This window comes from Pareuzebyella sediminis (assembly GCF_008367235.1).
GTDB classification, from domain to species: domain Bacteria; phylum Bacteroidota; class Bacteroidia; order Flavobacteriales; family Flavobacteriaceae; genus Pareuzebyella; species Pareuzebyella sediminis.
Map to the genome: position 1 here is coordinate 1,326,137 of NZ_VTZS01000001.1, position 57,671 is coordinate 1,383,807.

Genomic DNA, 57,671 nt, shown 5'->3' on the forward strand with positions numbered 1-57,671 from the left:
GGTCAAGAAGGGGAGCAACTTACGTGGATGGATGCCATCGTTGAAGGCACGGTAGTTACTCCCCGTATAGGTTGTCCGGTGGAAGTTAATGCACTTTGGTACAATGCCCTAAAGATCTATGAATCCTTCTGCAAGGAACTAAAAATATCCTTGGATGAAAATTTGTTGGACATTAGAATTAAGTTCGAGGAAAACTTCGCCCATTATTTTAGTAACCAGGATGGTACACTCCATGATGTAATCATACCTAATGTTTCGGTTGATACCAGTTTTAGACCCAATCAAGTGTTTGTCCTTAGTCTACCGTTTACAATTCTAGATAAAGCTCAGCAAAAAATCATTTTTGAAGCCATTAAGGCTAATTTATTTACTTCGTATGGACTACGGACATTGCATCCCGAAGACCCACAATTTATACCCAATTATGAGGGTGACCAATGGTCTAGGGACCACGCATATCATCAAGGTACGGTTTGGCCCTATTTGCTACATGAATATTACACGGCATTTTTAAGAATCTATAGAAACACCAAGAAAAATAGAAACAGGGTCGTAACGGAACTGACCGAACTCAAAACCCATTTTTACGAAAATGAGGGACTTCATTGCATTTCTGAGGTCTTTGACGGATTGGAGCCGCATGAGGGCAAAGGTTGTATTCAACAGGCCTGGTCGGTAGCAGCTTTAATAAAACTCTATACCGATTACAGGCTTTATGAATTGGATTAATTTCCTTTGAAATGAATCCGACAGATTACTCTTAGAAAAAAAATGTGATTAGGTGATGAACAATTGGATAGTATTTTTACCATTCCCCTTGCTACTGATTATTATAATATGGAGGTTATGGGCCAGAAAACAGGAACCGAATATCCTTTCTTTTAAAGACGAGTGGCGAACAATATTGAGAGATAAAGTGGCTTTCTATAGGCATTTGGAGTCCTCGGAAAAACTTCGTTTTGAAAAGGAAATCCTTCAATTTTTTGATGATGTCACTATTACCGGGGTAGAAATTGAAATCAATGACACAGACCGCTTATTGGTTGCAGCTAGTGGCATAATACCGCTCTTTGGGTTTCCGGAATTACGTTACCGGAATATCAATGAGGTATTACTATACACTACTTCTTTTAATGCGGACAACCAAACTGTGGGTGAAGAACGAAATATTTTGGGCAAGGTGGGTTCGGGCAATATGAACCGTTTAATGATTCTTTCCTTGCCGGCGCTTCATGCAGGTTTTGAAAACGAAAACTCAAAAAGCAATGTAGGTATCCATGAATTTGTGCATTTGATCGATAAGGCAGATGGCGCCGTTGACGGGGTTCCTGAAAGCTTGATTCAAAAACAATATGTAATTCCATGGCTAGATTTAATCCATAAAGAAATAGACAGTATCAGGGAAAATCATTCGGATATTAATCCCTACGGAGCCACAAGCCAAGTAGAATTCTTAAGCGTAGCCAGCGAATACTTCTTTAACCAACCTAAGCTATTACGAGAAAATCATCCTGAATTATATGAGCAAATGGCGCACATTTATAGGCAAAAATTATAACGTTTGGTACGGCTGCCTACCACTGACCTAAAAACAAAAAGTAATTTTCAAATACATTATCCTTAATCCAAGATATCATCTTGGGTATTGATTTCTACTTTATCAAAATGACGAATCTTCGTTAATTCCTTAAAGAATCAGCGAATAATATATTCTTTAATTGATACAAAATCAAGAGAGTATGGCTACGGGCTTAGTCAAACAATAATTTGTTTATTACATTTAAATCCTTTCCTAGATAAGTTATGTGATTATCGGGTCGAAGATGGACGAAGAAATTGGACTCATGCTCAAATATTTTTGGGATTTCAATAATATGTAACATCAAGGTACTGGTTGAATTTTCAAAAGGAGAAAGTCCATTATCCATCCCAAAAAACAATAGCTTATACGTACTTCTGTTAATTTTGTCATAGATGTTTTCCCCATCTTTAAACTCAAAAAATGGCATTCTATCCCCTGCCTTTACCTTCCCCACCCTACTCTTAATGGTCAAAGAACTCTCCTGATAGGAAATAGCCAATTGAGAGAGAAACGGGAAGAACTTTTTTCTTCCTAAGTGGGTTTCAGTCACCACTTTTGCTACATATGGAAAAACATGAAGCTTTAAAGAATTGATGAATTGGCTCTCGCCCATTATAAATTCAAATGCCTTGTCCGTGCTTTTTAGCAGGTTCCGTGCATTTGCTTTACGTTCTTCATCATAGCTTTCCAAAAGAGTATCCGAAGCCTTACCGGACAATACATAGGACAACTTCCATGCTAAATTATAGGCATCTTGTATCCCGGTATTCATTCCCTGTCCACCCGCCGGTGAATGAATATGTGCCGCATCACCAAGAAGAAAACATCTCTCCTTTTTAAAAGTGGTCGCCATTCTACTATTTACTTTATAGGTAGAGAACCAATACTCTTTCTCAATAGTGAGGCTTGTCTTTATTTGTTCGCCAATAGTATTTTTTATGAGGTCAAAAGTAGGATGGTCCGCCCCTTCGTCATCCGGTAAAACTCCAATAATACGATACCGGTTTTTTCCGGGCATCCCAAACATAAGTACGAATCCATCCGGAATCATATTGATGTAACCCTCTTTCCTGTTGATTACTGGACTACTCATTTCAACATCCGCCACGTAAAACGTATTACTAACCGTGTCCCCAATGAATGGAATTTCAAGATGATGCCTTATCGCACTGCTTGCACCATCGCAACCAATGACATAATCCCCATTGGCATGTATTGTTTTGCCGTTGCGGTCTTTATACTTTACAGCTACATGTTGTTCGTGATTTTCAAGACCCAAAAACTCATTGCCCCAAAGTATTTGCACACCAGATCCCTCAAGAAAATCTACCATTATCTTTTCGGTCTTACTCTGTTCTATGGTAAGGATATATGGAAATTTCGTCAATCCCTTTCCGAATTCTTCCAATTTAAGACGTTCCGCTATTTTTCCATTGGACATCATATTGACCCTTTTAGTTATCTGCCCTTCGGCAATAAAAGTCTCAGCGAGTCCAATTTCATCAAATACCTCCATGGAACGAGCATGTACTACCATGGCTTTGGAAAGGTTTGTAGTTTCATGGTTACGTTCAATAATGATAAAATCCACACCATACGTAAAAAGTTGACACGCTAATGCTAAACCTGTAGGGCCAGCCCCCACAATTACAGCCTGGGTCTTAACTGTTTTTTCCATGACTTTTTAAAATAACTTGTCCTCGATTACTTTATTGATTTGCTCCATCATTAGATGGTTTTAGTTGGGTGCTATGTTTGCCTGCTTTTGGATTTTTTCATTTCCCAAAACAACGGAATAGAGAAATTGTGAAATAATATCGGTTTGCCGGTATCCAAGGTCTGCCCACTGGTGTGTTCCCAAAGGGTCTGTATAAAGTTCATAGGAAACCCGCAACTCCCTTAATTTTTTGGTTATTTCCAAGGGCCCATCCAGCAGAAGATACCCATCATCCGATTCCTTACACGAGCGATGTGCCGCTGTGGCATAGGGAACCACATCATCCTTTTCTCCATGAAAGAAAAGCATGGGCACAGCACTATACTCGGGCAGGTAATCCACATTCAAGGTTGTACCGGAAAAGCTTACAGCACCGATAATATTGCCCTTTGGAGATACTACATTTTTAAAAAGGTAATGATATTTAAGAATAATCGAATCAAGAACGGTCTCTGCACCTGCGCTGCTGCCAACAAGGATAATTTTTTCAGGATTAGTCTTAAAATCAGAGGCGTACGTGGCCAAGTAATGCATGGCTTTGGAAAAATCATCTACCGCCTCAACATAAGTATTGATTTTAGTGGCCGTGGGACAATCGCACCCAAAGGACTTACCCTTTCTGGACAAACGATAATCGATGGAAGCAACAGCATAACACTTTTTCGCAAACGATTTACCAAAATTAGTTTCCTCACCACCATTCCTTTGACCTGCAGAAAAACCGCCTCCATTTACCAAAATCAGTAAAGGTTTATCGGTAAGGTTGTCATTTGCTGCATCGTAGAAATCCAAGTTTAGGGTATCCGCATAATTAAAGGTCCGCAATCTAACATCAGAAAACAGATTATCCACATATCTTGTCTGACCATTCACGACGATTACCATAAAAAACATCAGTATTACAAAAGTTTTAATACCCTTAGAAGCCATATGGATTACGTATTTAGTGTGGTGACCTGTCAATTTCAAATGCACATCCCGTTGGGAAAGAAGTATATCAATAAACATTTCATACAAGCTGGGAATATTAACGGCATCCAAAATAAAGATTTCTTACTTAACGAATCCTTTAGTTATTTAAATCATTTCAAATGAGCAACAAAAAATATTATCAACCTTTCTACCAAAAAAAGAATACACCTATCTTTAGGATTTTAAGATTTCATAATTACCTATCTAATACTAAGTAGAAATCTGTAATCGTATTTTTAGGGGTGAGACAGATTTAATACTATCAAATCAAAAACCTTATGTCAAAAAATGTAGCTGACCATTTAGTAGAAACACTTGTCGCAGCAGGTGTAAAAAGAATTTATGCCATTACAGGCGACAGTCTCAATCCGGTAAATGATGCTGTGCGAAGAGATGGAAGGCTGCAATGGATTCACGTTAGGCATGAGGAAGCGGGAGCTTATGCGGCTTCCATGGAGGCAGAACTTAATGGTATTGGTTGTTGCATGGGCAGCAGTGGTCCGGGCCATGTGCACCTCGTAAATGGTCTTTATGATGCCAATAGAGCTGAAAATCCGGTTATAGCCATTGCTTCAACCGTCCATACGGATAAACTGGGACTGGACAACTTCCAAGAAACAAGACCTGAAGCACTCTTTCAAGATTGCTCGAAATACGTGTTTATGGCCAATACTCCAGAACAGGCACAAAATGGTTTGCAAACTGCCATTCAGCACGCTATCAGTCAAAAAGGAGTGGCGGTTTTAGGACTGCCAGGCGATGTAGCTTCTGCTGAAATCGAACCAGTACACTCTGCCAATAAAAATTTCTATACACAACCACGAGTGATGCCAAGCAAAGAAGATCTTGATGAACTCGCCAAGCTCATCAACACGAATGAAAAAGTGGTGCTCTTTTGTGGTCATGGTTGTCGCCATGCCGTGGAAGAAGTGATGCAACTGGCCAAAAAACTCAACTCACCCTTAGGGTATAGTTTCAGGGGTAAAATATTCTTTGAACGTGCAGACAATCCTTATGCGGTTGGCTTAAACGGGCTTTTGGGAAATAAATCCGGCTTTGAAGCCATGCATCAGGCAGATGTGCTGCTGATGTTGGGTACGGACTTTCCGTATAGTGAGTTTCTACCCGAGAAATGTAACATCATTCAAATAGATACGAAACCCGAAAAATTAGGCCGAAGAGCCAAGGTTGATTACGGCTATTGTGGAGATATTAAGTCGACCCTGCAAGAGCTATTACCGCTCATTGAAGAAAAAAACGATACCGAATTCCTCGATAAAATGCGTGCCTTGCATCAGGAAGTTGAAGACACCTATGAAAGCTATGTTGAAGACAAATCCAAAGAAAAAAATATCCATCCCGAATATGTTGCTCATGTTGTTGATCGCTTGGCTGATGATGACGCGATATTTACAGTGGACACGGGAATGAGCGCCGTCTGGGCGGCACGCTACTTAAAAGCGGGCAAAAATCGCTACCTGACAGGATCCTTCAATCATGGATCGATGGCCAATGCAATGCCGATGGCCATGGGTGCTGGCCTATCACATTCCGATCGTCAGGTAATTGCTTTTTGTGGAGATGGCGGAATATCGATGCTCTTGGGCGATTTGATGACCATCAGCCAATACCAAATACCCGCAAAAATCATCATTTTCAACAACCGTACATTAGGGATGGTAAAACTGGAAATGCGCGTTGGAGGCTATATGGATTGGCAGACCGATATGGTAAATCCTGATTTTGTGAAGCTTGCCGAATCTATGGGCATTGCAGCTTGGGAGGCCAAGGAATCCAAAGATGTCGAATTAGCTCTTTCAAATGGGTTCAAGCATAAAGGGCCTGCCATCATTAACATTTTCACAGATCCGGATGCACTGGCCATGCCACCCACCATAACCTTTGATCAGGTAAAAGGCTTTGCAAAATCCATGTCCAGATTGATGATGAATGGAAAATTTGCCGAAATAGTGGACACCACCAAAAAAGATATTAAGTACCTAAGAGAATTATAATCTATAATGAGAGAAGCACTTAAATTCAGCTTTATTGCCTTGATTATTCTTGGAATCATCATCTGCGTAATTTTATGGCCTTTGCCTGGCTTTATGGTCTTGGCCGCCTTACTAGTATCCATTGGCTTTTATGATATATTTCAGAAAAAGCATACCATCTTGCGAAACTTTCCGGTCGTGGGCCATATGCGTTTCTTATTGGAAATGATTGGCCCTGAATTACATCAATATTTTGTAGAATCTGACACCGATGGAAAACCCATCGATCGCAATCACCGCAGTTATATCTACGAGCGTGCCAAAGAAGAGCGGCAAACACACCCTTTTGGTACTGAGCTGGATCTCAATCAGGACGATTATAAATGGATGCAGCATAGTATCTACCCAGCCAAAAAAATGGAAACCTCTCCCCGGGTAATGATTGGAGGTAAAGATTGCCGACAACCCTATAGTGCCTCTCTTTTTAATATTTCGGCTATGAGTTTTGGTGCTTTAAGTAAAAATGCCGTAGAAGCATTGAACCTAGGTGCTAAAGCCGGAGGATTCTTTCATGATACCGGCGAAGGCGGTATATCCAAGTACCATTTGAAAGGTGGGGATCTCGTGTGGGAAATAGGTACAGGCTATTTTGGCTGCCGAAGTGAGGATGGAAACTTTGATCCGGACAAGTTCAAAGAGAAGGCCAATTGGGAGCAAGTGAAGATGATTGAGGTCAAAATTTCACAAGGTGCAAAACCAGGGCACGGTGGTGTATTGCCCGCTGCTAAAAATGATGAAGAAATTGCAGAGATAAGAGGGGTAAAACCGCATACCGTAGTGCTATCCCCGCCCGGTCATTCCGCTTTCAACAATGCGAAAGGATTATTGGAATATATTCAACAACTGAGAGAATTATCGAACGGAAAACCCATAGGCTTCAAACTGTGCATAGGAAGTAAGCAGGAGTTTATAGATATCTGTGAGGAAATGGTCAAAACAGGTATCAAGCCAGATTTCATAACCGTAGATGGTGCAGAAGGAGGTACGGGAGCTGCTCCCATAGATTTCTCAAACTATGTAGGTATGCCTTGGGAAGATGCCTTGATTTTTGTGGTTGATACGCTAAACAAATACAAACTGAAGCAAGAAATCAAAATAATCACTGCTACCAAGATTTTTACGGCCTTCGATATATTCAAAGCATTGTGTATCGGAGCGGATGTATGCAATTCAGCGCGCGGTATGATGTTGGCCCTAGGCTGCATACAAGCACTAAAATGCAACACCAACGAATGTCCCACCGGTGTAGCCACAAACAACCCAAAATTTGTTAGAGGTTTGGTAGTCTCCGAAAAATGGAAAAGAGTTAGAAATTACCACAAAAATATTTTGGAAGACTTTTTGGAATTATTGGCGGCCTCAGGATGCAAATCGCCGGCAGAAATGAACCGAAGTTTAATCTATAGAAAGGTGGATAAGCAATGGACATCATATACCTAAAGATGTAAGCCTACAATCTACTTACTACAATTGACTGGAAAGGGTTATTCTTTAAAGTTTTAAATAAATTAGAACTCATAGTTCGAACGGTGGCAGAGTTAGAACCCCTACCCTATTCCATTAATAACCAAATAGTTATAACCATTTATTCAAAATAGATAACCGAATAGGTCTACCTGAAAGGCTTTCTGACGATTTCGTTACTTAAAAATATGAAATGTATACCAAAACAGTATGAATCGATTTGAATTTAATTGGTTCCCATAATCTTTCCGATTAATCTGGACGGCATCCGCCAATGTGTAAATAGAGATAGCACTGATTCTCTAATTATGGCCGGCTCCTAAAATATGGGAGGAGACAAAGACGAAGACAGAACGCTTCAGGGACGAATAAAACTATTTACATCCCCATAAGTCGCACGCTAGGAGGAGCCCGAAAGAATTTTTAGACCTTTTGTTTAATTTAACCGCTGTACAAAAAGGGGTAAGTCTTCACACCCCCTAATGTAAAAATCTTTTAGCGAAAAAGTCGGGGGTAAGGATTTGAGGGGCTTACAGTACACAACTATATTTGGCTCGCTTTCCTATTCAAGATAACTGTTCCAAGGCAGGGGGCAGTTTTAGAATTTCAAGATGTTCTGCAAATAAATCCTCAACCCTTGCAAATATGTATTCAAACCTTACCTATATACATTACTAGCAGTCTACCACCCAAAAAATTCCGGTTTTATTTCTTGAAGGAGATTAAAAACCCGTATTTTGTTTTTAGGTCAAACCTTCAAACCCATCAGAAAATGAGTGCTCCATCCATATGAAGCGTTGTGCTATTTTAATTATGCATTTCTTATTCAAAGCAGCCAACATAGAGATCAATGGGGTTACGTTGACTTTTCGGAAACAAAACTCTCCTATTCAAACTTTTATTCTCATTTTTTTGCTGATCACAAGTGCCACAAGGGCGCAGAACATTGAAATAGACAGCTTAAGGAAAGAATTGGCACTTCATACCAAAAAAGACACGGCGAGAGTAAATTTGTTAAATGACCTTGCTTTTGCCTATTTCAGTAGTGACATCCCTAAATCCATCGAGTATTTAGATGAATCGGACGCTTTGGCCGATGATATTGATTTTAAAAAAGGCAAAGCCAGAAGCATTTATATTAAAGGTATTACGGAGGCCATACAGTCGAATTTTGAGAAAGCACTCGAAAATTATAATGAGGCATTGAACATATATGAAACTATCGATAACAAAACCGGGGTTGCCAATTGTTACAATGCCATAGGAATAACCTACAAAAACAAGGGTGAGCTAAGAAAAGCAATATCCTATTTTGAGAAATCAATTCGCTTGGAAGAGGAGATTGATGAAAATATTGATTCAAGAGCCCTAATAAACTTAGGCGCTACATATGAAGATTTGGGTGAATTTGACGAAGCCATTTCATATTTAAAAAAGGCACTCCTTATTGCTAAAAAAAATAGGGACGAACAATTGATTGCCTATAGTTTAAATAATATCGGAACTGTTTATGTGGCCCAAGGCAATTACCCGCTCGCTCTCGAACACTTTAAAGAATCCTTGTACATTGATGAAAAGCTTGGAGATAGTTTGGGGATTGCCTATCACCTTTCTAATATCGGCCAAATTTATCGGACTCAGAAATCCTATGATAAGGCAATGGCCTACTTTAAGAAATCATTGGAAATCCACAAGCGAACCAATAAAAAACAAGGAATATCACAAGTATTGAGCGATATAGGAACCATACATAAGGAAAATGGAAATTATAAAAGTGCTTTGGATTATTATACGGATGCACTACGTATTAGCAGACAAATTGGCGCTAAAAACGGGGTTCCTTATATTCTAATTAATACTGGTGAGGTTAACTTGGCACTGAAAAATGATAACCTTGCAAAACAATTCTATACCGAGGCAAAAAAAATAAGTCTTGAAACTGAAAATAAAAAAACACTGTGTGAGGCATATATTGGGCTTGCAAAAGTCTATGAAAATCAAAAAGAATATAGTATTGCCCTAAAGAATGTGCTAAAAGCCAATGAAATTTCCAAAGAGTTTGGTTTTTTAAAAAATCAAATGGAATCTGCGAAAATACTTTCCTCAATATATAATGAAACAGGCAACTACAAAAAAGCATTGGAAAGCCACCAACAATACAAAATTCTGAACGACAGCCTTTTTAACAAAGAGAATGTCGAAAAAATCGCCCAGTTGGAATACGAGTACAAGTACAAGCAGGCATTGGACTCTGCCAGTATACGCGAACTAAAGCTTACTAAAACGGTAATGAGCACTTCACAAGACCTTGCAAAGACCAAACAGAGTTACCTTTGGGCCGTTATCGGCATCTTGGTCATCTCTATCCTATTGGGGTCCATGTTTTTCTATCAGAAGTTCCATAGCATCAAGGCCAAGAACAAGAACATTATCACGGAGCAAAAACTCTTACGCTCGCAAATGACGCCCCATTTTATCTTTAATTCGCTCTCGGTCTTGCAGGGAATGATTTTAAACAAGGAGGAAAGAAAGTCGGTCACCTATCTTTCGAAGTTTTCCAAACTGTTGCGTATTGTTTTGGAAAATTCCAGGGATAAAATTGTTCCTCTTATTCAAGAATTGGATGCTATTGACAACTATATGATTCTACAGAATTTGGATGCCGACCCACCTTATGACTATAGTCTAGTGGTGGACGAGAACATAGATATTAATCAGTTTCTGATACCGCCCATGCTGATCCAGCCCTTTATCGAAAATGCCATAGAACATGCTTTTACCGCTGACCAAGAATATCGAGAAATAGAGATTCACCTCACTTTTGAGCATAGAAAATTAAGCTGTATCATTACTGACAATGGCATAGGAATCGATACCACTTCAAACAAACCGAATACCAAGAAGAAGTCACTTGCCACGACCATTACCAAGGAGCGGTTAGAGATTTTGGGCAAAGATTTTAAAGTACCCAGTGGCATCACCATTGAGAATAGAAAAAAGGGTAATGAACAGGGAACTAAGGTCATTTTGATTGTTCCCTATAAAATAATCGAGAATTCATGAAGGCACTTATCGTTGAGGACAAAGCCTATATAAGAAAAGGATTGATAAATCTCTTGGAAACCCTTGAAACCGATGTAGTGATTATCGGCGAATGTGCCTCGGTAACAGAAGCTGTGGTAGTTGCCAATGCCTGCAAACCCGAACTGGTGTTTTTGGACATTAACCTTACCGATGGTACGGGGTTCGACTTTCTTGACCAAACCGAAAATCTTGATTTTAAAACCATTTTCATTACTGCTTACGAAGAGTATGCTCTTAAAGCATTGAAAATTGGGGCTGTGGATTATCTATTAAAACCGGTGGATATTGATGAACTACAATCAGCCTTACACAAGATAAAATCCTTGCCAATTGAAGAACAAAAGAAACAAATTGACACTGCAAAAAAGGTTTGGCACCAAGACGATGCTACATTGGTACTTTCGTTGAGCGATAGTTTTCAAGTCATTGATCTTAAAGAGTTGCTGTACTGCGAGTCTGACAAAGGCTATACCACGTTCTACTTGTCCAAAAATAAAAAATATGTGGCCTCCAAACCGTTGAAAGAGTATGAGGCCAGACTGGAAAAGGTCAATTTTACCCGGCCTCACCAATCTTTTATGGTCAACCTGAAATTCATAGATAAGTATGATAAATCGGGCATCATTTTTTTGAACAACGGAAAAAAAATACCAGTTTCTTCCCGAAAGAAAGAAGCCTTTATAGCCACCTTTCTCAAATACAATAATCTCTAGGAAATATCCCTACAAACGCTTTCCCCATACCATTTCCGCTATTTGAGAAATGCGAATACCCATTTAAACCCAACGAATATTTGTTGGTGCTTCGCGAATATCTATTGCCTATTTCCTAGGTAATTGCCTTATCGCACCTTTAACCTGCGAAAACCATTTCTTACTTAGGAAACCTACAGAAAACAGCCCATTTCCTTGGGCGGTTCCGGGTTTGGAATGGCATAAAACAAAAAACTTTATGGAAACTATCAAACCAAAATTAGGTCAAGTGGGCCTTGTGCTTGCAGCTATGGGCTTAATTTCCGCCCTTTTGTCAATTTTTAATTACAACATCAGATTACTTGCCTGGATAGATAGCTGGGGCAGTACCATGGGATGGGGGGCTCAGGGCAGTATTGATTCTAGTAGGTGGCGCGCTGTTTTTTTATTCGGAAGAGCAGAAGAATAATCAATTAACATAAAAAAGCTTACAAATGAAAACACAACTGGCATTTTTAATGATAGCGATAACGCTGGTTTCCTGTGGAGGAGACGCCGCAAAACAGCCTGCCAACGCCGATGGCTTTGCAGGAATTGAGGAAGAACTGAATAGTGAATTTGGCGATGATGCCCACTATACCGAATTGACCATTATTTACAATGAATCCATTGGCAATAGTATTTCGACCACGGTAACGGATGACCCTGAATCGTTAAAAATGGGGCAATGGACCTACTCAATGGGCAACTGGAACCAAACTTCTGAAGTAACATTGGAAATACCCGAGGGTACCAAGGCGGCAGATTTCATGTTCCAATTAGATGAAAAAATCAGCCTTGAGAAATTAGGAGAACTCGTTGAAAAATCAAGTGAGCAACTAAAGGCAGAGAAGGATATTGACAACCCTCGACTTGAAATGGCCTTCGTTAAATATCCAAAGAACGGAGATGTAAACGATGCCCAATACATTGTAAAACTGCAGCCTGAAAATGGGGGTACTTCCTTCACTTTTTCATACCAAATAGACGGGTCGTTCATTGAAATGGACTACTAAAATCCCGTACCTATTCCCCAATTAAATTAATCTATCAAAACAAATAAATCATGAATAATAAACTTAAAACTATTTATTTAACCGTATTCGTACTTTTTCTAAGTGTTGCTTGCAATAATGATGATGATGGAGTGGTAATAGTAACGCTAGCGGATTTAGAGGTAACCCTAGATGAAAACCCCCAAGAGGGTGATTCCGTGGGTACCGTTCAAACCGATGCTTCCACCTCGGATTTTACTATCATTTCCCAAACACCTACGGGAGCTTTAAGTATTGATGCCGATTCTGGAGAATTGACCGTCGCGGATGCCACTTTATTCGATTTTGAGACGAATCCAACAATTACTGCAACGGTCACGGCGGATAATGCAGAGAATTCTATAACCGTTACCATAAACTTGAACAATGTAAGTGAAGTAACAGCTCAAGCCTTAGAAGTAAGCCTAGACGAAAATCCTACCAATGGACAAGTTATAGGCACATTACAGACCAACGGTAGCGCATCAGGATTTACCTTAACATCCCAGTCGCCAACAGGTGCCATGGAAATTGATTCCAATTCGGGCGAACTTACCGTTGCAGATGCTTCGCTTTTCGACTTTGAAACCAACCCGACCTTGACGGCGACCGTTTCTATTGAAGATGCCGGTAGCCCTGTATCGGTCACGGTAAACCTTAATGATACCCTTGAAATAACCGTTCAGGATTTTACCGCAGCGGTTGATGAGAATCCAACTGACGGTCAGGTTTTAGGTACTGTACAAGCCACTGGAAATGGTACGCTCAGTTATTCCGTTACTTCGCAAACACCTATGGGTGCAATGGCCATTGACGCGACGACGGGAGAATTGACCGTCATTGACCCCAACCTATTTGATTTTGAGACCAATCCTGTAATTACAGCGGAGATTTCAGTTACGGATGGTGCAGAAACAACAACGGCTACGGCAACCATCAATCTTAATGACGTAGACGAAGTAACTGCCCAAAATACGGATTTGACCATTGATGAAAATCCATCCAATGGCGATGTCATCGGAGCTTTACAGGCAAGTGGTTCCAATTTGTCCTATGCCATTACGTTCCAGAATCCCGCCGGTGCTTTTAACATCGACCAAAACACAGGGGAACTATCCGTGGCTGATGAAACACTATTTGATTTTGAGACCAACCCCAATATGTTGGCCACCATTTCAGTAAGCAACGGTATCCAAACCGTTTCTGCCAATGCGTTCGTCGAACTTAATGATGTAAACGAAATCGGTGAGTACAAATATGGTGGAGTTATTTTTTGGATAGACCCAACGAGTAATAATAGTGCCGGTTTGGTATGTGCCCTTACTGATCAGGGGACAAATGTATCCTGGGGATGTCAAGGAACTTTAATAGCAGGTACTTCAGATTCAATAGGCAGTGGCGCATCAAACACTGCTGCGATTGTAACAGGGTGTTCCACCACTGGTATTGCCGCCGAAATTGCCGTTAATGCAACCATTGAAGGTTTTACTGATTGGTTCTTACCTAGTAGGGGTGAATTAAATCAAATGTATTTACAAAAAGAAATCATCAATACAACTGCAGTTGCCAATGGCGGCACTGCTTTCATAGATATTGATTTGAGTAACAGATATTGGAGTTCTTCAGAATCAAATAATAATACAGCATGGTGTATTCTATTTGCAAACGGAGTTGAACAGGGACTTAACAAAGGGTCATCTGCTTTTTTTAATGTAAGAGCAGTAAGAGCTTGGACAGATTTTTAGAAACAAATTGCTACCACAGATGGTCCAATACCATCTGTGGTTTTTTACTTATTATCAAAAACATACAACCCATGGAGAACTTAATTCGAATAAAGCAACCTTACAATTCTTTAGATGAACTCTATGATGTCTTAAAAAAAGAATCAGGTTTTGAGTGTTCAAAAGAATATGATGTCTGGGAACATCGCACGGACACCAGCGGACAAATGGCACAATGTATTGTACTTAAAAAAAGTGGCATGCACGCCGTAAAGCTATTTTTTGTGAATGAAAACACGGTGAAAGTAAACCATATCATTCCCAATAAAATGATGCACGCCTATTTCGGAAAAAGTGTAAAGGCTCGCAGAAACATCTTAGAAGTGATTGCAGGAGCCATAAAACAAGCTGTCTTGGTAAAACCGCAACAACAAGCCTTTGAGGAATTAGAGGGTAAAATTAAAAGTTTAGCGGCCTAGAACTAAGCGTATAATCCAGTTAATTACAAAACGAAAATGAATAAAAGCAGCACGTATTATCAGCCAATACACCCTAAAAAATCATCGACAAGACAGGATGAAAAATGGGACGAGGCGGTGGCCCTTTTTAACAATAAACAGTATGATAAGGTAGTGCCTACCCTATTGGATTATGCCGGAAAACATCTTTCCAGCAAGAAAAAGGGCGATACCTATGAAATACCCCATGGGTCGGTAGTGGTGTCCATTACCCAAACAGCGGATGAGCTGTTGGTCAAATGCCCTTTCTTGAATATAGAAAATGCCAAAAAGGTACCTATGATGCGAAAATTGGCAGAACTACGAATGTACCCGCTCAATTTGACCAATATCGTCTTGGACGATCATTTGGTGTATTTTTCTTATTCATGTCCGATACCCCTTTGTGAACCTTATAAAATATACGCAGTACTCCGGGAAATCTGCTATTATGCGGATAGCTATGACGACGAGTTTATAGAAAAGTTTGGGGCAGCTCACATTCAAGAGCCAAAAACAACCGCTTTCCCAGAAAATAGTAAACAAGAAGCTTATGATAACTATCTGAAAATTTTGGAAGATGGCCTGCAACGATTTGACCAGTACATGGAAAAACGGCATGGAAACAACGCATGGTACACTTTAAACATCACCTTAAAAAAGATAGAATTTCACGCAGAGCCTCAAGGGTATTTGCGTACCCTGTTGGAAAAGGCGGTAGACGGACTTTTTGATGGTAGGCTGCCTTTTCAAGACCGATTGCTGAATGGAAAATCGGCCTTGGAAAAATTGAAAGAACTGCCAAAGGAGCAATTCATGGCCGACCTCTATCGGATAGAAACTTTTATCCCCTATAAATACAGCGGAAAAAAGGAAAACATTCGGGAAAATTGGCAAGAAAACTATGAAGAGGCGCAGGAAATGATTGCCAATTCTAGATTCGAGGATGCTACCAATCTCTTACATTCCTGTTTTTATAATTTTTTCTATTACAATTTGATCAACGAAGAGATTAGCAAGCCCATTACCGACGCTCTATCACAAGCAAGTGATTTGCCATGGAGCCAAGCGGCCCCCATCCTCTTAAAGGGCATGCAAGCCATTATGGAAGATACGTTTATGGGTGCCGATTACGGGATGGACCTTTCTAAACTCATGGGCGAACAAATGCAGCAATCCATGGCGGCCATGCAACAGATCATGGCAAACTTTAAAACAAATTAAGCAAGGGATTATGGAAAACATAGAAAGTTCGGTATTCAAGATAAATACTGCAAATGGCACGGGAACAGGTTTTTACAATAAAGAAAATGACCTTGTCATCACCAATTACCACGTTGTGGCGGGTTGTCATACTGTAAGTCTGGAAGGGAAAGATAAAAACAGGTACTTGACCCAAGTAGTTTATGTAAATCCGGGAAAGGATATTGCATTTTTACGGGCTAACGATCTTCCAAAACCCATTGATACAGTGCTCATTGATCATCAGACGGAATCTCGATCTAGGGACAAGGTGATTGTCTTGGGCTATCCTTATGGTATGCCGTTTACGGTAACCGAAGGAATCGTTTCAAATCCACGACAAAGTATAGGTGGCCGCTATTACATTCAAACAGATGCCGCCATCAACCCTGGAAATAGCGGTGGGCCGGTAATAAATGAAAAAGGGGAGTTGATGGGGATCGTGACCTCCAAATTTTCCGATGCCGATAATATGGGTTTTGCCATTCCCATGGAAACCTTAAAGGAAGAATTACAAATTGTAAATGATTTGTCGGATGCGTTTACTCTAGGTTGTTCCAACTGTGGCGGATTCATAGAAGAGAAGACCGATTATTGTCCCAATTGTGGCACAAATGTAGACGAAAACCTGTTTGAGGAAATGGCGCTATCGAACTTTAGTCTAAAGGTAGAGGAGGCTATATCCAAGCTGAACATCAATCCCGTTTTGGCCAGGTCTGGCAGGGAGCGTTGGTATTTTCACCAAGGCAGTGCGGAGATACGAATGTTTGTTTATGACAACAATTACCTGTTCGCCACTTCGCCCCTGAACGATCTTCCCCGTAAAAATCTGGCGGGGATCTATGAGTATATCCTAACCGCGGATATGGGGCCGCACAGGCTTTCCATTTCCGACAACCAGATCTACCTCTCTTATCGCATCCATATCAGTGATCTGTATTCTGAAAATAAAGAAGAGATACAAGAATGTCTCGCCCAGCTGGCCACCAAAGCAGATGAACTGGACAATACATTCGTGAACGATTTTGGTGCTGAAATGACGCATTATAGCAAATAGAATCGGGGGACGATAAAAACCATTACCCCCCCAAAAAAAATAAATGAACCAAATCTTTAAGATCATGAACAAAACATTTTTAAGAAGTGTCATTTTTTCGGCACTAGTCTTTACTGTCAGTTGCTCCAATGATGAGGGCCAAGAAAAGGAAATACCCATTAGGGCAACACCCGAAGCCTTTGCCCAAATTAAAAGTACCTCGTTGGAAAGCAAGGTTCAGGAATTTCAATTGGCTGCCTCCCAGACCGGCTTCATTACTACCGAAAACGGGGTGATGTTTACTATCCATGGTAACTGCCTTTCTAGGAACGGCAACCCGGTTACAGGTATGGTCGATGTGCAAGTGGTAGAACTTTTTGAAAGAGGAGCGATGTTGACGACTGATAAGCCTACCATGGGAAAATTGCCCAATGGCGATAAGGCCTTGTTGATTTCCGGGGGTGAATTCTTCTTGAACATCACCCAAGATGGAGAACCCGTGGACGAGGATTGTGATATTGTCGCTACTATTCCTGCTGATCTTACAGGGGGTGTTGATGAAGACATGACGCTTTGGACAGGAAATGGACGCGATAATGATTGTGATGGTATTGATGACGATTGTGATGGTTTTGTTTGGCAGGAAATGACGGATGCCAATGGCGACCCGGAGGAGGCCGCAGTTCAGAACGGTGATCAGGGCGAAGGCTTTTATGTGGCTCCTTTTGGGGATTTTGGATGGACCAATGTAGACCGATTTTTTAGTGATCCAAGACCAAAAACCACCATTTTAGTAGCCGTTCCCGAGGGATTCAACGATGAAAATAGCCAGGTGTACCTATCCTATGTGGGCAAACCCAACGCTTTGGCTCACTTGGATACGTATGATGCCGCAACTGGAATTTTCAGCGAACATTATGGTCAAATCCCTATCGGATTGGAGTGCCACGTGATTTTTACAAGTGAAGAAGATGGTTCATGGCTTTATGGTATAAAATCCGTCACCATTGCCGATGGACAAACGGTAGCAATTACCGATGCCGATTTAAATACCGCCACCGAAAGTGAATTGGAAGCCTTGATAAATGGCTTGCCCTAGCAATAATTAAGAGGTGTACTGAGTTAAAGGAAATCATGCATATAAAAGCAAAACATACACTGCAGAACGCAATCTCGTTAAAGGCTTGTGCTATGCTAATTCTTGTTTTGTTGTTGGGATCCTGCAAGTCTCTGTTTCTGGACAAACAGCAGTTGGTCGCCTTTAAGGTATTGGACAAACTAAATTATCCATATCAAGAAATCACGAATGATAATGTTTCAAAATCATTTTCTGATTTGCTTGAAGAAAAAGATATAGTGCTTTTGGAGGATTGGAGAAAGTCAACATCAATTTTGGCAAATCTTCTTCAAGCGGAATGTGCCGGATGCTCCAACAAAACCGCTAATCTAAAGCCTGTATACAAGAAAGCGAAAGGAAAATTTATCCATTTTGGACTGAAAGACGACATGGGTATCGAAAATTTGGTTTTTAAAAAGAACGGAAGGTTTCTTACCCGCTTTTATATGTTTCAAGGCGAATCAAATGAAAAAATCAATGAGGAACTGAAAGACACTCAAGATATAGACTACGTTGTAGAAGGTGTCTATCCCACGGCAATCGAACCGAAAAGTATCTACTTGGAGCATATAGAATTCCAAAATAGTGTGATTGAAGACAATTCATGGTATCCGGCCATGTTCCCTACAAAAATTCGCTACCGTATAGATCTCGCAGAAAAAAATCCCGTTTTACGTTTTAAAATCTATAACGGATTGTATTCCTATCAAAAGCCGGATAAAAATGGGCAAAATCAAATTGTCAACTTTGTGGAACCCCTTGTTTACGCCAATGCAGTTGCTATTAATGAGCCAATGAGTTATTCATCTTTCACCGACGCTTTCTATGCCAATGCCACATTTTTCCTATTGGATTTGGAGGAAGATGCCGAAGTTTCAATCCGTATGAAGTCAAAAATGAAGGAAATGGATTTCCGTTTCTCCGTACTTGAAAACAATGATTTTTTTACCATGGAAGAATACTTGCAAAAAGGGTCCCCGACATTTGACCGATACATACATTCATTGGACAAAGGCAGTTATTTGATTCGGGTTTTACATAAGAATGCGGATTACATGGAGAGTCCTTTATATAGCATCGAAATGAATATAACGAATGTGCATTAACTGAACCATTTCACTATTAAAAACAAACCAATCTAGTGTTCATACTAATACTTGTCATACTGGTTATCCTATCAATTCTCCTGTTGATTCTTGCATTTAGGTTGTTCAAGTGGACCTTAAAAAGCAAAAGACGGATTCAGGTTGTTTTGGTCGTGTTGGTATTTGGTGCGACAGGACTGGTAATCCATCACTTCTTTTTCAAAAACATGCGGTTCATTCAGTCCGAAGTATATCCTAATCTGTATTTGGTAAAATACCCAGATAAAGAGTATTCCAAAGTTCAAAAAGCCATACAAGAAAAAATAAAGGAACACCTACAAACCGAACATAAAACAGGTAAACCACTCGCATACACCAACGAAAACGGCATCTATTTTTATGAATACGGGGGGATGACCTTTGGATTTATCGGGGAAGCGGGTACGGGTTATTTTATGGACCACGAAGAAGACCTTGGCGGGTTCGTAACCGAAGAACTGGGCATGTATCGGGATTATAGGTTGGCAGAGTTTTACTATGATTCTTGCCCGGGTGATTCAACTTTAATCTGTGGGGAAATCAACTATTTCAATCAAGGGGAATTTATGAAGGTCGATAGTTTGAAAAATATAGTTTCGCTGCCCATTTATCCTAAAAACAAGGCTTTAAAATGAAGTTGCCGTTCATCTTTGTAACAATCTTATTCCTGTCTTGTGGTCAGGAAAACAAGCGTGTTGAAAAAGAACAAAAAGCCAAAGATTCGGTGAGTACCCACCTTATAGAATCGTTAGAAAACTTAAACGAGGACGAATGGGAAGCTCCGGCCGAGGTTCAAGAAAAAAGTCCATTGAGAATCAGCATCCTAAACCTGTATAAATCCATGGAGGATAAGGATGAGCAAGAATTTCTACGGCAGTTCCCTAAAGATTTTGAACAATTCCAAAACTATTTTGGATGGGATGCCACAAACAACGCACCCCATGAGCTTTACGAACACAGTGTGCATTACATAGAATACTTGTTTTATTTGTTGCGCACCAACAAATACCCGGCTTATGAAAAAAACCTTATCAGCCTCTGTGAGAATGGACAATGGGAGGCAGATGCCGTAAACTACTTTCAGGATCATGTTGTAAACTATATTAAGGAAAACGAAAAATATCATTTGATAAACGCACTTAGTGATGACAGGGCAAAATCGGTGCTGTTTTTTCTCTTTGATGGGCCGCATCCAAAATTTGATGCCGATTTTGCCTCCTATCTGAGTCCGTCCAAAAAAGTAATACTTGAAGAGCTCTTTGAAACAGGTTTTGATGATGATAATGAAAATCCGGACCCATTTCCAGATGAAGAAATCAGTATCAAGTACACCTTATCGGATTATGTAGAAAACGAGCACTTTTTTATCAGGGATATCGATATTAACAATGATGGAATACTTGATAAAATAGTGAGTGCCGGACCGTATCTAGAGGATGAACTGTTACTTTTTATAAATGATGGGGAAGCATATCGCTTCGCCTTAAAAACCTCCAATTTTTCGGAGGATGGTGGCAATCTAATTGTGGATGTAATTGCCGAAAAAGGCGGCTTTTTGATCAAAACGGCTTTTCCCGATGGCGGACTGTTGGAAGCCTACCACCATATAGCCTTTACCGACAAGCATTGGATATTGAACCATACCATTTATAAAACACAAAGCAGTAATCAAGAAGATGCCTTTATCTATGTATGTGATGTGGAACAAAACTTGGATTTGGCCGATGCAGATGTATTGAATAAGCTAAAATGGTTGCCTGATGAAGTTGAAAGAGACCGTGTTTGCACCAAAGAAATGCTATAGATGCACATGTTAAAACACATATTGACTTATTTGTTATGGACAGTCTTGTCATTGCTTATAGGCATTGGGTATATGCGTTTGGTTTGGCGTTTGGTTTTAGGTCCCGATGCGGTAAGCGAAGAAGGATGGGGCTATCTATGGCATCTTTTTTTGACTGTTGGAACAATCCAGGTAGGACTATGGGTCGGGGGTGCCATTGCCATATGCTTCGTGTTATTGGATGTTTTTTACCTACGGAAGAAACTAAAAAACAACCCAAAAAGGACGGTTATCCGTTTGGCGGCATTGCTGATAGTAACCGTACTCGTTGCCATAGTGCATTATTTACTTGAAAAAGTTATTGATGTCATATAGAATAAAAAATGAGATACTTATCCTTCTTAATACTGTTCCTTTCGCTGGCTTCTTGTAATCAAGGTGCTAAAGAGAAAAAAATACCTGAAACAAAGGTGCGGCAAATAGAAACCATTCAGGAGCAAGTTGACACGATAGCAACTGATAAAACACCCACAAAATTTAGTAGTGCTTTACGGCCCAACGAAAGGGTGTTATTTAATGAAATATATACCGATACCCTGGAGTTTAGCGACTATAACGACGATTTTGATTATTGGTACCTAAATGGACTTAAAAAGGGCAAGGATGTTTCATTGATATATAATTGGGAATGGCGTACCGATGAAGATTACAATTTCAGGCAAGGTGATTTGATAGTGGTGGAATGGAAAATGGACCGTATTGTTATGGCTGGGGATGAAGAAGTCGTACATATGGTAGAAAGGGCCGTTGATGCCAGAAAAATAGCATCGGGCAACCAACGGGTACAATTTTTAAGCCGCCAAATGGCCTATGATGAAGCCGTGGGCGCCGAGGTAAGCACTATGGTCATCAACCAATCTTATTTGCACAATATCACACCACCAGAAAAGGCGGCCCTGACCTTTGTAGCCTACGAGATTGGTAACGATTGTGAATGGGGCTACGACTCGGATGTAAACGGACGTGTGCTATGGTGCCGCATCGTATCAGCCTTGGATTTGGGTTACCAATGTTCCGACAAGCAACTTAACTTCTTACGAAAGTGGTTTTCTAAAGATACGGTCGCCCTAAAAAAGTTGGAGCGCTGCCCTACCCTTCCCAATACGGCAACAGTGCAGACCACTTTTGATGAGATTCTGATACAGAACAATGAAGCCGAAAAAACAATTACGGTCGATTATAAAGTAACTGGAATCAATATGCGTGAGTCAAGTTCATGGCCCTACTCCCAGACCGATGTTTTTGAATATGGTTCGGAGCATATCATTTTGATCGATTCCAAAAAATCGGACTTGACCGAAGAAGAAACAAACATGAACCCGGATACCGCTGAAAACATCGACCCTCAAAACTTTGTTTTGGCGCTCAAAGACCACATACTAAACGAATGGAAGCAAGAAGATGATTTTGATTCCCTTAAAATCACATTTGGTGACAATATTCTAAACATTCGGGGCAATGAAGGATTTACATTAAGCCGCTACGATTTTAAGGAAATGGTCATTAACGGCACTAAGGATCCCCAAACATTATACCTAACGGTCACTAATGAAGGCGGGGGTGCCGGCGGTAATGTTGCCCTGGTCGAAACTTATAGTTTAACGGTCCTGGATGCTGGGAATTTCGACATTAAGCATGTAGAAACCGATTTGGCGGACTAAAAAACGAAGTTTATGAAATTAAACTAGTCACATTCGTACTTGGCATCACAACCCTGCTATTCGGGATAACAGCTGGCGTTTTATATACCCTAATTAATCCTTATGAAGAAACAATATGCGACCGTGAATGGACTATAACCAGCTATAAAAAAGTGATCGATGCCATGGGAAGAAGTAATATAATGTCATTGGATCAGCTTAAAACTGAACTTACGATAGATTTTAATCTGGGCGAGAGTGGCTATAATGACCATAACAATGAACATTATTATGTGTTACATCCTAAAGACAGAATGGTAGACCCTCAGGAAATATGGAGTTTTACGGGGTTGGAGTTAGTCTTTGATCAGCATAAAAAACAAAAAACAGTGAGTTTTTATAAACCATAATCGGCATAAAATGAAAATTCAATACCACATAGCCTTACTAATACTTATAATCTCATGTGGACAAGGCCCCAAAAAGGAAAAAGAACCGGAGATCGAAATCCAAGGTGCTGTAGAAATTATTGAAACAGTTGTTGACTCCTTACCTGCAAGAGTGCATCTTGATTTTGACGAAGTAATTGCCAATATCCAAACTAAAAAATTGCCACACATCGAAGCCACAAATTTTGACAGCTTTATCGATGAAGACGATTATGATGAAGTAGATGCCAAAGCTTTGAAATTAGATCTCATCTATCCTGAATTTAATTCGGAAAGTTACAATTACAGAGCAATCAAAAGCTACACAATACCTGTGAATACGAATTTTCACAGCATTGTCATCACCCTTTTAAAAGGCGAACATGAAATGGAAACCATTCTTATCAATTACGATGCTGATGGTGAAATTATTGCTTATAAAGTAGTTGCCTATGATGAAATTGCCGAAGGTATGTCCAGAACCGTTTCCCGCATTAGTGAAAACAAAGTAACAGTTAACAGGATCTTTTGGGGCAATACCAAAGAAGTAGAAAAAACTGAATATGAGATTCTCTATGATGGCACTATTGAAAAATTACAAGCCAGAAGATTAGATCAAAAATTAGCTAATTTCTCACTTGTCGACGAAATTCTGAAAGATCTACAATTGGATTGGATACAAACCAATACCAAGTTGATCGCTACCAAAACCTACCCTGAAAATCCAGAGGAAACCATCTTGGTTATTCCGGAAATAGTGGATGAGGGAAATCATTATTTTGACCTGAATAGTCATATCGTAATTGCCGATAATCGTTCCGGAAAAATAACCCAAAAATACTTTGAAAGTAACAAGACTAACGAATGGGTTTCTGATGCTATTGAATTGGACGGAATTCAAATCGATTCTACTTCATATCAGATTTCAGAAGACAAAACAGCCTTTGGGGTAAAAGTATCCCATTTTGGGCATTCGCGGGTCAATCCGTATTCAAATAAAACACTGTCACTATTCGCAAAATCCGGTGATAGTCTGGTTAAAATACTTTCCAACTATACCCTTGAAAATTATGGCGGGGAATGGGACGGCGATTGTGATGGTGAATTCATAGATGAGAATAAAGTCCTGGCATTAAGCACCAAAAAAACCAACGGTCACTTTGATATACTTGTCAATACCAAGATAACCAACACTAAAAGTTTTGAGGATAAAAACGATGAATGCCAAACGGAGACCACCGTTAACTTCAATAACAGCTTACTGAAGTTTGATGGGCAAAACTATACTAAAACCAAAGCCAACACCATTTCATATGCTGAGTTCAATCGGAAGAAATTACAACAGATTGATATAGATAACTTCAGCGTAGATAACGCTTACCAATGGGGAGAGTTCAAATTCATTACAGGAAACGACGAACTTACTGCAAGCAAATCTAAGCTCGCATACGCCAAAAAAGACTGGGGCGACCGACTGCTCATGCTAGATGCATCAAACAACCTGGTTTTTAAATCAAAGGGTGTTGGTGACCTCTATCTTTTTGAACCCCATTTTTATAAAAGCGAAGCTTCGGACAAAGTCATTATTATTTGTCAAATGGCATTTGAATATCCATTTGGAGGTGAGGTTTTTATTCTTGAAAACAAAACCCTGAAACCCATTGGAACTCTTGATATTGAACCCTATGATGAAAATTTGGATACCTACTTGACAGATGTTGTAGAGATAAGTGAGCTAGAAGGTAGCATTGTTTTCAGCCTCAAATCTGAAGAAGTGGTTTTAAAGCCTGGTTCAGAAGATGAGGTGAAAACCAACAAAAATGCCATCTATGTATATCAAAACAATGAAATGACATTGAAAACAAATTAGAAATGAGTCTTAGAAACCTAGTCTTTTTGATGGTAGTTTTTTTAGTTCCGGGGCTTCAAGCACAAAGTGAATTGATGCTGCCGGAACTCTCCGTCAAAGAAAGGACAATGCAAGAGATAATCCCAACAGGTTGGAAAATCTTGTCAAAAGCTATGGGCGACCTAAATGGAGACGGCTATGAAGACGTCGCATTTGCCATCGAAAGCCCAGTAGAAAAAAAATATGTATCCAAGGAGGGTTCAGATAGCGATACGTTACACATTAACCCGAGGGTGTTGGCTATCTACTTTGGTAAACGCAATGGAAAATTTAAGAAGAAGCTGCAGTCCAATACGTTTATCATCAATAGAAATACACCGAATATGGACGAGCCTTTTAAAGGGCTACAAATCCTTCCCAATGGAGATTTGCAAATGGACTTCTATATATGGCCGTGCCGGGAATGTACTTCCTGGTCTTCCCACGAATATATTTTCAGGTTTCAAAACAAGGCTTTTGAATTGGTCGGGTATAAGGAAAGTGTAACCCAAAGGGTATCGGGTGATGAAGTCTATTACAACATCGACTTTCAAAATAAAACCCTGAAAATCATAACCGAAACACGCAATGAAGACGATGAACGGGAATATGAGGAAAGCTTTAAAAAATTTGAGTTACCTCATTTGAAAACAATCCAATCTTTGGGCAAACCCTTTGAGTGGGAATTTCAACAATTACGCATATAACCAGTATAAAACAGCATTATGAAAATCAGTATCGCCATTGCAATTCTAGCGGTTATTGGGCTTTTTGGCATTATTGTCAACAACCGAATAATCGGTAAAAAAAATCAAGTCAAACAGGCTTTTGGTAGCATAGAAATTTACCTTAAAAAACGCTTTGACTTAATCCCGAACCTTATCGCCATGCTCAACAAATACCTGGCGCATGAAAAGGAGACCCTATTAAAAATCAGCGAACTGCGCAGTACGGTTGAAAAGGCCTCAGGGGCCAACGAAAAAATAAAGGCCTCAAACGAGCTAACACATATTATGAGCGGTTTAAACATCAATGTAGAAAACTACCCTGATTTAAAAGCGGATAAGCAATTCACGAACATCGAGTATGAACTTTCTGATATTGAAGACCAGATATCCGCGGCTCGGCGTGCCTATAATGCGGCGGTGACCAGCTACAACAATACCATTGAAATGTTTCCTGCGAGCATAGTCGTCAGTATTCGAAAAGATAAACCCGGTGCCCTCTTGGAAATCCCAAAATCAGAACAAAAAGAAATCAATATTAATCAACTTTTAAATCCATAAAACCATGCAAATGTTTGAAAACTTACCCTGGTACGGTTATGTGATACTGGCCGTCGCCGCCGCTTCTTATGCCATTCGCTATTTTAAAATCGGAAAGAAAGAATACGATGCCCCGGATATGACCACGGCAAAATTTAGAACATCGCCAGACAGTAAACTCAATCAAGAACAATTGTTCGCCCTGGCGTTGTATACGCCCATAGCCGAATGGTGGGAGGCCAACACGAACACCCTTTCCTTTCTGACCGCCAAAAAGGTTAAGCCCTATCTGGAAGGTTGGGGCATCGATACGGCAGCGGGCTATTGGGATTTGACCGAGTATTTTATGAAGGATGGTCGCCGGTGGTACTTTGATTTTATCCGGCATATGATTGAAAAAGAGCCTCAGGAGAAATGGGATGAACTAATGGACCAAAAATTCGGTAATAATGAACGGGCTCATCGCTATTTAAAAACGTTAAGTTCTGGTGAAACCTTAAACACTTTAAAGCAAAAAGGCATTCTCACTTTCGATTCCGAATTGGAGCTTGGGGTAGCAGGTTATGATGCCGCCATGTTGGTGGGCCAAGCACGTAAAGCTTATACGGGCAACCTTATTTCTGAAGAAGAAGCATGGAAGGTCATCAATTTTGCCAAAGGATTGGCGTTGGAACATTTTTCCTCTTGGGAGGACTTTGGAAAAAGCTTTGCCATTGGTTTTGCCATAGATATGAGGACAGATTACAGTACCTACAAAGAAGAAGTATACCACATTTACAAACAAGTCTTAGAAAAACCAGAAAGTCCATGGAATACCATAAAATGGCCGTAATACTAAAGTGATGCAGGAACGCATAGTAGCTGCCTATTCCGAAACCAGTAAAGAACTGAACACACTTTATAAAAAAAGGAAGCGCACCCTTTTTTTTCAAAGAGTCATGTGGAGTATCACCGGTATATACCTGTTGTTTATGCTTGCATTGCTGGGTATGCAATATGTACCGATGCTCCAGAATACCTCCTGGGGCTTTTTCGATGTATTTAAGTCAAACCCCGCCAATCCTTATGCATCAACCTATCCAATAATAGGGTTGGTCATCCTTTTGTATCCGACCACCATTGTTTTTACCAGGGCATTTCAAAAATTTAAAACCACGGAACAGAAAGCCATTGTCAAAATGGTCAGAATACTCTTTCCAAAAGTAGAATTTAGTCAAGGTGTAATGGCTCCAGCCAATGAAGTAGTAAAAAGCAAAATGTTTGCTTGGATAAAAGAAGAATCTCCGATTTATAGCTACGGCCAGATTAGAAGAAAAACCAATGATACCGAAATAAACATAACGGATATTGGTATTGTGGAAAACAATGTGGCCAACAAGCTTTTGGGTACATTGATGAATATTCCCATTCTAAATATGCTAGGCGTTATGTACCAGACCGTATTCAAGAATACGGTAACCAGAAAATTAGCAGATAACACCAATTATTCTTTTAGAGGTATGTTCTGTTGGTTTCGGTTTAAAAAGAAATTGAATGGACATACGGTTGTATTATCCAAACATCAAATGGCAAAATTGGACCAATTGGCCAGTTTTAATTTTAAGGAAGAGCAAGAAATACATTTGGAAGACCCCAGATTTACCAGCAAGTTTTTGGTATACGGAACAGATCAGGTGGAAGCCAGATATGTTTTGTCCTCTTCACTTATGGAAAAAATAGTTGCATTGAAAGAGAAATTTGACCGTCCTATATTTTTATCATTTCAGGATAGACAGATGTATTTGGCGGTCATGAACGATAACGGGTTGTTTTCGTTTCCTTCAGGCAAGCTGGAAGGAATAAAAATCGTAGAGGAATTGGCCTGCGATATTGAAACTGCCTTGGAAATTCCCAAAGAACTGAAGGTATAGAAGGGCACTTTCTTTGGATAAAAATGGCTTTGTTTTAGCTACCGGATTTGTAACATTTAATGGAAATGCCATCAGAATCCTTGAAATCAATGATTACCCAAAAGAGGTAGGACAAGAAGCATTTGAAATTTCAAAGGAATTAGACAAAATTAATTCGTATCATATTCAGTAGTTTCACTTGATAAACAAGTAAAGGAATTGAAACAAGGAAGGACGAAATATATTGAAATTAGAACAATAACCGGATTTTATTTAATTTATAGTATAAAACAGCCGTAAGTTGTTCCACCGAATGTACTGTTCTGAATAGAGTTTGGAGCTCAATTAATCAGTTTTTTACAATATTCAAAATACTAATAATTAGGTGGCTATGCGAATGACTTTCTTTCAGTCATCCCGACTCAACCTCTTCAAGTAAAATCAAAACACTATTAATACTATTTTCAATTTTTTTCGTTTTTTATGATTCCCTCTTGAAGACCTACCCCTCAGCATAGGGCGATGCTCTTGTGAAATGCCCGTTCAAAATAGAATAACAATACGCTTAAACTTTCTTTATATTAATCATTTCTTAAATAAATACAATTCGCTAAGTATTCGGGATATTTGCTTTTGTACTAAAAATTATATTGCGTTTAGAATATATATATATTGCTTTATTTGAAAGAAACAAGCCCATACCACTATAAACCTGGAGAAACGGCCTCGATAAGTTCTTCACCCATGCCATAATACTTCAATGCGACAGCGAAAGCTATAACCGAAAGTATTATTCCAACTATAAATATGGTATAGGTCCAACGCAGCAATTGATATTTTTTCTTTAGTACCAAGCCCAAATAATAAAGATCCATAGTTAAGGAATCATAGATAGATTCCTTACTCGCAATAATAGATTTAACCTTTCTCTTGAAATCAGGTAGTGCTAGGGTATGAAAATTTCCAAAAAACAAGAAATTCGTATCATCACTCTCCATGTTCTTGTCGATAAGATCTTTGTTTTCTATTTTCGGACGTGTTGCGAGTACGGACATTATCATCGATGCTATACTGAAAACAACAAAGATGACAGTCGGATAAATTAAATAAGAGTTTCTAGGGGTATCCAATTTTGGTATAAGATTGGCCATAAGAAGGGATATAATTATGGCATTGACCGAGAGTAAAATATTCGCCTTGGTATCGGCTATATCACTCAATTTTAGATGGTTCCTCAATTGCGTTCTGTATAACGATTGTGTTGCTCGCTCAGGACTATTATTCTTTAGCTTGACTTTAAGCTTTTCCTTTTTTTCGGTCTTTTTGGCTTTTAGCGATTTTCCGACCAAGTTAATTATATTCGCTTCACGTTGCTCTTGCCAGTTACTGATCGCATAATCAGTATAAAATTGGTGTTTTCTATTCAATATGTTTAGGTACTTTGTGCGTATTTCTGAGGGGGAAAGCTCTTGGCCGCCAACGTTCTTCATTTCCAAACGCTGCAATTCCAGAAGTTCTATAAAATCCTCTGATCCATAAAACGCTGTTCGAACATCTTTTAAAAGTTCGGCCTCTAGCGATAAAGGTTGATTATAGTCCCATGCCGACTCAATTAAGTTCTGTACGGTAATTATATCATTATCGTTCCATCCCTCCTTTTTCAGGAATGAAGCCGCCATGTCTCTGCTGTACTGAACATGTTTGGTATAATCTTTCGAAAATCCAACGTAAAGAAACCAAGCAGCTGCCAGAATAATGTTCTTGTTCGCAAAATCATCCTTTTCATCTAAAATTAAACTTGCCTTCTCTACGATACCTTTCGCCCGTTGCAGATTGTGAAATAAATATTCGTCTCCGAGATTTTTGGTCAGTTCTTCATTTACAAATAACTGTATATTCTTGATGTTCATAAATTTAGCTATTATTTATTGGGATTTTTTTTTGGGATTGAATCGTGGCAGTCGAAACAATACATGAGATTTTCACTCAGCTTTAAATCTTCTGACCCTTTAAATTCGATTGGACGCTCCGGCCTTTTCTGAAGTAATCGATAGAATTCCTTTGCATAGTGAAGTATGTCATCCCTGCGGGAACGAATGGATTCTCGTATTTCTTCTCCATTTAAATTGTATACATCTTGAGGCCATACCGCAAATGCTTTTTCTAATGCTTGATCTTCCAATGCATTTCTAAGGAACATTGCCTCGCTCAAAAATTGTTCTTCTGTTGCAGTACGCAAAAAATATTCATCGAAATCCTGTATCAACCCTTCGACGGACGTAATTTTCTTATCAAAATCCTGTATCTTGGGGTAGGTGATTTTGTTCGTAATAAGCGAGGGTAGGACCCCGTCCTGCTTAAAAAAAGCATTATCCCTATCTGCGGCAATCGGCAAGGCGCTATATCCATCTGGAATTTTCTTTATGGCCCAACCCCATTGCTTTGCATGTCGATCCCAGTCGCCTATGATCAAATCAAACAACCTTGCCCGAACAAGGGCTTGTTTATCGATTTGAAAAGCAACTCCGTATTTCATTTTTTCTTCTTGGAGATTATCGGTATCTACTATTTCCTTAATATTGGCAATACCTGTCCAATCTATTTCTCCTTTGCTTTCATATTCAAAGTAAAAAAGGCGATTGCCAAATTTTTCATTGAATTTGCCAAGTGTACTCTGTTCAGGCACAAAAACCAGTACCGGATGTGTATGTAGTATTTCTGCCACATTGGAAAGTTGCGCGACAACCGATGCTGCATATGGGTGCTGTGCCGAGATACCGTCGATGACTATATTTTCTAATCCCGCCTCCCTTACGAAATCAGGCACTAGTTGTTGCGGGTCTTTACTAAGGCCCCTCAACGAATACTTAATTCCTAGGCTATCTTCCAATTCAAGGGAATGTGTCTGCATTCCGCCACCTTCTTCAATGATGTGAAGCCCGCCTTTCAAAGTGTCTAAAAAAACGATGGGAACGGTCACTGGCTGAGCCCAGACATCCCTATACTGTTTTCCTTGCATTATTCTCTTGATGAAGCTGGCTTCGTAGAGCATGTTTGCCGCAACCGTAATAGAATCAAATGCCCTAAAATCATAAGCTTCAATATCCTCCATGCCAACTATGGTACAAGTGCGAAAATTTTCTTCGGTTTCCGAAGTGGAGAGATACAACAGAAAGATAAAGACAACTAGAACAGAAAATAAAGCTATTAATACCTTCTTCATCCGAGTAAATACTTTTTAAAATTATTCGCTTCTTGATTGGCACACAAAATAAGACCTTTTGAATTGAAATCTTCAAAAGGTCTCAATAAGAAATAACAATATGTAATTCTAGCATGGCCTTGAAGTTATAAAGGTTTTCTGCCGGAAAGAACATTGTAAACGATTACTATTATAGCAATGACTAAGAGAGCATGTATTAGACCACCTGTTCCCAATCCCGGTACTATGCCAAGAAATCCTAAAAGCCAAATAATAATACAAATTACCGCTACTAGCCAAAGAATGCTTTTCATGAATTTATAATCATATGGGCTTTATACTAATGCACCACAATTTTAGTATGGCTTCTATACCATATTAAAAGCGGCATCGTCAATTGCTTTGAATACTTTAAATCTAAACTTTAATTGATCACTGTTCCATCCGGTTTTATTTCAACATCCTTATTTTTACCTTTCTGTTTAAATTCAACGTCATAGAACCTTCCCTTTTTGTGGTGATCCACCTCCTCTATTTCCGCAATTTCCCAACCGCTATAATATTTATTGATTACATCCTTAACCAACTTGGGTAAATCATCCTTTTTTATACTGCGCTCAGTCTCGATCCATTTACCATTCGGACTAAAATCTGCACGCAAGCTTTCACCATCTATTTTAAAATTTGATTCATAATTGCCGTTAGAATCCTTATGCCAATCCGGATCGTTTTCACCCGGATATTTTTCCGCAAAAGTTTTTCTAACTGCTTCGGGTGCTTTTTCTTGAGCAGTTACACCATCAATAAACAGCGTTAATAAAAGTAAAGTCGTGAAGTATTTAATAATCATCTTCATAGTTTTTTTATTTACACATTTTGCATTTAAGCATTATGTCTTGGGATCCCTTCGAAAAACTTCCACTAGATTGAAAATCAGTATGCAAAATACGATCCAAATCATACCAGCAACCCATCCTCCTATAACATCAGATGGGAAATGTACCCCTAAGTAAATGCGGCTAATACCAATACTCAAAATCAACAGTGATAGCAAGAGTATTATAAAAACCTTCCATACACTTCTAACTTTCAGCTTGTAAACAAGGTAAATCAAGAATCCGTAAAAGGCCATTGAACTCATAGCATGGCCACTCGGGTAACTCAAAGTTTTTACAGAGACCAAATGTTCAATTTCTGGCCTGGCTCTATCAATAAATCGCTTGAGCATCATATTTGACAATGTTGCCAATACCAATACCAGAAAAATTTGACCAATGAATTTCCATTTCTTTAAAATGAAAAATGAAATTAAAATAGTCAAGATTAATACAATTATATATCCCTTTACATCTCCAATATTGGTAACAAACACAAAGTAATCTGTTAATTTCGGATTGCGAAAGGAAAGAACATAATCAGTGACCTGCTGATCCACCCCCCCTACCAATTCATTTTTAACTTTAGCTGTAAGTTCAACGAATAAATTGATTCCCCCCACCACAATAATTAGACTTATAAATACAGTTATCCAATATGCTGATTTAGGATTGTTTTTATCGAAAAAAAGACCACGAACTTTTGCAATAATGGTTTTAAGAATCTGAACAACCATCTAAGTAATTGAATAATTTTTTATGGTGAAAAACGGATAAGCTATAATAATCGTCGCACTATTTTTAATAGCAACGGATTAACGTCAGATCTTATCTTACTAGCTAATAAGCAACAAAGAAAGGGAAGAATTCAATTTATATTAGCCCATTGAAATAAAATTGTGACTTTAAAATTAGTTTTAAATATCTGGTTTACAACCCGAATACTAAACCAAAGGAAAATCGCCCACCTTCCCTTCCAGAGAAATATTCCAATCTAAAATTCACCATTCCCGCCATTTCCATATTGATACCACCTCCATAGCTGTTTTTCCAACCACCAGAATTACTATCACCATACCGGACTCTACCTAAATCATATCCCAAAAAAGAATTAATGTTTAGCGGAAACAAGAAGGTTTTTAAAGGGACAAATTTATAGGACAAATCAGCGGATGTCACTAAAGAACTTTGCCCAATAAACCTATTTTGCCTATAACTACGTAATCCAATATTCGCTCCCAAGGTAGCCAGTTTATAGAATGGCATATTCTCTCCAAATCTAAATTGCCCATATAGCCTATTTTTTAAAACTATCTTTCTCTGATAATCCAATGCATTCCACATGACGAACTCAGGATTGAGCGTCCATATGGATGATGAACTTTGAAAATTTTCGGATACACTTGCGTACATTGAAGTGCGCAATCCTCTTGTTGGGAACTGTTCATCATCCAAGCTGGTAAATTCAAATTTTCCAAAAGCTGATAAATAATTAAGTTGTCCTGCTGCGCTGCCTACATCGACATATGCTGATTCTTCCGTAGCTATATTTTCATATTGTGTTCCAAATTCAAACGTTGTGCCGTACGCACCTTCTCGATAAATGGAAATCCCCATATCATAACGTTGCATAAAGATTCGGTTCGCATCAAAATCGTCGAATTGAATAAAGGAATCGTTCCCAAAACCAAAAAAATTTTCTGTGTAGTTATTGCTGGTCAACCTCCCATTAAGCTGTAAATTCCACCGGGCAAAAAGGTTGGCAAAATGTACTTCTGGTCTGATGTCCATAGCTTGCGTAAGAGAAATATATCTAGCATTGATAACGTATTTTGAAGTGAAAGGATTTCGTTCAAAACCCATTTTCATAGTTCCAATTTGTAATTTAGGCGCAATACCTTCGTCTGGATTATAATTAAATTCTAGGCCAAATAGTTTACCGTCACTAGGCCTTACTTCGGTATTATAAATCCTATTTTCATAATTCTTACTACTTCTTACTTTGGCGCCACCTTTCCTAATAATCTTCTGCTCATTGTCATTTTGATCATATATATAAAGTCTCTTTCCGTTTTGAATATCATAAGTATCTCCATCCAATCCCCCGATTATAACCATATTCATCTTGCCAACCTTTTTTCCCTTCACTTTAAAAACATCCTTATCATCAAGACCATAAATCCAGAGGTTTTTAGTTTTCTCATCATCAAATACCCTATCGAATAAGAGTGTACCATCTTTTCCATCCTTGATCCTGTATGCCGAAATATGTGTATCCCCGTTTGACTTACGCTCGATATAAAATATATCATCCTTATCCGTACCCTTCATTGTTTGAAAGCGTAAAAAGTAATCCAAGTACCTGGCTACTATAGCTTCCAAATTGGCTTTTCTTAATACTAAATTATTTTGAATACCCGCCCATACCCCATCTTTTATTTCCTCAGGTGCTTGAGAGAATGCCCTTTTAATCTCCCGATTACCAAGGCGATCTTGTATGTATTTAACTTGTTCGTACCATACATTTTCATCAGAACGCTGTAGTACGGCCCTATCTAAATTGATTGCACTTTCACTGAAGTTCTCAACAAATTCAATGTCCCGACCGTATTTACCAAACTGACGGGTTCTACCCATAAATTTTTGTAAGCGTTCTAAAAATTTTCCATCAAAATTGGCGAAAACCTGATCTCGATCTCTGGGAACAGGAGAGTATATATTCATCTCACCTTCGCGGCGTCTGGCCCAACTCCACTGTCCTTCATGCCGGTCCCAATCGCCTAAAAGCATATCAAAAATTCTGGCCCTTATATACTCCTCCTCGTCCACTTGATTTTTCTCATCATCGCGAAGTGCTTCCAAAAGCTCGATAGTATTAATGACTTCGTCACTTCTGCCAAACATATGGGAATCACTAAAGTCCTCTTCCGGCTTTTGTTCTATCATATACAACTTATCCCCATGTTCATGATTAAAATTTCCCAAAGATTTTTGCTTTGGGACGTAATAAAGCATGGGGTGCGTATGTTTTATTTGGATTTCATGAGAAAGACTTGCAATAACGAAAGCACCATAGGGATGGGCCGCCGTGTAAAAATCTGAAATTAACTCCGCAGGCATTGTATGCGAAAAATATGATTCTGCATCAAGTTCATTATAACCGGAAGCTTGCAGAAAGGAAATAGGATCTTTGGCTAGCGCCCGCATGTTATATTCTTTACCATCGGAATCCACTAACCTTAGTGACAACGTCTGATTGCCACCACCTGCGCGCTCAACTTTAAGACCACCATAGAGGGTGTCAAGCACGGCTACAGGTGCCTCTACCTCTATACCATAAACATAGCGATAGTGCTTGCCCCATTTCTTCTCGTATTTGGTGCTTACATCTATATCAGTTTTTGGATATACAGAAGTCTTGAAAGTTCTCGGAAACGAATTAGGCAGCTTTGCTGTGTTATATTCTGACTTGCTAGGAAAGGCCTCAGCTGAATAAAGTAAAAGTAATTCCTTTTCATCATCTAGACCATAAAAGTTAACTTGAGAAGCTCCATCCTCATATATCTTCAACTCAGCGAAACCTATACTTCCTGATGAGAAATAACCATTTTTTGCCAAAGCGGCCCCGAGTGAAGCACTTGAAGTTCCCGATACAATTTGTCGTGCATCTTCTTGCTGTATATACTGCAAAGCCTGCTCATGGCCTGAAAGAAGGAAAGCACGAGGCACCTGTAAAAGAGCGGTTTCGATTTCCGACATTAACTCATTCATTCTTGGGTTTAATCGGTCTTGTTTCGCAAATCCACCTTGTGTACGAAAAAATGCACTTATACTTCCAATAATTGGTACGAATGAATTTTCTGATACTGGATTAAGTAGAATTGATGAAGGTAAGTAACCGCTGTGAAATCCATTCGAATAAAGCGGATGATGCATCGCTAGAAGAACAGTTTTATGGCTTGCCTTTTTTATTTTATCCTTTAATTCAATAAGAAAGTGTTCCCTAGTTTTAATTTCGCACTTATCATTTATATTTGGTGCTTGGTCCCAATCTTGTAGATACCACTGGGAATCCACAATTATTAGTTCTATTTGGTCATTGACATCTATTTTTTCTATTGGACAACCTTTCTCAGGTTGAAAATCTTCACCATCCTTTAAGTTCTGTTCAAAGAATTCCTCTAAAGCCTCTAGACCCTTTCCACCATTTTCCTTCCATTCTCTTTCTCCGGGTATAATTAGCTTATTGCCTTTAAACCCTTGAAATAATTCTACGATTCGACTTAACTGCTTCTGAATCGATATCTTTTCAAGCACATTATCTTTAATATTATCTCCTAAAAATATAAGATAATCATCGTCACTATACGATTTTAGTTTTTTCTCTAAATGAATATACAAATCATCATCAATACCACTTTTCCTTACACCTGAATTACCCACTAATAAGAAACTTGTATGAGCTTCCATTTGAGGTGATGTATATTCTTTTCCATAACCTTCCAGAATACCATTCTCCCTGTAAAGTGATTTTTTAGTTGCACAGCTAAACATAATCGAACTTAATAATATAATAAGGGAAAATCTTGATAATTGGTCCATGGCTTTACTTGTGCGTTTGGCTAATTTATTCCAAAATAATGATAATGGTTTATAAAGAAATAATTTCTATTAATTACTAGTTGTTATCCCTGAATTTTAGATATAACGCTACATTTATTCGCAAATATGGGGTTGCAATTTTATCCTAATAAATCAATTTTCAAACATTGCATTTTAATAATGCATATCACCCATCATCCTAAATTTATTCTTATACTATTAGAAGGTTATGAGCTCGTGGAGTCGGGCATAATCAAGTATATTTCGAATCCATGCAAATAACTAAACTATATACCTATGCTTTGAAATCTAGCACAGGTCTTGAGAGGGATACAGTCAGTTTTCAAAGGAGTGGGTTTATTCATGATAGAAGTGTGGCAATAATTAATGCCCAAAATAAGATTATTACCGGAAGGGAAGAACCGAAACTATTAACCATCCTATCAGAAATTAATGACCAAAAACTACATTTAACAGTCAATTCCTTGGGAAGATATTCTTTTCCGTTACCCAACAAAGACAATTCACCCATTCAAATTAAGCTATTTCGAGATAGTGTTTCTGGACAACTTTTCCAAGAAGAAGCAAATGAACTGATATCTAAACTTCTTAAAGGCAGCTACAGCCTTATATACATCGGAAATGCATACAGGCCATTACTTGATAAACGCGGTGGTAAAATGGGCGAAATAACGGGTTATGCCGATTCCTCTCCTATCCACCTCATCAATACGAAGACCTTGAATTATTTAAATGAGAGATGTTCCAATAAGTTTTCCGACCAAAATTTTAGGCCAAATATTGTAATCGATGGAGTGAAACCATTTGAGGAAGACAGTTGGTCTTTAATAAGTATAAACGGATTTCACTTCAGGTTACAGGAACGTACACAACGCTGTATTTTTACAACCATAGACCCTGAAACGCAAAATCGAGACAGGGAACAAGAACCATTACGGACTATCGCGAAAATCCGAAGAGCTATTGGGCTACGTCCAACTTTCGGAGTTAATTTGGTGCCACTTACTGCAGGGTCAATTGGAATTGGGAGTAAATTGGAGGTAGTTAAAAAACAATAGTATTAATAGATGCCCAATGAGTAAAATTGAGAAAAATACATATACTGTGGCAATCATTGGTGCGGGACCAAGAGGTCTTTCAGCTTTGGAAAGTTTGTATACCTTAGCTTTCCGATCAAATATTGAAAAAGAAATCAAAGTTATTCTCTTTGAGCAAACTGACCAAGTAGGTAACGGTCCCGTCTATCACAGGAACCAGCCTGATACAAATTGGTTGAATGTGTCGCAGAGAGGACTCACCATTCCCGAGAGAAAGGCCATTAAAAATTCAAATTTTGCTATTCCGCACTTTCCCTCTTACCATGAATGGAGTGGTTTTGATGAGGAAACGGATACTGGAAGTAAACCAGACTATTTTACAAAGCGCTCCCAACTCGGTGTCTATTTGAGTCAGCGATTCGACACGATCGCCAATAAGTTGAATGAAATCGGACTTTTGGAAATTCATCAGGAAAAAGTGGTAAATCTCGATTATAGTACTTCTCTATTTATAATAGAAACGACGGATAATAGGTTTGTTGCAGATGAAGTCGTATTAACTGTTGGGCATCAACCTACAGAATTAGATGAGCAGTTAACAAAATGGAAGGCACTGGTTGAGGGAAACAGTCATGCTATACTAATTACATATCCTTATCCAGTTTCGAACATTGCAAAAAATGTTCAGGCCAATGATATCATTGCGCTCCGCGGGTTTGGTCTGGCAATGGTTGATGTCACCCGTGCGCTGACCTTGGGACTTGGTGGCTCCTTTGAAATTTTGGACTATGATACATGTAAAATGTTATACACACCATCTGAGGGCATGCCTATTTACATAGTGCCATTCTCGCTCAATGGCCTGCCTATGACACCAAAACCGCTCAATCTTAATTTGGACACGCCCTTTATACCTTCCAAGGCAGAACTAATAGCTTTTAAAGAAAGACTCGAAGATGCAATAAGAGGAGAGAGAAAAAATGGTGATGGTAGATTTTTAATAGTAGCGATAACTCCATTGATAGTCAAAAAGTTTTTAGGGCTAGGTAATAAAGGCAAAAGGCACAATCTTTTGGTAGGTGAGGTTGAAAATGTGGTGCAAACCTGGTTAGAGGACGGTAGTTTCGAACACGAGTTAATTATCTCAAAAACCTTATCGGCCTACGAAAGTATGCAAGCATTTGTAAATATGGCCACGGGCAACACCGTAATCAGTTTGGATTATTGTATTGGTCAAGTTTGGAGACATTGCCAGCCATCGATTTATAGGGCGCTTTCGTTCACGAGTCTGCCTGATGAAATCATCACCGAAATCATTCAATTGGACGAGCGTTTAAAACGCTACTCGTATGGACCTCCAGTTGATAGCATGACCCAGATGATAGCATTAGTGGATGCGGGTGTGATGACTTTTGATTTTATTGATGACCCAGACATCGAATTCAACGAGAAAGGTTGGAAGTTTTCCAAGAACGATAAGAATACAACCGCAAGAGTTATGGTAGATACGGTCTTGGATTCACCGAAACTTCTGAAAGTAAAATCTCCATTAGTTAAAAATCTCCTACGTGATTCTTTGATAGAACCGATCCATGGACAATTAGGAATAAGTACAGAAGAAAGTGCCTTGGTAAAATTGAATGACAGGCACGAAATAATACCACTTGCTGTTCTAGGTAGACTTGCTAAAGGTACAATAATAGGCGTCGATGCGCTTCTAGAGTGTTTTGGGGAAAGGTCTGAGAAGTGGGCCGAAGGTGTGCTGAGACGGATTTAATAATTAAAAAGACATCCACTCCTGTAAATTGAAACTCAAGAAGGTATTTCAATGTATAGTGAAAATGTTTTTCATAAAAAATTTGCCGTTTAAAAAAGGAATATTTTGTCAATTCGACCCAATTCACCAAATCTTGAACGTCTATGAAGTAGTTGAATTATTGTATAACTAATACCTGATATACTTCAAAGAGCACAAAAACGAAACTAACTTCTGTAAGATGTTAAGCTTTCCAGTATCCCTAAGCATTCAATCATGGCTGTACTGGAAGTACTATTTATTTATTCTCAAAAAAGCTGGCCGTTGAAACCATAATAAGCATTTAAGAACCTTTTCTAAAGCTATTCTAGTTTTGGCATTAATACTAAAGGAGTCATTATGATTCGTAATTAGTTTTTACTAAACTACCTGCCCATTTTTAAATTGACATATAATCTATACAGAGAGGCATGTAACTATTGTGTAAGTGAAAACCTTTTGAATTACATCAATTTGACGTGAAATCAACCTCAATTATCAAAAAGCCAAAATTGTAGAAAAGTGAATCTTAAACGTGAGTATCAGGCAAAGGAAACATTAAATCGAGGATTGGTTGCGCTGCCTATAAAGAAGGGAAAGAGCCTTCTTCCATTAACGCACAACAGAGATTATTTCGATTTCTTAAGTAGTAAGCGATTGGATTCGAGGTTAGTTAAAATCATTAGGATTACATGTTGCTAAAATTTTATAAATCCCCTTGTCGCCTCCGATACCTTACGAAATTGTCCGCCGTTTAATAAGAGCGTTGACACTTCTGGGGTGACTTTAACGGTACCTAGTCAATTCAGTGATTGTCCGCGTGCTGATGGCGGTAGGTATGGCTACATTTCGATATGAAGGGCCGCCTTATTGGTGGCTTCTTTATTTTCTAAAGGCCTGGATTTAAATTTTAAGCTTTTCAAACAATCGGAATTAGTTCCTTATTTAGAATTAATTCCAATATTTAAAGGCAAGCCTATCGAGCTTGATAAAATAAATTGAAATCTTCATTAGGGATCCGACCATGAAGGCTTTTCCTAATACCAAGGTCGAAAACTACGCCGGAAGCTAAGAGCTGGTCGCAAAGGACATATATACATTTCAACAACACTGATATGAAGCGAAATGTACCAAAAAGTGAAAGGTGTTGCTCACCTTATTTGAAAAATTCATTTGGACTTACAAGAACTTCAAGTGTAGCCGACACTGCTATTATTTCGGCAAGGCGGTTGAAGGGTGTAAAGAATGAATACAGTCAAAAAATTAGGCCGATAAAACCCTATTAATTTTAGTACATCTCTAAATTGAACGAAATTTAAGGTGCATGGCAAACTACCAACTTCAAATTCGTGAAATGAACGAATATTTTAAGAGTACAGGTCATTTCACTATAGAGGCCGTCAGGGAGCGTCCCTTTAGAGAATTCCATGTGTACGAGCAAGACGGGTGCAACAGGAGAGCTTTCTACATCAAACATATTTTAGAAAATCTGGAGAAAAACGCTAACCTAAAAGACGAATTACAAAAAACGCGCAAGGAGGTCATCAGAGAATACTTCTACCACCAGGCGTGGTTGGAGCTTCAGGTTCCGCCCACAGTGGGCGATTCCCACAAGAAATCTCCCTTAGAAGAAGCTCCAAAATGGTTGCTTGATAGCCTAATAATCTATTTCGAAATGGCGGAAAATGTTATTGAAATCTTTAATAAATACAGCTGAAATCATATTGTGGAACTCAAAAGCCATTATAGCGTGATTCGCTCCTTGGCGAAATTGTCGAGGACGAGAATCTGTTCTATTACAAAACACACGGTCACTGGTTTTACATGGAGGTTGAAATTGACGCTGTTTTTGTGCCCACTAGAGGGATGAACCCGGCTATGAACGGAAAAAGATTGGAGAAATATACCGATCAGCTCGATGGAGATATATTGGAATAGAAGGATATTAAAAATCCCCAATTCAGGAAATTGAAGCTAATCAAGAATATTATCTTGGGCATGTGGGACGAGGATTATTTTCGGGATTACTTCCAGTACTACCGAAATAACATAGATTCCGAAATATCCATTAAGGAATATGCCAATATGGAGATGAAGACCTTACTGAGGGTCAAAGATCCGCATATTGACCTGAGACGCAATAGGAGGAAATATATGAAAATACCTACAAAGGTGGTAAGGTCCTGAAAACCAACTCATTCGTAAGCCTGTTTTTGATACATAAAAACTCAATTGTGTTAACATTTTCATAATTATTTCAAAACAAATTGTTAATTTTGGGCTGGTTCCCCCACTTATGAACAAAGTCCCCATTATATCGGCCCTCTCGGCCTATTTTGACAGCACAGGCTATTTCCGCCCAATTTCTTCCTTGAAGGGGATAACGAGTCTATTTAACCACTTTAAATACGTGGGTTGGTTAGAAAGGGATATCTATATCAGGCAAATTTTCGAATGGGTCGAGATCAACAATGAACTGGCAGAGGAAGATCGTCAGACGACCGAGGAGGTCATAATGGAGTTTTTCAATTTGCAGGCATGGACGGACCCGCATTTGCAATTGGACCGAAGCGGAAAATTGGACGAGATAAATCCAGACGGCCTTTCCGAATCAGATAGGAAAAAACTACAGGGTTACATGGAGATGGCCAAACAAGTGGCGGCCATTTTCAAGAATCATGGTTGGTAATGGCCCAGAATGATATTATTAGGGAGGCCGCCAATAGAACCAGTACAATTAATAATAGCCTATTTATCTTCTTTTCGACCACCTCCCCAAGTTTTAATCAAAGGCAAATCCGGTTACTAGCCTGAATAGAAATGCGTAGAGGACAACCATGAACATGGCCAACGTAAACCATGTAAAGACTTTGAAGTATTTCTTGACCAAGAAATTACCGATATTCCTGAATCCTTCCGCATAAATGTTCTTGATAAGTAGTAATGTTTTCATAGAATCGGGTTTAAATTTGATACAAAGCTAAAGGGGAGTCGGGCTGCCCCAATTCAAATTCCATCCAAGTCTCATAAAATCGATGAACGGCATGGCGAATTCATTTCATCGGATAAATTGACCCAAGACCTGAGGTCAATAATGACAGATGGTCGATATTAAAGGAAAAGACCATTATATAACCCATTACGGGCGAACAAGCTTTGATTGCGGTATTGACCAAATTGTTGAAACAGGCAATTCGCATTGCAAAAAACCGGAATACGCTAGGATTGAAGTATGTATCGAAATTGAATTAAAAAAAATTGTTTTTTAACTCAAATCTTTGTTGTGCACTGATATTTTTCCTTAAAATTCACCCTATATTATTTAATCTAATTCAAGATATTCTCTGTCTGGTCCTATTAGAAATATATGTTTCAATTCAAGCCCATGAGTTTGAACCAATCGCATTGGATTAATTATTTCAGCACCTACATTTAGGGCTTTTTTCAGTGCTTTTATCGATATTTAAAACATCAATTCATATATGCTGGAATATAGCAGAACGAGCTAGAATTTTAAATTGTTTAAATATTTTGATTAGTAGGGCCAAGTTTGGAATAGTAAAAACTTTATCATCAAAATCAGCAAGTGTATGAGGCATTTAAAACGGCCGGTGTATAGAACAGCTCTTCAGAAGTGAAAGCTATTACTCTGGCAGTCCCATTTATGGTCTCTTTTAGCAGTTTCGTTAATTGAGCTTTTTTGGGACACCACAAATTAGTTCAACATGAACTTAGATTTCAGCGTCAAACATATCCCGATGTCCAAAAATGACTTTCAAGGTTGTCGTCCGAATTCCCCGAGAACTTGGAAGAAAAATTTCAATAAATACGGGGGTTGGGCAAACTAATGAGTAAAACAGGTAACCGATTAGGACTCGCTGAGAGTATATTTCGGTATGATTTGAGTAATTTTTAAAAAATTAAAGCTCTGATAATCAGAGCTTTAATTTCAATTCGTCGGGGTGGCAGGATTACAACCTTACCCTATAATTATTTGTATATCAATTAGTTGCAAATTCAAAAACTTAACTGTTGACCGATTTGTTGACGCAATTTTAAATGAACGTAAAGTAGGATGACTTACTTTCTGATAGTTTAAAGATATAAAAAGAATCAGATGCTCAACTAAAAAGTATGCTAACTCAAAAATAGTTTAACAATGAGCAACCACGATTTAGATTAAAGAGACGACTACAATCAACGTGCCGTTGGTAATAGGACTTGCCTAAGAGCGTCCGAATTTAAAATCAACCAATACATTTAATTTCACATAAAATGACTTCTTTAAACCAACTTTAGATTTGACAATTATATTTACCCTATTCTCAACTTTCAATTAAATATTTTTAGTCCTGCAACGGGAAGTGAATGGCATAGCGCAGCAAGTCAACACACTTCCCTTGTCAGGCACAAATAACCTACCTAATCTTTTCTTTAGAACTTCTTTAGATTTCCCGACTACTTTCGCTACGTAATAATCAAATTTTTACAAATGAGGTATTTGGCTTTTTGGCTACTGCTTTTTACAGTCACATTTTCTTTAAAAGCGCAAGAAGTCGAGTTGAAGTATTTCATCTCGCAGGCAAAAGAGAATCTTCCTGTTCTAAGAGAGAATTACAACCTACAGAGAATAGGCGAAATACAGAACGATATCATCATCGCTCAGAACAAGGCATTTCAGGTCAATGCAACCTCTGAAGTACAGTTCGCTCCTTATTTCAATAACAATGGTAGGATTATCGATGTTACTACCACACCCTCTCCAAGGGCTTATGGTTACGATGTTGGTATTACGAACGGCGGACTCTATTCCGCACAATTGAACGTAACCAAAAACCTTTTCAACCAAAAGATGGTCGATAATCTACTGTTCCAAAACAAGGTGCAAAATAATACCCTTTCCCTTACGGCCGAGGAAATAGAACATAATTTGGTCAAGAATATTACCGATGCCTTTATCATTGCTTATCAGCTGCAATTACAGAAAGACTTTACGATTGAAATCTTAAAAGATCTTGAAAACCGATTGAAGGTCGTCGAACTTCTGGTAAAAAGGGCAGTCTTGATGGAAAGCGATTACCTATTATTACAACTGGACATTGATTCGAAAAGATTGGAGCTTCAACAAATCCGTAATAATCTTAAAACGGCTATTAATCAATTGTATAGTTTGAGCGGATTACCCTTGACCGAAACTGATAGCCTTTCACTTCCGGAATTGATGACTACAAATGCTCCAATAACCAATTTTTACCAACGAAGATTCGAAAATGACAGCTTACAGGTGGTGGCAGACCAAAAGGTTTTTGAGAACCAATACAAACCTCAGTTAAGCTTGTATGGGAATACAGGTCTAAATGCCGTGGAATTGAGCAATATAGACAAGAGGGTCGGGCTAAGTGCCGGATTGCGTTTGACCGTACCGATCTATAATGGGAAAAAGCGGAAGTACAATGCCGAGCAAAACGAAATCAAAAAAGAAAACCTTGAGTTTTACAAGGAGAATGCAGCGGTACAATTGGAAAATAATTTAAAGAGCATCGAAGCGCAACTGACCTCTTTGGAAGAAAATATGCAGGTAATCGAAAAACAACTACAAAAACAGCAGAATGTACTGGAGATTTACAAAGGTAAATTGGTGCAAGGGCAGGTATCCATCGTCGATTACCTGAACGTCATCCAGAACTACAAATTAAATGTTCAGACGAAGTTGCAAATGCAGACCAATCATTGGCTATTGCAGAGCCAATATAACTTTATAAACTGGTAATATATGGAACACAGATACTTAATGAAACTCCCGATCTTCATGGTCTTCCTGATAACGTGGTCCTGTAAAAATAATGCGGACAACATTCCGGATAAAAAAGCGCCTATCAGCGTTCAGGTGGCCGAGGTACAGCAGCATGATATAAAGGAATATCTTACATTCAATGGGGTCACTCAATTCCAGAAAAAGGAAAACATCCGCTCCAATGTTACCGGTTATGTCTCTTGGATGAAATACAAAATTGGGGATGCCATCCGAACGGGACAGACTTTTGCTACCGTCCGTACCAAAGAACAGGACGCGTTGAAGGAGGCCGTAAAAATAGACAGTTCCCTATCCAGATTCGTAAAGCCCCAAAGTATTCAGAGCAATGCTACAGGAGTGATTACGGTTCTCAACGTGACCAAAAACGACTATTTGGCCGAAGGCGATATTCTGGCCACAGTGGTACAACCGAAGTCATTGGTCATTCAAGTAAACGTACCTTATGAATATGAGGATTATGTTTCCGTCGGCTCCGAATGCGAAATCGTTTTACAGAATGAGAAATCTATTCCTGCAAAGATTACCGGTACGTTGCCAACAATAGATCCGGTGGCCCAATCGCAGAGTTTCTTGATTGCGCTTCCGAACTTAGACCTGCCGGAAAACCTAAACGTTCAGGTACGCATGGTTTATCGTGAGGATCAAAAAGCGATGGCCGTTCCTAAAGCTGCAGTACAAACCAATGAACTACTGACGGAATTCTGGGTCTTGAAGTTAACCCATGATTCGATTGCCATAAAACATCCCATAATCCCGATGCTGAAGAACGATTCACTGGTGCAGATTCATTCCGTCGGATTGCAATTAGGAGATAAGGTAGTTACCGAAGGTGGTTATCAAATGCAGGATTCGACCATCGTAAGCGTAAAAAAACCATGAACAACATTTACTCAAAATATAGGTTCCCGTTACTGGCCATTGGTATCTTGATTTTGATCGGGGGTATCTTTTCATATAAAAACCTCAAAACAGGTCTCTTCCCGGATATAACCTTTCCAAAAATCAAGGTCATCGCTGATGCCGGTCAACAACCGGTGGACAAGATGATGACTACGGTAACCATTCCGTTGGAAAACATCATCCGACGTACCGAAGGCTTGCAATATATACGAAGTACCACTTCACGGGGAAGTTGTGAGATTTCCGTTTTTGTGGATTGGAGCACCGACATCAATACGGCAAAATCGCAGATCGAATCCTTTATCAACCAATCCCAGGGGAGTATTCTACCCAATACCGTCTTTTCGGTGGAAAAAATGAACCCATCCATACTTCCGGTTATGGGCTATTCCTTGGAAGGCGAAGGACTTTCTCAAGTGGACCTGAAAAAAATCGCCAAATATACGGTAAAGCCGTATCTAGCGGCAACGCCGGGTGTTTCAGACATTGCGGTCATCGGCGGTAAAGACAAGGAATATCAGGTCGAGCTACGTCCCGATATCATCAAATCGTTGGGCATTTCGATTTCGGCCATTCAAAATGCCGTGGTCAATTCTAACTTATTGCAATCCAATGGGTACATTACCGATTACAACCGTATGTACCTTACGCTGACCGACAATGCGGTCGATGACCTGAACGATCTGCAGGAATTGGTCATCATCAATAGTCCCAATCGTCTGATTCGATTAAAGGATGTTGCCGATGTAAAGGTCAACGAGGTCAAGGAATACGTGAAGATTCTGGCAAACGGAAAGAACGTCCCGATAATCGCGGTCGTAAAACAGCCAAATGCCAACCTTATCGATGTCAACAATACCATCGAGCAAAAGGTGGCTGAACTGGCAAACATTTTACCGAAAGGGGTAAGCCTAAAACCGTATTATAAGCAGGCAGATTTTGTTACAACGAGCATTGCAAGCATAAAAGATGTACTGTGGATAGGATTGGCCTTGGCTTTATTGGTCGTGATTTTCTTTTTGCGGTCCTTTTCAGCAAGTATGGTAGTACTGTTTACCATTCCCGTTTCACTGTCCCTTACATTGATTGTGTTGGATGCCATTGGTTACACCTTCAATATTATGACTTTGGGGGCGGTAGCTGCGGCCATTGGTTTGATGATCGACGACGTCGTCATCATTATCGAACAGATTCATAAAATTCGGGAAGAGAACGATGACAAGCCAATGAGCTGGGTTGCGGGAGAGGCAATAGGCCATTTGTTTCCCGCCATGATTGGATCATCTTTGAGTACGCTAGTCATATTCATCCCTTTTATTTTGATGACGGGCGTTGCCGGAGCCTATTTTCAAGTGATGGCCTTCAGTATGATTATTGGGTTAGCTGCCTCGTTTTTGGTTACATGGTTACTCGTTCCCGTATTGTCCATACTATTTACAAGGAAAAAAATCCTGAAACGAAAGCATGAACCAAAGACGAAATGGATTCACAATGTTTTAGAGAGACCCATTATCGGCATTGTATTTATGGTGCTTTGTATTGCTATTATCGTAATCATTCCTTCAAAACTACCTTCAGGGTTTTTACCCGAAATGGACGAAGGAAGCATAGTGTTGGATTACAACAGTCCTGCAGGCACAACGTTGGAAGAAACCGACCGCATGTTACAAATTGTTAACGGTATTTTGGATACCCAACCCGAAGTAGCGGCCTATTCCGCCAGGTTGGGTACACAAATGGGATTTTTTATTACCGAACCGAACCGAGGCGATTATTTGATAAAATTAAAGGATAAGCGAAGCAAGACTACTACGGAGGTTTCGGATGAAATACGTCTTCGAATAGAAGAGGTAGTTCCCCAACTGACCATTGACTTCGGTCAGGTCATCGGAGATATGTTGGGCGACTTGATGTCTTCGGTACAACCCATAGAGGTCAAAGTGTTCGGAGATGATGTAAACCGACTGCAAATGTTATCCAAAGAAATTGCCATGGAAATAGAAAAGGTCAACGGTACCGCCGATGTCAATGACGGCTTAATCGTTGCAGGGCCTACCCTTTCCCTGATTCCCAATGTTCCTGTTTTGGCTAAATTCGGTATGACCCCTGCCGATTTTCAGCTGCAGCTACAGACCCAGATAGAAGGAACGGTGGTCAGCAATATGATTGATAGGGAGCAAATTGTAGATATCCGCCTGATCTATCCGGATGCCTATAAGACTACTGTTTCCGATATTAAGAACACCTCGATTCTGCTCCCTACCGGGTTGAGCATACCTCTAAATAAAGTAGCTACCGTTGTAATGGGCAAGGGCGTAGCCGAAATCAACCGCGAAAACCAAAAATCGATGGGCGTGGTCACGGCGAGATTGAACAATCGGGATCTGGGTTCTACTTTGAAGGATATACAGGCCCAATTGACCAAAAACATCAGCCTTCCTTCCGGTTATAGTATTGAATATGGGGGAGATTACAAAGACCAGCAAAAAGCATTTAAAGAACTATTGATGATTTTGGTGTCCGCCATATTATTGGTGTTTATTGTCATTCTATTTCTATTCCGAAAAATAAAGATTGCGTTGGCCATTATTGTAATCGCCATTTTAGGCGTGGCGGGCTCGCTTCTGAGCCTCTTCTTGACAGGAACACCACTAAATGTTGGTAGCTATACGGGAATTATTATGATCGTGGGCATCATCGGTGAGAATTCCATTTTTACATATAGGCAGTATCAAGAAAGCAATAATTCATTGAGCCATGTGAAGAAAATCGAATATGCCATAGCTGCAAGGCTAAGACCCAAATTAATGACGGCATTTGCAGCTATAATGGCCCTGATCCCCTTAGCTTTGGGAATAGGTGCAGGTGCGCAGCTACATCAGCCTTTGGCCATTGCCGTAATAGGGGGTTTGGCCTTTGCCTTACCTTTATTGCTAATTGTACTACCAATAATTTTGAAACTGATAAAGGAATAAATGAGTATAGGAATCGCTTTATCTGGAGGTGGTGCAAGAGGCGCAGCACATATCGGGGTACTCTATGCCCTGAACCAAAATGGTATTTATCCCGATCATATTTCCGGTTCAAGTGCGGGTAGTATTATAGCCGCCCTATATTGCTATGGATACTGTCCGAAGGAAATTTTGGAATTGTCACATGAAAAGTCATTTTTAAAGATTTTTAAAATAGGCCTTCTCAACAAAGGACTGACAGAACTAACATACTTAAGGGATTTTTTAAAAAGCCATATCGATGCAAACGGTCATAGAGAACTATTAACCAAATTACACGTTTGTGTTTCCAATATTAACTCGGGAAATTTTGAAATTATATCAAGCGGCGATTTTATAGAACCACTTTTGGCTTCCTGTGCACTTCCCCTTTTATTCAAACCTGTAAAAATGAACGGTAATATTTATGTGGATGGCGGTCTGTTAAACAATCTTCCGGTTGAACCCTTGTTAAAGGTATGCGACAAGATTATTGGTTCTAGTGTCAGCCCCCATGAAGAACAAATGGAGCTAAAGGGAATGAGAAATATTGGGACGCGCTGCCTTCAACTTGCCATTTGGAATACTGTCCTGCCCCGACTTAAGCACTGCAATGTTGCTTTGGAAATCGAAAGGAGCTACTCTTATCGCCTGTTCGACCTTAAGAAGTCCGACGAACTATTTACCATTGGTTACGAGACCACAATGGCCAGGATGCCCGAAATAAAGAGAAAATTAAGCGGTTGAACAAACAACGGAATACCAATCATTTTGAAGAAAGTTGTAAAAACATTTTCTTCAACTCGATACTTCCCGGCACCCCAATTACTGGAAAGAGAATTTTTTACAGTTTAATGGTCAAATATGGTCTGGGTTATTTAAAGAATCATTCTTTAGATTTCCCTTAGAATCGAGCCGTATCTTTATGGTACAAAAAACACAAATGAAAATTCTTATTGCAGAAGACGAGATTGATTTGCAACAATCCATAGCTACCTATTTGGAACGGGACGGTAACGTATGCGAGGTTGCATCCGATTATAATGATGCTGCCTACAAAGTTGATCTTTATGAATACGATCTTATTTTATTGGATGTCAATTTAGTGACTGGCAGTGGTCTAGATGTACTGAAAAAACTCAAAAAGGATAAAAGAGATGCTGGGGTTATCATCATTTCGGCCAATAGCTCGCTTGATGACAAATTGGATGGACTGGACTTGGGCGCCGACGACTATATTACAAAACCCTTTCATTTGGCAGAACTTAATTCTCGGATCAAGGCGGTGCTAAGGCGGGGCAAATATGGTGGCGACGATACCATTACCTTCAACGAAATCATGGTCGATACCAAATCGCGAACAGCATATATCAATGGTAGGGCACTATCATTAACCCGAAAAGAATATGATCTTTTGGTCTTTTTTTTAACTAACCAAGGGAGGGTACTTTCCAAAGAAATTATCGCCGAACATTTGTGGGGTGACAACAGCGACCTTGCCGATAATTTTGACTTTATCTATGTACATATCAACAATTTGAGAAAAAAAATGACCGCGGAAGGCGCCAAATATATCAAAACGGCATACGGTAGCGGCTATAAATTTATAGCGGACTAATATTGGGAAAAATGATGAAAGAAGTACGATTGATAAGGAAGGCCTCACAAGGTTTTTTGTTAACGAGTGCTCTCTTGATGTTACTCAGCACGGTTGCGCTTTATTTCTACGTGAAGCAATTGATGCAACAAGAGGTAGAGGAAGAACTTTTTTCCACACAGGCCAGGATAGAAAGTGCCTTACAATTGAGCAAACCTCCATTTTCACTGCCGCCAGTACTCGAAGTTGAACAAGTTCCCGAAATGGGTACCGAAAAAGTGAAGGATACTATCATTTATGATCCCTCACAAAAAGAAATGGAAGAGTTTAGGGAATTGGTCTCATTTAAGAATATCAACGGTAAGAACTATAAGATAACGGTTCGGAACCTCATTGTGGAGTCGGAAGATATCCTTTTCGCCATTATTCTTTCCTATCTCCTTATTATCCTGTTAGTCATTTTGATACAATTCTACTTCAATAGGGAGAAAAACAAAAAACTATGGGCCCCGTTTTTTAGAAACTTACAGGCGATGAAAACCTTTTCGCTTTCTTCCGACACTCCCATCCCCTTGGAAAAAAGTCGTATTCTCGAATTCAATGAGCTGAACAAAGAGGTCATGATGCTTACCAACAAAGTGAGAACTGACTATAAAAACCTCAAACAGTTTACAGAAGATGTTTCGCACGAATTGCAAACCCCACTCGCCATTATCCAGGCCAAAATCGAAAATATTATCAATGGCGACCATCTGAATGACATGCAATTTGAGCATTTGACCTCCATACAAAAAGATATTCAACGCCTAACGCAGATGAACAAGCGACTGACCCTATTGACAAAAATCGAGAATAAGCAGTTTGTAAACCTGGAACAAATTAATATTACGCAACTTATCGAGGAAACCGTTCAAAATTTTCATGAGATATCCAATGCGGAGATCGAATTTTCCGTTATGGACAAAATAGGGGTTAGAATGGACGTCCATTTGGCCGAAGTACTCTGTAACAATCTTATTTCAAATGCCATAAAATACAGCCCACAAGAAGGTAAAATCGAAGTATCCGCTAAGGAAAATTCCCTTACGATCTCGAACAAAGGCATACAGGCATTGGAACATCCAGAGATGTTGTATTCCCGGTTCTATAGGGAATCTGAAACCGTAAAATCCACAGGATTAGGTCTGGCCATTGTAAAACGCATCTGTGAACTTTATGGATTCACAGTTGTTTATAGTTTCGAACAAAATAAGCATGTATTTTCCATTAAGTTCAAATGATAATTGGATGGCTATTTTGATACTATCCACAGTGGCTTGGGAACTTTAGATTCCCTTTAGTTTTCAACCGTATTTTTGGATTATTAATTGATAAAAAGTGCAAGAATGCCGAGAATTTTATGCTCATTTCTTTTCCTAAGTACATTTTCATTCCTTTTTGCACAAGAAACCATAACCGTCAGCGGCCAATTGTTCGATGGCGAAACGAAGGAAACCTTGCCCTTTGCCAATGTGGCCGTACATACTTTTGAGGACAATACTTTAATAACCGGTGCGATAACCGATGAGGAGGGTAGGTTCGAAATACAGGAACTGCCCGTTGGCAAATACGAAGTATACTTTTCATTTATCGGGTATACGGGTGCACAACAGACCTTGTTGGCCGGGGGCTTGAACACCATATTCGACTTGGGAAAAATCGAACTGGCCCCATCTGCCGAAGCTTTGGAAGAAGTAGAAGTAGTCGGGAACGAAGCGGCCACGAATTCCGAGTTGAACAAGAAATCGTTTAATCTGGCTAATAATATTGCACAATCCGGTGGTTCCGTTTTGGATGCCATGAAGACCATGCCGGGAGTCGCCTTCGACCAAGAAGGTAAAGTGGTACTCCGCGGAAGCGATAAAGTAGTAGTGCTGATTGATGGTAAGCAAAGTAGCCTTACCGGTTTTGGTAACCAAAAGGGGCTGGGCAATATTCCAGCATCCAACATCGAGAAAATCGAAATCATCAATAATCCGTCCGCAAAGTATGATGCTAACGGCTTTGCGGGTATCATTAATATCGTTTACAAAAAAGAAAAGCAGACCGGCTTCAATGGCGATATCGGAATGTCTTTTGGCTTGGGCGCTTTGGGGAAACGAAAACCCGATACCAAGACGGATCTTGGTAGTTTTTCGGTCAACCCGAAACTGATTCCCAGCGTCAACCTAAACTATAAGAAGGACAAGATGAACTATTTTCTACAATCGGAATTTATTCTTCAGGAAGCGCTGCCCAATAACGAATTTACGACCCGTAATTATGATGATGGTCGAAATATTATTTCTCAGGTCCCCGAAAACCGAAAACAGTTCCGTTCAATCATCAACGGTGGTATCGATTACGACCCCGATGATAACAACAGTTTTACCTTTTCAGGCCTTTATGATCGGGAAAAACATATCGACACCGCCCAGGTCGCGTTTATAGATTTGAATGCCAATGCCCGAAACCGTTTCTACAATTGGCAGGAGGAAGAAGTAACCCGTTATATCAATGCGGCAGTGAACTACCGACATAAATTTGAGCAAGCGGGACATACTCTGAGCGCCAACGCCCAATATACGCAGGGCCTTGAAGACGAGACCTATTCCCTGAACGATAGTTCGGCGGTTCGTATCGGGCGGGACAAAACGAATATCCGGGCCATAGAGAATACGACCAGTGTTTCCACCGATTATGTAAGGCCTCTAAAAAATGGGCGTATAGAACTAGGTGCCAAGCTCAGGATACGAAGATTGCCGGTCGACTATACCATTACACCGGGCAACAATTCTATTATATATCCGGATTTGGGCTCTTTTTCTGATTGGGGCGAGAACCTCTACGCAGGCTATGTTAATTATCTTTTGGAAAAGGAAAAATACGATGTGGAAGCGGGACTACGTGCCGAGCAGACTGATGTGTTCTACAATTTAGACCCTGTGAACGTATACTATCCCAACAATGACAAATACGACTATTTCAAACTCTTTCCTAGTATTCGGTTTACGTATAAGCTGAACGACAACAACAAAATTTCCGCGTTCTATAATAGACGAATCGACCGACCGGGGGAACCCGAACTGCGCATATTTCCAAAATATGATGATCCCGAACTTTTGAAAGTGGGCAATCCGTATCTGCGTCCCCAGTTTACCGATGCTTTTGAATTGGCGCATAAATATTCATGGGGTACCGGCTCTCTTTTTTCGGCACTTTATCATAGAATTATCAAGGACCAGTATATGCGCATTTTCGCTATCGATAATTCCAATCCGGATTACGATATCGTAAACCGTATCTATCAGAACACAGGCAGTGCGACTAATACAGGCATAGAGTTTTTGTTAAGTCAAGATATTTCCAATTCCTTTAAAATTTCGGCCACGGCAAACTATTATATGAATGCCATCGATGCATATCAGGGTTCGTTGCTCTTTCCTTTTGAACGACCCTTCTCGATCGAGGAATCCTCGGAAGGGGCTTGGGATGCGAAGCTGACCAGCGAATTCAAATTACCTTGGGAAATTTCTGCACAGCTGACGGGGGTATACTATTCCAACAGAAATATCCCACAGGGCGAACAACTAAGCCGTTCTTCAATCGATTTTGGACTTAAAAAGAACATTTGGGAGAACAAGGGCGAACTCACGCTTGCCGCCACCGATATCTTCAACACGTTCGGTATTCGACAAGAAGTGTATGGAGCGGGTTTTACCGCTCTTTACGAGAATTACTACGAGACCCAAATCATCCGGGCAGGCCTAAAATATAAGTTCTAGCCAAAGTTTTGTTAATTGAAATTCCCTTTAGAATTGCTTTAACCCATCTTTAGATTTCGCCACTACATTTACCCTGTAATTTAAGCACAATTAATAATAATTAAAATACTAGAAATGATGAAAAAAATAAAAATTTTAGGAGCGGTACTCTTTGCCGCTACAATTGGATCAAGTATTTACGCTTTCGGTACAAGCGAAGATGCTCCACAAAAAGTTAAAGATTCTTTCGCCCAAAAATTTCCATCAGTAAAAAAAGTCAAGTGGGACAAAGAAAATGAAACCGAGTGGGAGGCTGAATTCAAAATGAAAGGTACTGAATATTCTGCCAATTTTTTAGAGGATGGCACTTGGCAAGAAACTGAGCATGAGATAAAAAAGAATGCAATTCCAGCGAAGGTCAAAACGACCTTGGACACCGAATTTACCGGATACAAAATCGAGGAAGCCGAATTATCAGAGACGGTAAAAGGTTCTGTTTACGAATTCGAGTTGGAAAAAGGTAAAGAAAAAATTGAAGTGAACATGGATTCCAATGGTAAGGTAGTCGATAATAAAATGTCCAAAGACGTGTACAAAGATGATAAGGATTAGGTGTTTTTCATAGTTTGAGTTTTGATTGGTTAGTTGAAAATGGTCGGATGTAAATTCCGACCATTTTTATAAGATCTTTATGCCGATTCCTACAATACCAGCTTCTAGTTGAATCGAAATGGGAATAATTTAATGTCATAGTGATTCTTTATACCTCTCCATTAACAAGAGAATTGCTTTAGATTTCCTTCAGGTCAGCTTTAGGATCATCTTCTAAATTTCCCCTACACTATTGAAACATATCACAAGAATATGACAAATAAGGCAGCATTGGCTAGTTATCACAAAATATGCCCTAAAAAGGCACTGCTACTCTATTTGTCCCTATTTCTGGTGCTGGCATGCGCACAATCGGTTCCCAAAAAAGCAAACGATAATTTCTTGAAAAAGTTTAAAGGCGCAAAGGATATCGAATGGAAAAGAGGGCCTAAAAGTGGTTGGGTGGTTTCCTTTTAAATGGAGAAGTTTTATTATATGACTGCGCACTATACTTCATCTGGTAATTTTGAGAACTTTGAGATTGCTTTACACGGCAAAGATGTTCCCCAAAATTTGGTTCAAAGGGTTCAAAATTCATATCCGAATGCTACTATAAGCGATGTGTACGAAATAAATGGGGAGCGTACTTTTGGGTATATTTTTGAGGTAATCGATAACGGATGGCTTTTTGGATTACGGTTCTCCTTGAATGGAAGTATGAAAATTATTCCCTATGACGACTTTAGGTTCCGGTCTCGAATTAAAATTGAGAACGATTAACATTATTTCAATTTGAGTGTATGGGCAAAAAAGAAATGCCTAGCGCCACACCTATAAAAAGTATTCAATCCTAATTAGAATATCCCCGCTTTCCCATTCATCAAGCAACGACAATGTATTTTTAGAAAGGGGATTAAAAATATTGCCATAGCATGAACAATATTATTCGGCAACCCTGAGGTAATTCGCAAGACGGTAACAACTAACTCCATTCATAAATAAACTGTAACTGAAACCTAGTAATTTACATGAATAAAACTAGTATTATGTAAGAAATCAGACCTCATTTAACTTTAACTTTCCTTTAGATTTCAAACCTACTTTTGACCGCAAATTCATGTAGAATGTGGTCTAGATTGTTCCCTAACCGTTTCGCCTTGCTGAAGGCATTCGTGGTTCTTTTTATATCAGTTTCCCTTTTGGTCAGGCTCAGTTTTCTGATTTGGGATTTTGACGAGGTTGATAGCAATATTTTCAGTCTTTTACGGACGATAGTCACTGGATTTCTTTTTGACATTGGCACAGTTTCCATCTTTACCATTCCGTATTTGATTTATCTAATATTTTTTCCAGTCCGATGGTACGGGTCTTTGGCGGACAAGATCATTTCTGTTTTTGGATTTTTCTTGGGGGTACTCATCATTTACTTTTCGTTTTTCGGCGAGTTTACCTTTTGGGACGAATTCCAGCGACGGTACAATTTTATTGCCGTAGATTATTTGATCTATACGTATGAAGTCGTCAAGAATATCAACGAGTCATATCCATTGCCTATTTTGCTAGGATCCTTATTGACATTAGTCGCTTTGACCCTTTTCTTGACTTCTAAATTCGGGTATTTCCGAAGAACATATAAAAATGAAACAAATTTCAAGGTGAAATTTGTGGCTGCATTACCTTGGTTTGCGATTGCCCTGCTTTACGGTCTATTCGTTTCTAACGATCAGGCTGAATGGTCAGAGAACCGCTATAACAATGAACTTTCCAAAGCAGGCATCTATTCTTTTTTTGCCGCCTTTCGTAATAATGAATTGGCCTATACGGAATTCTACAGAACCATTCCGGAAGACCAGGCATTTAGCAAGATAAAACGAACCTATGTGGCAGAAGGCGATGTGTTTGTACATGCCGATAAAAAGGAGATTCTACGGGAAATCCGTAGTTCTGACAGCATTCAAAAGAATCAAAGACCCAACGTGATTTTTATCTGCATCGAAAGCTTGAGTGGAAAATACCTGAATGCGTTGGGCGGGAATTTTAACATCACACCCACTCTGGATTCTTTAGCCAACGAAAGTATATTTTTTACCAATCTCTTCGCAACGGGTACGAGAACTGTAAGAGGCATGGAGG

49 protein-coding genes (2 of these 49 running past the window's edge) are annotated in these 57,671 nt (G+C 39.4%); 40 read left to right on the plus strand and 9 right to left on the minus strand.

What is annotated here, in order from left to right; genetic code table 11:
• Together F2B13_RS05605 and F2B13_RS05610 are read left to right on the plus strand one after the other, a co-directional pair.
• On the plus strand, window positions 1-729 hold the final stretch of the coding sequence (locus F2B13_RS05605; RefSeq protein WP_149276294.1) for an amylo-alpha-1,6-glucosidase. Its footprint begins 1,206 nt before the window's first position; the window shows 729 of its 1,935 coding nt (coding positions 1,207-1,935); its start codon lies beyond the left edge, outside the window; the stop codon is at window positions 727-729.
• Window positions 730-784: 55 nt separating this feature from the next.
• The gene (locus F2B13_RS05610) at window positions 785-1,558 is read left to right on the plus strand and encodes a M90 family metallopeptidase (protein WP_149276295.1); all 774 of its coding nucleotides are present in this window, start codon (window positions 785-787) and stop codon (window positions 1,556-1,558) included.
• A gap of 193 nt (window positions 1,559-1,751) precedes the next feature.
• Here F2B13_RS05610 and F2B13_RS05615 read toward each other — a convergent pair whose 3' ends face one another.
• Together F2B13_RS05615 and F2B13_RS05620 are read right to left on the minus strand one after the other, a co-directional pair.
• A complete protein-coding gene (locus F2B13_RS05615) occupies window positions 1,752-3,260 on the minus strand; it encodes an FAD-dependent monooxygenase (RefSeq protein ID WP_149303540.1) in 1,509 nt (502 codons plus the stop codon).
• Between the two features lie 60 nt (window positions 3,261-3,320).
• Complete coding sequence (locus F2B13_RS05620; RefSeq protein WP_149303542.1) at window positions 3,321-4,307, minus strand: alpha/beta hydrolase; 987 nt, start codon at window positions 4,305-4,307, stop codon at window positions 3,321-3,323.
• Window positions 4,308-4,549: 242 nt separating this feature from the next.
• Here F2B13_RS05620 and F2B13_RS05625 point away from each other — a divergent pair, with 242 nt between their 5' ends.
• From F2B13_RS05625 to F2B13_RS05730, 22 genes are all read left to right on the plus strand, one after another.
• Window positions 4,550-6,286 (plus strand): thiamine pyrophosphate-dependent enzyme, encoded by a 1,737-nt coding sequence (locus F2B13_RS05625; RefSeq protein ID WP_149303544.1) that lies wholly within the window; start codon window positions 4,550-4,552, stop codon window positions 6,284-6,286.
• 6 nt (window positions 6,287-6,292) lie between these two features.
• A complete protein-coding gene (locus tag F2B13_RS05630; RefSeq protein ID WP_149276299.1) occupies window positions 6,293-7,765 on the plus strand; it encodes an FMN-binding glutamate synthase family protein in 1,473 nt (490 codons plus the stop codon).
• A gap of 837 nt (window positions 7,766-8,602) precedes the next feature.
• Window positions 8,603-10,852, plus strand: a complete 2,250-nt coding sequence (locus F2B13_RS05635) for a tetratricopeptide repeat-containing sensor histidine kinase (protein WP_232625196.1) — start codon at window positions 8,603-8,605, stop codon at window positions 10,850-10,852.
• Window positions 10,849-11,586, plus strand: coding sequence for a LytR/AlgR family response regulator transcription factor (locus F2B13_RS05640; protein ID WP_149303546.1), 738 nt, complete (start codon window positions 10,849-10,851; stop codon window positions 11,584-11,586). Before F2B13_RS05635 ends, F2B13_RS05640 begins: the two co-directional genes overlap by 4 nt.
• 238 nt (window positions 11,587-11,824) lie before the next feature.
• Window positions 11,825-12,034 (plus strand): hypothetical protein, encoded by a 210-nt coding sequence (locus F2B13_RS05645; protein WP_149303548.1) that lies wholly within the window; start codon window positions 11,825-11,827, stop codon window positions 12,032-12,034.
• A gap of 25 nt (window positions 12,035-12,059) precedes the next feature.
• Window positions 12,060-12,620, plus strand: coding sequence for a hypothetical protein (locus tag F2B13_RS05650; RefSeq protein ID WP_149303550.1), 561 nt, complete (start codon window positions 12,060-12,062; stop codon window positions 12,618-12,620).
• A 50-nt stretch (window positions 12,621-12,670) separates the two neighbouring features.
• A complete protein-coding gene (locus tag F2B13_RS05655; RefSeq protein WP_149303552.1) occupies window positions 12,671-14,383 on the plus strand; it encodes an Lcl domain-containing protein in 1,713 nt (570 codons plus the stop codon).
• A gap of 71 nt (window positions 14,384-14,454) precedes the next feature.
• On the plus strand, window positions 14,455-14,841 hold the full coding sequence (locus tag F2B13_RS05660; protein ID WP_149276304.1) for a hypothetical protein: 387 nt from the start codon (window positions 14,455-14,457) through the stop codon (window positions 14,839-14,841).
• 36 nt (window positions 14,842-14,877) lie between these two features.
• Window positions 14,878-16,083 (plus strand): type III secretion system chaperone family protein, encoded by a 1,206-nt coding sequence (locus F2B13_RS05665; protein WP_149276305.1) that lies wholly within the window; start codon window positions 14,878-14,880, stop codon window positions 16,081-16,083.
• A gap of 10 nt (window positions 16,084-16,093) precedes the next feature.
• On the plus strand, window positions 16,094-17,158 hold the full coding sequence (locus F2B13_RS05670) for a trypsin-like peptidase domain-containing protein (RefSeq protein WP_198439818.1): 1,065 nt from the start codon (window positions 16,094-16,096) through the stop codon (window positions 17,156-17,158).
• Between the two features lie 64 nt (window positions 17,159-17,222).
• A complete protein-coding gene (locus tag F2B13_RS05675) occupies window positions 17,223-18,236 on the plus strand; it encodes a hypothetical protein (protein WP_149276306.1) in 1,014 nt (337 codons plus the stop codon).
• A gap of 92 nt (window positions 18,237-18,328) precedes the next feature.
• The gene (locus F2B13_RS05680; RefSeq protein ID WP_149276307.1) at window positions 18,329-19,360 is read left to right on the plus strand and encodes a hypothetical protein; all 1,032 of its coding nucleotides are present in this window, start codon (window positions 18,329-18,331) and stop codon (window positions 19,358-19,360) included.
• Between the two features lie 35 nt (window positions 19,361-19,395).
• A complete protein-coding gene (locus F2B13_RS05685) occupies window positions 19,396-20,013 on the plus strand; it encodes a hypothetical protein (protein ID WP_149276308.1) in 618 nt (205 codons plus the stop codon).
• The gene (locus F2B13_RS05690) at window positions 20,010-21,182 is read left to right on the plus strand and encodes a hypothetical protein (protein WP_149303554.1); all 1,173 of its coding nucleotides are present in this window, start codon (window positions 20,010-20,012) and stop codon (window positions 21,180-21,182) included. The genes F2B13_RS05685 and F2B13_RS05690 overlap by 4 nt, the downstream gene beginning before the upstream one ends.
• A 6-nt stretch (window positions 21,183-21,188) precedes the next feature.
• The gene (locus tag F2B13_RS05695; protein ID WP_149276310.1) at window positions 21,189-21,536 is read left to right on the plus strand and encodes a hypothetical protein; all 348 of its coding nucleotides are present in this window, start codon (window positions 21,189-21,191) and stop codon (window positions 21,534-21,536) included.
• A gap of 8 nt (window positions 21,537-21,544) precedes the next feature.
• Window positions 21,545-22,882: a hypothetical protein gene (locus F2B13_RS05700; protein WP_149303556.1), complete on the plus strand. Its 1,338-nt coding sequence runs from the start codon at window positions 21,545-21,547 to the stop codon at window positions 22,880-22,882.
• Between the two features lie 182 nt (window positions 22,883-23,064).
• On the plus strand, window positions 23,065-23,271 hold the full coding sequence (locus tag F2B13_RS05705; protein ID WP_149276312.1) for a hypothetical protein: 207 nt from the start codon (window positions 23,065-23,067) through the stop codon (window positions 23,269-23,271).
• 10 nt (window positions 23,272-23,281) lie between these two features.
• Complete coding sequence (locus F2B13_RS05710; RefSeq protein WP_149303558.1) at window positions 23,282-25,159, plus strand: PA3715 family protein; 1,878 nt, start codon at window positions 23,282-23,284, stop codon at window positions 25,157-25,159.
• 2 nt (window positions 25,160-25,161) lie between these two features.
• Complete coding sequence (locus tag F2B13_RS05715) at window positions 25,162-25,884, plus strand: hypothetical protein (RefSeq protein ID WP_149276314.1); 723 nt, start codon at window positions 25,162-25,164, stop codon at window positions 25,882-25,884.
• Window positions 25,885-25,902: 18 nt separating this feature from the next.
• Window positions 25,903-26,463 carry a LemA family protein gene (locus F2B13_RS05720; RefSeq protein WP_149276315.1) on the plus strand — a complete coding sequence of 187 codons (561 nt, stop codon included), beginning with the start codon at window positions 25,903-25,905 and terminating at the stop codon, window positions 26,461-26,463.
• 10 nt (window positions 26,464-26,473) lie between these two features.
• Window positions 26,474-27,274, plus strand: a complete 801-nt coding sequence (locus F2B13_RS05725; protein ID WP_198439819.1) for a DUF1266 domain-containing protein — start codon at window positions 26,474-26,476, stop codon at window positions 27,272-27,274.
• 10 nt (window positions 27,275-27,284) lie between these two features.
• Window positions 27,285-28,352, plus strand: coding sequence for a DUF3137 domain-containing protein (locus F2B13_RS05730; protein WP_149303560.1), 1,068 nt, complete (start codon window positions 27,285-27,287; stop codon window positions 28,350-28,352).
• Between the two features lie 683 nt (window positions 28,353-29,035).
• Here the strand turns inward: F2B13_RS05730 and F2B13_RS05735 are convergent.
• The 6 genes from F2B13_RS05735 to F2B13_RS05760 all read right to left on the minus strand — a co-directional run bounded on the left by F2B13_RS05735 (window position 29,036) and on the right by F2B13_RS05760 (window position 37,010).
• Window positions 29,036-30,241, minus strand: a complete 1,206-nt coding sequence (locus tag F2B13_RS05735) for a Pycsar system effector family protein (RefSeq protein ID WP_149276318.1) — start codon at window positions 30,239-30,241, stop codon at window positions 29,036-29,038.
• 11 nt (window positions 30,242-30,252) lie between these two features.
• Window positions 30,253-31,554, minus strand: a complete 1,302-nt coding sequence (locus tag F2B13_RS05740) for a hypothetical protein (protein ID WP_149303562.1) — start codon at window positions 31,552-31,554, stop codon at window positions 30,253-30,255.
• 125 nt (window positions 31,555-31,679) lie between these two features.
• Entirely contained in the window at window positions 31,680-31,847 is a 168-nt protein-coding gene (locus F2B13_RS05745) for a lmo0937 family membrane protein (protein WP_149303564.1), read from the minus strand.
• A 110-nt stretch (window positions 31,848-31,957) separates the two neighbouring features.
• Window positions 31,958-32,389 carry a PepSY-like domain-containing protein gene (locus F2B13_RS05750; protein ID WP_198439820.1) on the minus strand — a complete coding sequence of 144 codons (432 nt, stop codon included), beginning with the start codon at window positions 32,387-32,389 and terminating at the stop codon, window positions 31,958-31,960.
• 33 nt (window positions 32,390-32,422) lie between these two features.
• A complete protein-coding gene (locus F2B13_RS05755; protein WP_149276321.1) occupies window positions 32,423-33,145 on the minus strand; it encodes a phosphatase PAP2 family protein in 723 nt (240 codons plus the stop codon).
• A gap of 193 nt (window positions 33,146-33,338) precedes the next feature.
• Window positions 33,339-37,010, minus strand: a complete 3,672-nt coding sequence (locus F2B13_RS05760) for a BamA/TamA family outer membrane protein (RefSeq protein WP_149303566.1) — start codon at window positions 37,008-37,010, stop codon at window positions 33,339-33,341.
• Between the two features lie 272 nt (window positions 37,011-37,282).
• On the opposite strand from F2B13_RS05760, the gene F2B13_RS05765 reads away from it, so the two are divergent.
• The 5 genes from F2B13_RS05765 (at window position 37,283) to F2B13_RS05785 (ending at window position 42,552) form a co-directional block, all read left to right on the plus strand.
• The gene (locus F2B13_RS05765; RefSeq protein ID WP_149276323.1) at window positions 37,283-38,089 is read left to right on the plus strand and encodes an MOSC domain-containing protein; all 807 of its coding nucleotides are present in this window, start codon (window positions 37,283-37,285) and stop codon (window positions 38,087-38,089) included.
• 16 nt (window positions 38,090-38,105) lie between these two features.
• The gene (locus F2B13_RS05770) at window positions 38,106-39,845 is read left to right on the plus strand and encodes an FAD/NAD(P)-binding protein (RefSeq protein ID WP_149303568.1); all 1,740 of its coding nucleotides are present in this window, start codon (window positions 38,106-38,108) and stop codon (window positions 39,843-39,845) included.
• A 1,342-nt stretch (window positions 39,846-41,187) separates the two neighbouring features.
• Window positions 41,188-41,580, plus strand: coding sequence for a hypothetical protein (locus F2B13_RS05775; RefSeq protein ID WP_149276325.1), 393 nt, complete (start codon window positions 41,188-41,190; stop codon window positions 41,578-41,580).
• Window positions 41,581-41,831: 251 nt separating this feature from the next.
• Window positions 41,832-42,050: a hypothetical protein gene (locus F2B13_RS05780; RefSeq protein ID WP_149276326.1), complete on the plus strand. Its 219-nt coding sequence runs from the start codon at window positions 41,832-41,834 to the stop codon at window positions 42,048-42,050.
• Between the two features lie 109 nt (window positions 42,051-42,159).
• Window positions 42,160-42,552: a hypothetical protein gene (locus F2B13_RS05785; protein WP_149276327.1), complete on the plus strand. Its 393-nt coding sequence runs from the start codon at window positions 42,160-42,162 to the stop codon at window positions 42,550-42,552.
• A gap of 93 nt (window positions 42,553-42,645) precedes the next feature.
• Here F2B13_RS05785 and F2B13_RS20370 read toward each other — a convergent pair whose 3' ends face one another.
• On the minus strand, window positions 42,646-42,816 hold the full coding sequence (locus F2B13_RS20370; RefSeq protein ID WP_198439726.1) for a DUF6747 family protein: 171 nt from the start codon (window positions 42,814-42,816) through the stop codon (window positions 42,646-42,648).
• Window positions 42,817-44,355: 1,539 nt separating this feature from the next.
• Between F2B13_RS20370 and F2B13_RS05790 the strand changes: the two genes are divergently transcribed.
• From F2B13_RS05790 to F2B13_RS05840, 11 genes are all read left to right on the plus strand, one after another.
• Window positions 44,356-45,633 (plus strand): TolC family protein, encoded by a 1,278-nt coding sequence (locus F2B13_RS05790; RefSeq protein WP_149276328.1) that lies wholly within the window; start codon window positions 44,356-44,358, stop codon window positions 45,631-45,633.
• A gap of 3 nt (window positions 45,634-45,636) precedes the next feature.
• Window positions 45,637-46,557: an efflux RND transporter periplasmic adaptor subunit gene (locus F2B13_RS05795; protein WP_149276329.1), complete on the plus strand. Its 921-nt coding sequence runs from the start codon at window positions 45,637-45,639 to the stop codon at window positions 46,555-46,557.
• Window positions 46,554-49,553, plus strand: a complete 3,000-nt coding sequence (locus F2B13_RS05800; protein WP_149303570.1) for an efflux RND transporter permease subunit — start codon at window positions 46,554-46,556, stop codon at window positions 49,551-49,553. Before F2B13_RS05795 ends, F2B13_RS05800 begins: the two co-directional genes overlap by 4 nt.
• Complete coding sequence (locus F2B13_RS05805; RefSeq protein WP_149303572.1) at window positions 49,554-50,315, plus strand: patatin-like phospholipase family protein; 762 nt, start codon at window positions 49,554-49,556, stop codon at window positions 50,313-50,315.
• A 196-nt stretch (window positions 50,316-50,511) separates the two neighbouring features.
• Window positions 50,512-51,186: a response regulator transcription factor gene (locus tag F2B13_RS05810; protein WP_149276332.1), complete on the plus strand. Its 675-nt coding sequence runs from the start codon at window positions 50,512-50,514 to the stop codon at window positions 51,184-51,186.
• 11 nt (window positions 51,187-51,197) lie between these two features.
• A complete protein-coding gene (locus F2B13_RS05815) occupies window positions 51,198-52,445 on the plus strand; it encodes a sensor histidine kinase (RefSeq protein ID WP_149276333.1) in 1,248 nt (415 codons plus the stop codon).
• 105 nt (window positions 52,446-52,550) lie between these two features.
• A complete protein-coding gene (locus F2B13_RS05820) occupies window positions 52,551-54,968 on the plus strand; it encodes a TonB-dependent receptor domain-containing protein (RefSeq protein ID WP_149276334.1) in 2,418 nt (805 codons plus the stop codon).
• 114 nt (window positions 54,969-55,082) lie between these two features.
• Window positions 55,083-55,559 (plus strand): PepSY-like domain-containing protein, encoded by a 477-nt coding sequence (locus F2B13_RS05825; protein WP_232623019.1) that lies wholly within the window; start codon window positions 55,083-55,085, stop codon window positions 55,557-55,559.
• A 252-nt stretch (window positions 55,560-55,811) separates the two neighbouring features.
• The gene (locus F2B13_RS05830) at window positions 55,812-56,015 is read left to right on the plus strand and encodes a hypothetical protein (protein ID WP_149276335.1); all 204 of its coding nucleotides are present in this window, start codon (window positions 55,812-55,814) and stop codon (window positions 56,013-56,015) included.
• Window positions 56,016-56,033: 18 nt separating this feature from the next.
• Window positions 56,034-56,318: a hypothetical protein gene (locus tag F2B13_RS05835; RefSeq protein WP_149276336.1), complete on the plus strand. Its 285-nt coding sequence runs from the start codon at window positions 56,034-56,036 to the stop codon at window positions 56,316-56,318.
• Window positions 56,319-56,662: 344 nt separating this feature from the next.
• On the plus strand, window positions 56,663-57,671 hold the 5' portion of the coding sequence (locus F2B13_RS05840; protein WP_149303574.1) for an LTA synthase family protein. Its footprint extends 977 nt past the window's final position; 1,009 of the gene's 1,986 nt are visible here — the first part of the coding sequence; it begins with the start codon at window positions 56,663-56,665; its stop codon lies beyond the right edge, outside the window.

Bases quoted from the DNA above. Each gene is read 5' to 3' on its own strand.
- F2B13_RS05705 (WP_149276312.1), top strand. From the start codon at position 23,065: ATGTCATTGGATCAGCTTAAAACTGAACTTACGATAGATTTTAATCTG.
- F2B13_RS05790 (WP_149276328.1), top strand. From the start codon at position 44,356: ATGAGGTATTTGGCTTTTTGGCTACTGCTTTTTACAGTCACATTTTCT.
- F2B13_RS05795 (WP_149276329.1), top strand. From the start codon at position 45,637: ATGGAACACAGATACTTAATGAAACTCCCGATCTTCATGGTCTTCCTG.
- F2B13_RS05820 (WP_149276334.1), top strand. From the start codon at position 52,551: ATGCCGAGAATTTTATGCTCATTTCTTTTCCTAAGTACATTTTCATTC.
- F2B13_RS05715 (WP_149276314.1), top strand. From the start codon at position 25,162: ATGAGTCTTAGAAACCTAGTCTTTTTGATGGTAGTTTTTTTAGTTCCG.
- F2B13_RS05775 (WP_149276325.1), top strand. From the start codon at position 41,188: ATGGCAAACTACCAACTTCAAATTCGTGAAATGAACGAATATTTTAAG.
- F2B13_RS05710 (WP_149303558.1), top strand. From the start codon at position 23,282: ATGAAAATTCAATACCACATAGCCTTACTAATACTTATAATCTCATGT.
- F2B13_RS05630 (WP_149276299.1), top strand. From the start codon at position 6,293: ATGAGAGAAGCACTTAAATTCAGCTTTATTGCCTTGATTATTCTTGGA.
- F2B13_RS05805 (WP_149303572.1), top strand. From the start codon at position 49,554: ATGAGTATAGGAATCGCTTTATCTGGAGGTGGTGCAAGAGGCGCAGCA.
- F2B13_RS05730 (WP_149303560.1), top strand. From the start codon at position 27,285: ATGCAGGAACGCATAGTAGCTGCCTATTCCGAAACCAGTAAAGAACTG.
- F2B13_RS05815 (WP_149276333.1), top strand. From the start codon at position 51,198: ATGATGAAAGAAGTACGATTGATAAGGAAGGCCTCACAAGGTTTTTTG.
- F2B13_RS05670 (WP_198439818.1), top strand. From the start codon at position 16,094: ATGGAAAACATAGAAAGTTCGGTATTCAAGATAAATACTGCAAATGGC.
- F2B13_RS05645 (WP_149303548.1), top strand. From the start codon at position 11,825: ATGGAAACTATCAAACCAAAATTAGGTCAAGTGGGCCTTGTGCTTGCA.
- F2B13_RS05675 (WP_149276306.1), top strand. From the start codon at position 17,223: ATGAACAAAACATTTTTAAGAAGTGTCATTTTTTCGGCACTAGTCTTT.
- F2B13_RS05740 (WP_149303562.1), bottom strand. From the start codon at position 31,554: ATGAAGAAGGTATTAATAGCTTTATTTTCTGTTCTAGTTGTCTTTATC.
- F2B13_RS05735 (WP_149276318.1), bottom strand. From the start codon at position 30,241: ATGAACATCAAGAATATACAGTTATTTGTAAATGAAGAACTGACCAAA.
- F2B13_RS05755 (WP_149276321.1), bottom strand. From the start codon at position 33,145: ATGGTTGTTCAGATTCTTAAAACCATTATTGCAAAAGTTCGTGGTCTT.
- F2B13_RS05700 (WP_149303556.1), top strand. From the start codon at position 21,545: ATGAGATACTTATCCTTCTTAATACTGTTCCTTTCGCTGGCTTCTTGT.
- F2B13_RS05650 (WP_149303550.1), top strand. From the start codon at position 12,060: ATGAAAACACAACTGGCATTTTTAATGATAGCGATAACGCTGGTTTCC.
- F2B13_RS05825 (WP_232623019.1), top strand. From the start codon at position 55,083: ATGATGAAAAAAATAAAAATTTTAGGAGCGGTACTCTTTGCCGCTACA.
- F2B13_RS05655 (WP_149303552.1), top strand. From the start codon at position 12,671: ATGAATAATAAACTTAAAACTATTTATTTAACCGTATTCGTACTTTTT.
- F2B13_RS05690 (WP_149303554.1), top strand. From the start codon at position 20,010: ATGAAGTTGCCGTTCATCTTTGTAACAATCTTATTCCTGTCTTGTGGT.
- F2B13_RS05750 (WP_198439820.1), bottom strand. From the start codon at position 32,389: ATGAAGATGATTATTAAATACTTCACGACTTTACTTTTATTAACGCTG.
- F2B13_RS05620 (WP_149303542.1), bottom strand. From the start codon at position 4,307: ATGTTTATTGATATACTTCTTTCCCAACGGGATGTGCATTTGAAATTG.
- F2B13_RS05770 (WP_149303568.1), top strand. From the start codon at position 38,106: ATGAGTAAAATTGAGAAAAATACATATACTGTGGCAATCATTGGTGCG.
- F2B13_RS05660 (WP_149276304.1), top strand. From the start codon at position 14,455: ATGGAGAACTTAATTCGAATAAAGCAACCTTACAATTCTTTAGATGAA.
- F2B13_RS05625 (WP_149303544.1), top strand. From the start codon at position 4,550: ATGTCAAAAAATGTAGCTGACCATTTAGTAGAAACACTTGTCGCAGCA.
- F2B13_RS05615 (WP_149303540.1), bottom strand. From the start codon at position 3,260: ATGGAAAAAACAGTTAAGACCCAGGCTGTAATTGTGGGGGCTGGCCCT.
- F2B13_RS05610 (WP_149276295.1), top strand. From the start codon at position 785: ATGAACAATTGGATAGTATTTTTACCATTCCCCTTGCTACTGATTATT.
- F2B13_RS05800 (WP_149303570.1), top strand. From the start codon at position 46,554: ATGAACAACATTTACTCAAAATATAGGTTCCCGTTACTGGCCATTGGT.
- F2B13_RS05745 (WP_149303564.1), bottom strand. From the start codon at position 31,847: ATGAAAAGCATTCTTTGGCTAGTAGCGGTAATTTGTATTATTATTTGG.
- F2B13_RS05635 (WP_232625196.1), top strand. From the start codon at position 8,603: ATGCATTTCTTATTCAAAGCAGCCAACATAGAGATCAATGGGGTTACG.
- F2B13_RS05835 (WP_149276336.1), top strand. From the start codon at position 56,034: ATGACTGCGCACTATACTTCATCTGGTAATTTTGAGAACTTTGAGATT.
- F2B13_RS05725 (WP_198439819.1), top strand. From the start codon at position 26,474: ATGTTTGAAAACTTACCCTGGTACGGTTATGTGATACTGGCCGTCGCC.
- F2B13_RS05830 (WP_149276335.1), top strand. From the start codon at position 55,812: ATGACAAATAAGGCAGCATTGGCTAGTTATCACAAAATATGCCCTAAA.
- F2B13_RS05720 (WP_149276315.1), top strand. From the start codon at position 25,903: ATGAAAATCAGTATCGCCATTGCAATTCTAGCGGTTATTGGGCTTTTT.
- F2B13_RS05640 (WP_149303546.1), top strand. From the start codon at position 10,849: ATGAAGGCACTTATCGTTGAGGACAAAGCCTATATAAGAAAAGGATTG.
- F2B13_RS05785 (WP_149276327.1), top strand. From the start codon at position 42,160: ATGAACAAAGTCCCCATTATATCGGCCCTCTCGGCCTATTTTGACAGC.
- F2B13_RS20370 (WP_198439726.1), bottom strand. From the start codon at position 42,816: ATGAAAACATTACTACTTATCAAGAACATTTATGCGGAAGGATTCAGG.
- F2B13_RS05765 (WP_149276323.1), top strand. From the start codon at position 37,283: ATGCAAATAACTAAACTATATACCTATGCTTTGAAATCTAGCACAGGT.
- F2B13_RS05810 (WP_149276332.1), top strand. From the start codon at position 50,512: ATGAAAATTCTTATTGCAGAAGACGAGATTGATTTGCAACAATCCATA.
- F2B13_RS05680 (WP_149276307.1), top strand. From the start codon at position 18,329: ATGCTAATTCTTGTTTTGTTGTTGGGATCCTGCAAGTCTCTGTTTCTG.
- F2B13_RS05695 (WP_149276310.1), top strand. From the start codon at position 21,189: ATGTTAAAACACATATTGACTTATTTGTTATGGACAGTCTTGTCATTG.
- F2B13_RS05665 (WP_149276305.1), top strand. From the start codon at position 14,878: ATGAATAAAAGCAGCACGTATTATCAGCCAATACACCCTAAAAAATCA.
- F2B13_RS05760 (WP_149303566.1), bottom strand. From the start codon at position 37,010: ATGGACCAATTATCAAGATTTTCCCTTATTATATTATTAAGTTCGATT.